The organism is Massilia aquatica (genome assembly GCF_011682045.1).
In the GTDB taxonomy this organism is placed as follows: Bacteria; Pseudomonadota; Gammaproteobacteria; order Burkholderiales; family Burkholderiaceae_D; genus Telluria_A; species Telluria_A aquatica.
Genome location: NZ_VVIW01000025.1, coordinates 1 through 56,848, shown reverse-complemented (window position 1 = coordinate 56,848; position 56,848 = coordinate 1). Strand labels below are relative to the sequence as shown.

General features: G+C 64.7%; 52 protein-coding genes and 1 pseudogene (1 of these 53 cut by a window edge). 25 read left to right on the top strand and 28 right to left on the bottom strand.

The genetic code is table 11. The annotated features are described in order from the left end of the window. The 4 genes in view from F1609_RS27995 to F1609_RS27980 are tightly spaced (each overlapping or abutting the next) and all read left to right on the top strand, a layout consistent with a single transcriptional unit that may run on beyond the window. A protein-coding gene (locus F1609_RS27995; protein WP_167080229.1) for a biotin-independent malonate decarboxylase subunit gamma crosses the window boundary here: on the top strand, positions 1-489 show its 3' portion. The gene continues 228 nt to the left of window position 1, outside the view; the window shows 489 of its 717 coding nt (coding positions 229-717); its start codon lies off the left edge, out of view; its stop codon occupies positions 487-489. Continuing rightward, positions 473-1,114 (top strand): malonate decarboxylase holo-[acyl-carrier-protein] synthase, encoded by a 642-nt coding sequence (gene mdcG / locus F1609_RS27990; RefSeq protein WP_167080227.1) that lies wholly within the window; start codon positions 473-475, stop codon positions 1,112-1,114. The genes F1609_RS27995 and mdcG overlap by 17 nt, the downstream gene beginning before the upstream one ends. Then, a complete protein-coding gene (gene mdcB / locus F1609_RS27985; protein ID WP_167080224.1) occupies positions 1,111-1,974 on the top strand; it encodes a triphosphoribosyl-dephospho-CoA synthase MdcB in 864 nt (287 codons plus the stop codon). Before mdcG ends, mdcB begins: the two co-directional genes overlap by 4 nt. Continuing rightward, positions 1,971-2,867, top strand: coding sequence for an ACP S-malonyltransferase (locus F1609_RS27980; RefSeq protein ID WP_167080222.1), 897 nt, complete (start codon positions 1,971-1,973; stop codon positions 2,865-2,867). The genes mdcB and F1609_RS27980 overlap by 4 nt, the downstream gene beginning before the upstream one ends. Positions 2,868-2,872: 5 nt before the next feature. Here F1609_RS27980 and moaD read toward each other — a convergent pair whose 3' ends face one another. Genes moaD through thrC form a run of 3 tightly spaced genes read right to left on the bottom strand, consistent with a single transcriptional unit; the run spans position 2,873 to position 5,882 of the window. Next, on the bottom strand, positions 2,873-3,130 hold the full coding sequence (moaD, locus tag F1609_RS27975) for a molybdopterin converting factor subunit 1 (protein ID WP_167080220.1): 258 nt from the start codon (positions 3,128-3,130) through the stop codon (positions 2,873-2,875). 15 nt (positions 3,131-3,145) lie between these two features. Continuing rightward, positions 3,146-4,402, bottom strand: coding sequence for a molybdopterin molybdotransferase MoeA (locus F1609_RS27970; protein WP_167080218.1), 1,257 nt, complete (start codon positions 4,400-4,402; stop codon positions 3,146-3,148). Positions 4,403-4,406: 4 nt separating this feature from the next. Beyond that, a complete protein-coding gene (gene thrC, locus F1609_RS27965) occupies positions 4,407-5,882 on the bottom strand; it encodes a threonine synthase (protein WP_167080216.1) in 1,476 nt (491 codons plus the stop codon). A gap of 282 nt (positions 5,883-6,164) precedes the next feature. Here thrC and F1609_RS27960 point away from each other — a divergent pair, with 282 nt between their 5' ends. From F1609_RS27960 to F1609_RS27950, 3 genes are read left to right on the top strand one after another with little or no spacing between them, the layout of a single operon-like run. Beyond that, a complete protein-coding gene (locus F1609_RS27960; RefSeq protein WP_167080214.1) occupies positions 6,165-7,115 on the top strand; it encodes a phosphate acetyltransferase in 951 nt (316 codons plus the stop codon). Further along, positions 7,115-8,311, top strand: coding sequence for an acetate/propionate family kinase (locus F1609_RS27955; protein WP_167080212.1), 1,197 nt, complete (start codon positions 7,115-7,117; stop codon positions 8,309-8,311). The genes F1609_RS27960 and F1609_RS27955 overlap by 1 nt, the downstream gene beginning before the upstream one ends. 9 nt (positions 8,312-8,320) lie before the next feature. Next, the gene (locus F1609_RS27950; protein WP_167080210.1) at positions 8,321-9,112 is read left to right on the top strand and encodes a hypothetical protein; all 792 of its coding nucleotides are present in this window, start codon (positions 8,321-8,323) and stop codon (positions 9,110-9,112) included. 2 nt (positions 9,113-9,114) lie between these two features. On the opposite strand, the pseudogene F1609_RS34875 reads toward F1609_RS27950, so the two are convergent. Then, positions 9,115-9,718, bottom strand: a pseudogene (locus tag F1609_RS34875) (NAD(P)-dependent oxidoreductase). Next, positions 9,715-10,551 carry an inositol monophosphatase family protein gene (locus tag F1609_RS27940; protein ID WP_196785500.1) on the bottom strand — a complete coding sequence of 279 codons (837 nt, stop codon included), beginning with the start codon at positions 10,549-10,551 and terminating at the stop codon, positions 9,715-9,717. Before F1609_RS27940 ends, F1609_RS34875 begins: the two are co-directional and overlap by 4 nt. Positions 10,552-10,631: 80 nt before the next feature. Here F1609_RS27940 and F1609_RS27935 point away from each other — a divergent pair, with 80 nt between their 5' ends. After that, on the top strand, positions 10,632-11,270 hold the full coding sequence (locus F1609_RS27935; RefSeq protein WP_167080208.1) for a TetR/AcrR family transcriptional regulator: 639 nt from the start codon (positions 10,632-10,634) through the stop codon (positions 11,268-11,270). A gap of 54 nt (positions 11,271-11,324) precedes the next feature. Here the strand turns inward: F1609_RS27935 and F1609_RS27930 are convergent, their stop codons facing one another. After that, complete coding sequence (locus tag F1609_RS27930) at positions 11,325-11,702, bottom strand: lysozyme inhibitor LprI family protein (protein ID WP_167080206.1); 378 nt, start codon at positions 11,700-11,702, stop codon at positions 11,325-11,327. Between the two features lie 210 nt (positions 11,703-11,912). On the opposite strand from F1609_RS27930, the gene F1609_RS27925 reads away from it, so the two are divergent. Then, positions 11,913-12,296, top strand: a complete 384-nt coding sequence (locus F1609_RS27925; protein WP_229422106.1) for a YHYH domain-containing protein — start codon at positions 11,913-11,915, stop codon at positions 12,294-12,296. Positions 12,297-12,332: 36 nt separating this feature from the next. Here the strand turns inward: F1609_RS27925 and F1609_RS27920 are convergent, their stop codons facing one another. From F1609_RS27920 to kbl, 4 genes are read right to left on the bottom strand one after another with little or no spacing between them, the layout of a single operon-like run. Beyond that, a complete protein-coding gene (locus F1609_RS27920) occupies positions 12,333-12,983 on the bottom strand; it encodes an SMI1/KNR4 family protein (RefSeq protein ID WP_167080205.1) in 651 nt (216 codons plus the stop codon). Positions 12,984-12,993: 10 nt separating this feature from the next. Beyond that, entirely contained in the window at positions 12,994-14,391 is a 1,398-nt protein-coding gene (locus tag F1609_RS27915; RefSeq protein WP_167080203.1) for an L-serine ammonia-lyase, read from the bottom strand. Between the two features lie 43 nt (positions 14,392-14,434). Continuing rightward, the gene (locus F1609_RS27910; protein ID WP_167080202.1) at positions 14,435-15,397 is read right to left on the bottom strand and encodes an NAD-dependent epimerase/dehydratase family protein; all 963 of its coding nucleotides are present in this window, start codon (positions 15,395-15,397) and stop codon (positions 14,435-14,437) included. A 39-nt stretch (positions 15,398-15,436) separates the two neighbouring features. Further along, positions 15,437-16,648, bottom strand: a complete 1,212-nt coding sequence (kbl, locus tag F1609_RS27905) for a glycine C-acetyltransferase (RefSeq protein ID WP_167080200.1) — start codon at positions 16,646-16,648, stop codon at positions 15,437-15,439. 216 nt (positions 16,649-16,864) lie between these two features. Between kbl and F1609_RS27900 the strand changes: the two genes are divergently transcribed. Next, entirely contained in the window at positions 16,865-17,440 is a 576-nt protein-coding gene (locus F1609_RS27900; protein WP_167080198.1) for a helix-turn-helix domain-containing protein, read from the top strand. Positions 17,441-17,458: 18 nt separating this feature from the next. Here F1609_RS27900 and F1609_RS27895 read toward each other — a convergent pair whose 3' ends face one another. Together F1609_RS27895 and F1609_RS27890 are read right to left on the bottom strand one after the other, a co-directional pair. Beyond that, positions 17,459-18,532 carry a DUF5694 domain-containing protein gene (locus F1609_RS27895; protein ID WP_167080197.1) on the bottom strand — a complete coding sequence of 358 codons (1,074 nt, stop codon included), beginning with the start codon at positions 18,530-18,532 and terminating at the stop codon, positions 17,459-17,461. Between the two features lie 149 nt (positions 18,533-18,681). Beyond that, positions 18,682-19,398 (bottom strand): hypothetical protein, encoded by a 717-nt coding sequence (locus F1609_RS27890; protein ID WP_167080195.1) that lies wholly within the window; start codon positions 19,396-19,398, stop codon positions 18,682-18,684. 267 nt (positions 19,399-19,665) lie between these two features. Here F1609_RS27890 and F1609_RS27885 point away from each other — a divergent pair, with 267 nt between their 5' ends. Then, on the top strand, positions 19,666-19,992 hold the full coding sequence (locus tag F1609_RS27885; RefSeq protein ID WP_167080194.1) for a hypothetical protein: 327 nt from the start codon (positions 19,666-19,668) through the stop codon (positions 19,990-19,992). Positions 19,993-20,040: 48 nt separating this feature from the next. Here F1609_RS27885 and F1609_RS27880 read toward each other — a convergent pair whose 3' ends face one another. Next, positions 20,041-22,215: a prolyl oligopeptidase family serine peptidase gene (locus F1609_RS27880; RefSeq protein WP_187363155.1), complete on the bottom strand. Its 2,175-nt coding sequence runs from the start codon at positions 22,213-22,215 to the stop codon at positions 20,041-20,043. 171 nt (positions 22,216-22,386) lie between these two features. Here F1609_RS27880 and F1609_RS27875 point away from each other — a divergent pair, with 171 nt between their 5' ends. Further along, complete coding sequence (locus F1609_RS27875; protein WP_167080192.1) at positions 22,387-22,827, top strand: hypothetical protein; 441 nt, start codon at positions 22,387-22,389, stop codon at positions 22,825-22,827. Continuing rightward, complete coding sequence (locus F1609_RS27870; RefSeq protein ID WP_167080190.1) at positions 22,824-23,270, top strand: hypothetical protein; 447 nt, start codon at positions 22,824-22,826, stop codon at positions 23,268-23,270. The genes F1609_RS27875 and F1609_RS27870 overlap by 4 nt, the downstream gene beginning before the upstream one ends. On the opposite strand, the gene F1609_RS27865 is transcribed toward F1609_RS27870, so the two are convergent. The 7 genes from F1609_RS27865 to F1609_RS27835 form a co-directional block, all read right to left on the bottom strand. Then, the gene (locus tag F1609_RS27865) at positions 23,243-25,666 is read right to left on the bottom strand and encodes a putative bifunctional diguanylate cyclase/phosphodiesterase (RefSeq protein ID WP_167080189.1); all 2,424 of its coding nucleotides are present in this window, start codon (positions 25,664-25,666) and stop codon (positions 23,243-23,245) included. The two genes, F1609_RS27870 and F1609_RS27865, sit on opposite strands and share 28 nt — an antisense overlap. Positions 25,667-25,670: 4 nt before the next feature. Further along, on the bottom strand, positions 25,671-26,297 hold the full coding sequence (locus F1609_RS27860; RefSeq protein ID WP_167080187.1) for a methylamine utilization protein: 627 nt from the start codon (positions 26,295-26,297) through the stop codon (positions 25,671-25,673). 184 nt (positions 26,298-26,481) lie between these two features. Beyond that, the gene (locus F1609_RS35280) at positions 26,482-27,870 is read right to left on the bottom strand and encodes a tetratricopeptide repeat protein (RefSeq protein WP_167080186.1); all 1,389 of its coding nucleotides are present in this window, start codon (positions 27,868-27,870) and stop codon (positions 26,482-26,484) included. 232 nt (positions 27,871-28,102) lie between these two features. After that, a complete protein-coding gene (locus tag F1609_RS27850) occupies positions 28,103-30,109 on the bottom strand; it encodes a TonB-dependent receptor (RefSeq protein ID WP_167080184.1) in 2,007 nt (668 codons plus the stop codon). Positions 30,110-30,212: 103 nt separating this feature from the next. Further along, positions 30,213-30,542, bottom strand: a complete 330-nt coding sequence (locus F1609_RS27845; protein ID WP_167080183.1) for a hypothetical protein — start codon at positions 30,540-30,542, stop codon at positions 30,213-30,215. A 21-nt stretch (positions 30,543-30,563) separates the two neighbouring features. After that, entirely contained in the window at positions 30,564-31,217 is a 654-nt protein-coding gene (locus F1609_RS27840; protein ID WP_167080181.1) for a 3'-5' exonuclease, read from the bottom strand. Positions 31,218-31,228: 11 nt separating this feature from the next. Further along, positions 31,229-32,479, bottom strand: a complete 1,251-nt coding sequence (locus F1609_RS27835) for an Hsp70 family protein (RefSeq protein WP_167080180.1) — start codon at positions 32,477-32,479, stop codon at positions 31,229-31,231. 197 nt (positions 32,480-32,676) lie between these two features. On the opposite strand from F1609_RS27835, the gene F1609_RS27830 reads away from it, so the two are divergent. From F1609_RS27830 to F1609_RS27820, 3 genes are all read left to right on the top strand, one after another. Beyond that, positions 32,677-33,747 (top strand): LacI family DNA-binding transcriptional regulator, encoded by a 1,071-nt coding sequence (locus F1609_RS27830; protein WP_167080179.1) that lies wholly within the window; start codon positions 32,677-32,679, stop codon positions 33,745-33,747. A gap of 169 nt (positions 33,748-33,916) precedes the next feature. Next, the gene (ctaD, locus tag F1609_RS27825) at positions 33,917-35,512 is read left to right on the top strand and encodes a cytochrome c oxidase subunit I (RefSeq protein ID WP_167080177.1); all 1,596 of its coding nucleotides are present in this window, start codon (positions 33,917-33,919) and stop codon (positions 35,510-35,512) included. A gap of 43 nt (positions 35,513-35,555) precedes the next feature. Further along, complete coding sequence (locus F1609_RS27820) at positions 35,556-36,005, top strand: DUF2244 domain-containing protein (RefSeq protein WP_167080175.1); 450 nt, start codon at positions 35,556-35,558, stop codon at positions 36,003-36,005. A 92-nt stretch (positions 36,006-36,097) separates the two neighbouring features. Here F1609_RS27820 and F1609_RS27815 read toward each other — a convergent pair whose 3' ends face one another. From F1609_RS27815 to F1609_RS27800, 4 genes are all read right to left on the bottom strand, one after another. Continuing rightward, a complete protein-coding gene (locus F1609_RS27815; RefSeq protein ID WP_187363154.1) occupies positions 36,098-38,173 on the bottom strand; it encodes a methyl-accepting chemotaxis protein in 2,076 nt (691 codons plus the stop codon). 32 nt (positions 38,174-38,205) lie between these two features. Next, entirely contained in the window at positions 38,206-39,024 is an 819-nt protein-coding gene (locus F1609_RS27810) for a TorF family putative porin (protein ID WP_167080171.1), read from the bottom strand. 349 nt (positions 39,025-39,373) lie between these two features. After that, on the bottom strand, positions 39,374-40,294 hold the full coding sequence (locus F1609_RS27805; RefSeq protein WP_167080169.1) for an alpha/beta hydrolase: 921 nt from the start codon (positions 40,292-40,294) through the stop codon (positions 39,374-39,376). A gap of 109 nt (positions 40,295-40,403) precedes the next feature. Continuing rightward, complete coding sequence (locus F1609_RS27800) at positions 40,404-41,090, bottom strand: hypothetical protein (protein WP_167080167.1); 687 nt, start codon at positions 41,088-41,090, stop codon at positions 40,404-40,406. A 234-nt stretch (positions 41,091-41,324) separates the two neighbouring features. Here F1609_RS27800 and F1609_RS27795 point away from each other — a divergent pair, with 234 nt between their 5' ends. Together F1609_RS27795 and F1609_RS27790 are read left to right on the top strand one after the other, a co-directional pair. Continuing rightward, complete coding sequence (locus tag F1609_RS27795; protein ID WP_167080165.1) at positions 41,325-42,740, top strand: serine hydrolase domain-containing protein; 1,416 nt, start codon at positions 41,325-41,327, stop codon at positions 42,738-42,740. Between the two features lie 97 nt (positions 42,741-42,837). Further along, positions 42,838-43,599: a hypothetical protein gene (locus F1609_RS27790; RefSeq protein WP_167080163.1), complete on the top strand. Its 762-nt coding sequence runs from the start codon at positions 42,838-42,840 to the stop codon at positions 43,597-43,599. Here the strand turns inward: F1609_RS27790 and eat are convergent. Then, a complete protein-coding gene (gene eat / locus F1609_RS27785; RefSeq protein WP_167080161.1) occupies positions 43,530-44,912 on the bottom strand; it encodes an ethanolamine permease in 1,383 nt (460 codons plus the stop codon). The genes F1609_RS27790 and eat overlap by 70 nt on opposite strands. Positions 44,913-45,148: 236 nt before the next feature. Between eat and F1609_RS27780 the strand changes: the two genes are divergently transcribed. Then, entirely contained in the window at positions 45,149-47,542 is a 2,394-nt protein-coding gene (locus tag F1609_RS27780) for a hybrid sensor histidine kinase/response regulator (RefSeq protein ID WP_167080159.1), read from the top strand. A 26-nt stretch (positions 47,543-47,568) separates the two neighbouring features. On the opposite strand, the gene F1609_RS27775 is transcribed toward F1609_RS27780, so the two are convergent. After that, positions 47,569-49,116: a hypothetical protein gene (locus F1609_RS27775; RefSeq protein WP_167080157.1), complete on the bottom strand. Its 1,548-nt coding sequence runs from the start codon at positions 49,114-49,116 to the stop codon at positions 47,569-47,571. 221 nt (positions 49,117-49,337) lie between these two features. Between F1609_RS27775 and F1609_RS27770 the strand changes: the two genes are divergently transcribed. Then, the gene (locus F1609_RS27770; protein WP_167080155.1) at positions 49,338-50,144 is read left to right on the top strand and encodes a TatD family hydrolase; all 807 of its coding nucleotides are present in this window, start codon (positions 49,338-49,340) and stop codon (positions 50,142-50,144) included. 324 nt (positions 50,145-50,468) lie between these two features. Then, positions 50,469-50,936 (top strand): hypothetical protein, encoded by a 468-nt coding sequence (locus tag F1609_RS27765; protein ID WP_167080152.1) that lies wholly within the window; start codon positions 50,469-50,471, stop codon positions 50,934-50,936. A gap of 109 nt (positions 50,937-51,045) precedes the next feature. On the opposite strand, the gene F1609_RS27760 is transcribed toward F1609_RS27765, so the two are convergent. Together F1609_RS27760 and F1609_RS27755 are read right to left on the bottom strand one after the other, a co-directional pair. Beyond that, the gene (locus F1609_RS27760) at positions 51,046-51,648 is read right to left on the bottom strand and encodes a hypothetical protein (protein ID WP_167080150.1); all 603 of its coding nucleotides are present in this window, start codon (positions 51,646-51,648) and stop codon (positions 51,046-51,048) included. A gap of 98 nt (positions 51,649-51,746) precedes the next feature. Further along, positions 51,747-52,070 (bottom strand): hypothetical protein, encoded by a 324-nt coding sequence (locus tag F1609_RS27755; RefSeq protein ID WP_167080148.1) that lies wholly within the window; start codon positions 52,068-52,070, stop codon positions 51,747-51,749. 394 nt (positions 52,071-52,464) lie between these two features. Here F1609_RS27755 and F1609_RS27750 point away from each other — a divergent pair, with 394 nt between their 5' ends. The 4 genes from F1609_RS27750 (at position 52,465) to F1609_RS27735 (ending at position 56,641) form a co-directional block, all read left to right on the top strand. After that, complete coding sequence (locus F1609_RS27750; protein ID WP_167080146.1) at positions 52,465-54,297, top strand: AMP-dependent synthetase/ligase; 1,833 nt, start codon at positions 52,465-52,467, stop codon at positions 54,295-54,297. Between the two features lie 272 nt (positions 54,298-54,569). Next, positions 54,570-55,574 (top strand): WD40/YVTN/BNR-like repeat-containing protein, encoded by a 1,005-nt coding sequence (locus F1609_RS34860; RefSeq protein WP_167080144.1) that lies wholly within the window; start codon positions 54,570-54,572, stop codon positions 55,572-55,574. Between the two features lie 30 nt (positions 55,575-55,604). After that, positions 55,605-55,793 carry a hypothetical protein gene (locus tag F1609_RS27740; RefSeq protein ID WP_167080142.1) on the top strand — a complete coding sequence of 63 codons (189 nt, stop codon included), beginning with the start codon at positions 55,605-55,607 and terminating at the stop codon, positions 55,791-55,793. Next, positions 55,790-56,641, top strand: a complete 852-nt coding sequence (locus tag F1609_RS27735) for a beta propeller repeat protein (RefSeq protein ID WP_167080140.1) — start codon at positions 55,790-55,792, stop codon at positions 56,639-56,641. Before F1609_RS27740 ends, F1609_RS27735 begins: the two co-directional genes overlap by 4 nt. The last annotated feature ends 207 nt before the right edge of the window (positions 56,642-56,848 follow it).

Here is a 56,848-nt window from a genome sequence, read left to right as displayed (position 1 = left end):
GTAGGCCAGCGCCTGCGCCACCGCGACGAAATGTTAGGCATCAACAGCTTCATGGCGCACCTGGGCAAATGCGTGGACCTGGCGCGCCGCTCCGGCCACAAGGTCGTCGGACTGGTGTACGACCAGGCGCTGTCGGGCGGGTTTATCACCAGTGGCATGATGGCCGACGCCTGCTACGCCCTGCCCGACGCCACCATCCGCGTCATGGGTTTGCCGGCGATGGCGCGCATCACCAAGGTGCCGGAAGAACGGCTGACCGAACTGGCGGTATCGAATCCGGTTTTCGCGCCGGGGCCGGAGAACTACGCCCGCATGGGCGGCATCGAAGCAATCTGGGATGGCGACCTGGCCGCCAGCCTGGCAAAGGCATTCAGTGACGCCGGCCCGACCGACGCGCGCAGCGCGCGCGGGCTGGAACGCGGCGGGCGCAAGTTCGCGCAACCGGTCATCGCCGCCATCGTCGCAGGGTCGAATGTTCTCGCGCCATGACCAGGCCTGGTTAAACAGCGCCGGCTGGGCCGCCGCGCTCGACGGCGCCGCGCCCGCACATGCGCAGGCGCTGGAACAATGGCGCGCGCATGACTGGCCGTTGATTATCACGCGCCGCACACCGGATGCCTTGCCAGGCACAGTGTGTCTGGGTCTGGCGCTGCCGCCGGATGCGGGCCGCAAACTGCGCATCGCCTTACAGGTGAACGAAAACAGCGTGGCCCGCGCCGACCATCCGCTGCCGCTGCACGCCGCCGCAGCAGCGGCGCCGGAGCGATGGGCAGCGCCCTTGGCGGCGCTGCTGGCCGATGCCGGCACCATCAGCCTGCGCGCCTACGGATCGCTGGCCCTGCAAGCCGTCACCGGCCTGACCTATCTGACCGAATCGTCCGACATCGACCTCCTGTTCAAGCCCGCAAGCCTGCCCGAACTCGACGCCGGCATGCAACTGCTGCAAACGCACGCCGCGCACCTTCCGCTTGACGGCGAGATCGTCTTCCCGGACGGCGCCGCCGTCGCCTGGAAAGAGTGGCGCGATGCGGCGGCCGGCACGCGCGTGCTGGTCAAGGACGCTGTCAGCGTGCGTTTGGTCAGCACGGACTCGCTGCGGGAACTGCTCGCATGATGGACACCTCGACTCTTGTCGATACGCGCCGGCTCACCCGGCACGTGGCAAGGCTGGCCATCGCCAGCCTGTACGCCGAACTGGCGCTGTATCCCAAACCGGGGCTGGTGTCGATGGTCGACAACGGCAGCCACACCGACATGAACGCCGCCACCTTCATGCGCAGCCTGTTCTCGCTGCGCCACTACTTCCGCCACATTTGCCTCGCCGGCAGCCAGGGCGCCCCGTTTGCCACGCTCAAGCGGCTCGGCATCGACGCCGAGCAGCGCATGCTGCGTGCCACCGGCGGCGTCAACACCCATCGCGGCGCGATTTTCAGCCTTGGCCTGCTGTGCGCGGCCGCCGGACGGGCCTGCGCCCACGGCGGCGACCTGACGGCAGCCGTGCTGCAAACGCATTTGCTGGCGGGATGGGGCAAGCAATTGGGCGGCCACACCACAGCGATCGACCAGCAGTCGAACGGACTGGTGGTCGCCGCAAAGCACGGCGCCAGAGGAGCGCGCCACGAAGCGGCCAGCGGCCTGCCGTCGGTTTTCCGCACCGGCCTGGGCGCCTTACGGCGTACGCTCCAGGATGGACGCGACATCAAGCAGGCGCGCATCGACGCGCTGTTCGCGCTGATGGTTCACGTTAGCGACACCAACGTGGTGCACCGGGGCGGGCCGCAGGGCGCGGCCTTTGTGCGCATCCAGGCCAGCGCCTTTTGCCATGCCGGCGGCACCGCGTCACCCGGCTGGGAAGCGCACGCGCTGGCGATCCACCACGCGTTCGTCGAGCGCAATCTGTCGCCCGGCGGCGCAGCCGACCTGCTGGCGGCGAGCTGCTTCGTGCACGCGCTGACCGTGGAGCACGAACGGTGACGCAAGGCCTGTTCATCATGTGCTCGGGCCAGGGCGGCCAGCATGCGGGCATGTTCGACCTGGCGCGCAGCAACGCCGCTGGCGCGGCCCTGCTCGAGCAGGCAGGCATCGGTCTGGATGCCGCCACGCTGTTCGATAACGCGGTGGCCCAGCCAGCGATTGTGGCAGCCGCGCTGGCGCTGTGGGAAGCGCTGCGTGCACATCTGCCGACGCCGATGCTGGCCGCCGGGTACAGTATCGGTGAAGTCGCCGCGTGGTCGGTGGCGGGCGCGCTGGCGCCGCTCGACGCCATTGCGCTAAGCCGGGTACGGGCGATGGCGATGGATGACGCGGCCCGTGCCGGCCCCGAACAGGCGCTGGTAGCGATGAGCGGCGTGGCGATCGACAAGGCCGCCGCTCTGGCTGCGGAATATGGATACGGGATCGCGATCGTCAACGGCTACGATGCCTGCATCGCCGGCGGCCTGGCCGGGAATCTGGCGGCACTGGGCGACGCGGTGGCCGCCGAAGGCGCAAAGCTCCAGCGCCTGCCGGTCGCGGTGGCCTCGCATACGGCGCTGATGGCGCCGGCCCGTCCGGCGTTTGACGCGGCCCTGCAAGCGCTGCGTTTCGCCATGCCGGCGTGCCCGGTGCTTGGCGGCGTGAGCGCACTGGCGCTGCACACCAAAGCGCAGGCGGTGGATGAATTATCGCGCCAGCTGGTGCAGACGATCCGCTGGAGCGACTGCATGGATGCGGCGGTGGAAGCCGGCGTGACGGTCGCGCTGGAACTGGGGCCGGGGTCGGCCCTGGCGCGCATGATGCAGGCGCGCCATCCGCAGATTGCCTGCCGCTCGGTCGCCGATTTTCGCAGCGTCGAGGGCGTCGCGGCCTGGGTCGCGCGCCAGGACTAATCGCTTCAGCCGCCCGTCACAGGTGGGAAGAACGCCACTTCGTCGCCCTCTTCCACTTCCTGGTCGGGACCGCACATGACCTGCTTGCAGGCCATGCGTAGGGCGCGCTGCTCCGACAGGGCCTGCTGCCACTTCTCGCCGCGTTCCATGAGGTGGCGGCGCACCTGGCCGACCGTGCCGATGCCCGTTGGAAGAACGACCGTTTCCTGGGAAGTGCCAAGTGCTTCGCGCACGCTGGCGAAAAAACGCAGTGTAATGTTCATCGATGCCTGTTATGCCTAATGCTGTAATTCGCTAAATGGGATGAAGCGCACGATGTCGCCCGCCTTGATCGCCTGGCCGGCCGGATTGTCGAGCAGGCCGTCGCCCCAGACGGTGGACGTGAGCACGCCCGAACTCTGGTTGGGGAACAGATCGAGCCCGCCGGCGTCGTTGATGCGCACGCGCAGGAACTCGTTGCGGCGGTCAGCCCTGGGCCAGTCGAAGTCGGCGCGCATGGCGTGCGCGCGCGGTTCGACGCTGCCGGACACGCCCTGCAAGCGCAGGATGAACGGGCGCACGAACAGCAGGAATGTCACGAAACTCGACACCGGATTACCGGGTAAACCAAGGAAGAACGCCGATCCGCCATCGCGATCGACTTCGCCGAAGGCCAGCGGTTTGCCCGGCTTGACGGCGATCTGCCACATGTTCAGGCGCCCTTCGGCTTCCACCGCCGGCTTGATGTGGTCTTCCTCGCCGACCGACACGCCGCCCGAGGTGATGATCAAGTCGTTCTGGCGCGCGGCGTTGCGCAGGGTTTCGCGGGTCGCGTCCAGGGTATCTGGCACGATGCCGAAGTCGGAAATCGCGCAGCCCAGGTTTTCCAGCAGCGCGCGCAGGGTGAAGCGGTTGGAATTGTAGATGGCGCCCGGCGCCAGTTGCCCGCCCGGCGCTTCGCCCGGCATGGTCAGCTCGTCGCCGGTGAAAAACACCGCCACGCGCAGGCGCCGGTAGACTGGCAGGCTGGCCAGGCCGACCGATGCGGCCAGGCCCAGCTCCTGGCTGCGCAGGCGCGTGCCGGCGGCCAGGATGGCGCCGCCAGCTTCGATGTCTTCGCCGGCGCGGCGGATCCATTCGCCCGCCTGCGGCGCGTGCCTGATGGTGACCGTGTTATCTGGCCCCGCTTCGCACTGCTCCTGCATCACGACCGCGTCGGCCCCTTGCGGGATCATGGCGCCGGTGAAAATGCGCGCCGCCGTGCCGGCCACCAAAGGCTGGCCGACCGTGCCGGCCGGGATGCGCTGGGTGACCGTGAGTGTGGCCGCGCCGCTGGCGCAATCGGCCGCGCGCACGGCGTAACCATCCATTTGCGTGTTGTCGGCGGACGGCACGTCGATGGTCGAGACCTGGGCGGCGGCGAGCACGCGGCCGTTGGCGCCCAGGGTCTGCACGACTTCCGTGTCCGTCACCGGGCGCGCCGCGCCTTGCAGGAAGTCGAGCGCCGCGCGCACCGACAGCATCGGCGGGCGGCTCTTGGGTGATTCGTTGGCCATGCGCTTACAGACCCGTGTTGGCGGCAATGTAGGCCTGCATCTGCTTCACGTCGGCCGGCATGACGACGAACTTTTGCGGCAGCGACTCGATGTCTTCGAAGCCCGGCGGACGCTCGGCGTCCACGCCCAGCGCGTCGAGGATGGTTTCGTTGAACTTGGCCGCCAGCGCGGTCTCCAGCACGATCATCGGCACGCCCGGCGCCATGTACTGGCGCGCGACCTTGATGCCGTCGGCTGTGTGGGTGTCGATGGTGATGTCGAAGTCGTCGGCCACGTCGCGGATGGTGTCGAGGCGGTCCTTGTGGGTCGATTTACCCGACGAGAAACCGTAGTTCGAGACCAGCTTGAATTCGTCGCCGTCGCTGCCAGGTTTGCCCGACAAGTCAAAACCGCCCTGGGTTTCGACCTTGTGGAACAGTGCGCGCACGCGCTCGGCGTCGCGCCCGACCAGGTCGTAAATGAAGCGCTCGAAGTTGGACGCCTTGGAGATGTCCATCGACGGGCTGCTGGTGTGGTACGTCTCGGCCGACTTGCGCACGCGGTACACGCCGGTGCGGAAGAATTCGTCGAGCACGTCGTTTTCATTGGTGGCGGCGACCAGGCGGTCGATCGGCAGGCCCATCATGCGGGCGATGTGGCCGGCGCAGATATTGCCGAAGTTCCCCGACGGGACCGTGAACGAGACTTTTTGGGTATTCTCGGTGGTGGCCGCGAGGTAGCCGCGGAAGTAGTACACCACCTGCGCCACCACGCGCGCCCAGTTGATCGAATTGACGGTGCCGATCTTTTGCTTCGCCTTGAACGGCAGGTCGTTCGAGACCGCCTTGACCAGGTCCTGGCAATCGTCGAACACGCCTTCGACCGCGATGTTGAAGATGTTCGGGTCCTGCAGGCTGAACATTTGCGCGCTCTGGAAGGCGCTCATTTTCTTGTGCGGCGAGAGCATGAACACGCGGATGCCCTTCTTGCCGCGCATGGCGTATTCGGCGGCGCTGCCGGTGTCGCCCGAGGTGGCGCCGAAGATGTTCAGTTCCGCGCCGTCCTTGGCCAGGGTGTACTCGAACAGGTTGCCCAGCAACTGCATCGCCATGTCCTTGAAGGCCAGGGTCGGGCCGTTCGACAGCGCTTGCAGGATCAGGGTCTTGTCGCCGTGTTGTTCGAGGATGCGCAGCGGGGTAATGTCCGCGCTTTTTTCGCCCTTGCGCACGTTGCGGTACACGTCCGCCGTGTAGGTCTTCCTGGTCAGCTTTTTGAGGTCCGCTTCGGGAATGTCGGTCGCGAATTTTTTCAGGATTTCGAAGGCCAGGTCGGCGTACGACAGCTTGCGCCAGGCATCGAGTTCGACCCCGGTCACCTGCGGATACTCGGCCGGCAGGTACAGGCCGCCGTCGGGCGCGAGGCCACCCAGCAGGATGTCGGAGAATTGTTGGGGGGCTTCTGAAGCGGTGGCCTTGGCGGCGCGGGTAGACACGTAGTGCATAGAGTGGATAGGTCCGTTTTGGCTAACAGCAGGGAGCAGAACAATGCGATCGAACACTTATTATAGTGCGGCGGGCCCTGACACGCGACATCAGGGGCGATTTCCGGTTTTTTACCGAAAAAAATGGCGTAGTGGAAGCGCTCTTTGCGAAAAATGATTCTCGCCAACACTGCCTGCACGCTGTTGCGGCCGGGATGGCGGGGAGCCGTGCACGGCGGCAGGCAGGCGCCGCCTGCCGCCATTGTTTGCTGCTATCATCGCCCGCTCATTCTGGGAGAAACCATGACCGTCTCATCCGTGCCACATCCGTACTTTGACCGTTTGATCGACCTGGCGCGCGCGGCCGGCCCGGTCACCGTGGCGCTGGCGCATCCATGCGACCGCCACGCCCTCGAAGCGGCGCTGCACGCGGCCCGCCTCGGCCTGATCACGCCGATACTGGTCGGCCCGCGCGCGCGCATCGAAGCGGCCGCCGCCGAAGCCGACCTGGACATCTCGGCACTGCCGCTCCACGACACCGAGCACAGCCATGCGTCGGCCCGGCGCGCAGTCGAACTGGTGCGCGACGGCAGCGCCGCCATCCTCATGAAAGGCAGCCTGCACACCGACGAACTGATGGGCGCCGTGGTCGCCGCCGATACCGGGCTGCGCACCGCGCGCCGCCTGAGCCACTGCTTCGTGATGGACGTGCCGGGCCGCGACGAACCGCTGATCATCACCGACGCCGCCGTCAACATCATTCCCACCTTGTCGGACAAAGTCGACATCGTGCAGAACGCGATCGACCTGGCGCACATCCTGAAATTCCCGGAAGTGCGGGTAGCGATCCTGGCGGCGGTGGAAACCGTAAGCGCCAAGATGCCATCGACCATCGACGCGGCGGCCCTGTGCAAGATGGCCGACCGCGGCCAGATCACCGGCGCTCTGGTGGACGGCCCGCTGGCCATGGACAACGCGATCGACCCGGAAGCGGCGGCGATCAAGGACCTGGACTCGCCGGTGGCCGGACGCGCGAATATCCTGGTCGCGCCCGACCTGGAAGCGGGCAACATGCTGGCCAAGAGCCTCAGTTTCATGGCCAATGCGGCGGCGGCCGGCATCGTGCTGGGGGCGCGCGTGCCGCTGGTGCTGACCAGCCGCGCCGATTCGCTCGAGGCGCGCCTGGCCTCGTGCGCGGTGGCGGTGCTGGTGGCGCAAAGCCGCCTGACGGGCGTGAAGATCCTGGGCCTGTGATGGCGGCGCCGAACGACTGCATCGTCGTCATCAACGCCGGCTCGTCGAGCATCAAGTTCACCCTGTTCAAGGGAGACGCGCTGGAACTGCTGGTCAAGGGCAGCATCGACAATCTGTACAGCGGCCCTACCCGCTTCGTCGCCAAGGGCGCCAGTGGCGCCATCCTGGGCGAACAGACCTGGACCGAGGCGCCGCTGGACCATGCGGCGGGCATGCGCCATCTGATCGATTTCGTGGAGCAGCGGCTGGACGGCCACCGCATCGCCGCCGTCGGCCACCGCATCGTCCACGGCGGCATGCACTACAGCGGGCCGCAGGCGCTCGACGAGACTGTGCTGGCCGCGCTCGACGCCCTGGTGCCGCTGGCGCCCCTGCACCTGCCGCACAACCTGGCGGCGGTGCGCGCCATGATGGCCATGGCGCCCGGCGTGCCGCAGACCGGCTGCTTCGACACCGCCTTCCACACCGCCCAGCCGGCGCTGGCGCAAGCCTTTGCGCTGCCGGCGGCCATCACGGACCTGGGCATCCGGCGCTACGGCTTTCATGGGCTCTCGTACGAATACATCGCCAGCCGCCTGCCGCAGGCCGATGCGCGCCTGGCCGGCGCCAGGGTGGTCGCTGCGCATCTGGGCAACGGCGCCAGCATGTGCGCCATGGCGGCCGGGCGCAGCATGGCCAGCACCATGGGCTTTACCGCCGTCGACGGGCTGCCGATGGGCACCCGCTGCGGCACGCTCGACCCGGGCGTGGTGCTGTACCTGATCGACGAACTGGGATGGGATGTGGCGGCGGTGCAGAAGCTGCTGTACCAGCAATCGGGGCTGCTGGGCGTGTCCGGCATCTCGTCCGACATGCGCGTGCTCGAACAGAGCGAGGCGCCGGCGGCGCGCCTGGCGATCGACCTGCTGGTGTACCGGATCGGGCGCGAACTCGGGTCGCTGGCGGCCGCGCTGGGCGGACTCGATGCGCTGGTGTTCTCGGGCGGGATCGGCGAAAACAGCGTGGCCGTGCGCGCCGCCGTGTGCCGCGACGCCGCCTGGCTCGGCGTGGCGCTCGATGCGGATGCCAACGCCGCCAATCCGCGCGAGGTAGCCTGCATCAGCGCCCCACACAGCAAGGTGGGCGTGTGGGTGGTGCCGGCCAACGAGGAGCTGATGATCGCGCGCCATACGCTCGACCTGCTGCAAGCGGCCTGACGGAGGGCTTTGCGGCGCTGCAACGGCCGCAAAACCGGCGCTGTTGGGCGCCCATGTCAATATGATTTCCTTTTTGGAATCTTCTATAATGACAAATATTCAAGAACATATAGGCGATCCACCACGATGACCATCACACGCAATATTGCCAGTCTGATACTCGCATGCTCCCTTGCATTTACCGGCAGCACCGGCATCGCCGCCACGCAACAGGAAATCGCGGAAGCGGCGAAACTGGTCCGCACGCCGGCCGACGTGGCCAAAATGCAGGAGTTCAACCGGGGTTTTACCAGCATGATGGCGCAACAAAGTGCGCAGGTGAAAGCCGCCGCTGCGAAAATGAGCGCGTACGACAAGGAAGAGGTGTATGCCGACGCCTCCCTCGTATCGGCCGCCGGGATTGCCAAATCGCGCGCTGCGATCGCCGCCATGACGGCGCTCGCCCTTGAAGACGAGGAAAGCCTGCGCTCACGCAAGCAGCAGGCGGACCGCTATATCGCCCAGACGCCATTGCCGGATGGTGTGCGCAGCCTGATCAAAGACAGGTTCGACAAGACCATGGTGGTCAGGTTGCGCGATGCCGAGCGAAACGCGGCAGCGCAAAAAGCCTTCCTGGCCCTCCTCGGCGGCCGCCTGGATTTTGCCGAGGCACGCCTCGGAAAGATCAGCCTGGGCGACAACGGCAACCTGGTGTTCGCCAATGCGAAGGACAAGGGCCCGTTCAGCAAGATCCAGAACGCCCTGGTTCAGGCACAAGCGCGCATGCAGCAATCGGTCGAGGCCAGCACCAAGGTCAAATAGCACTAGCGTGACACCACAACCGCGCCGCCGATGTCGTTTCCGTCCGCTGCTTCGCGCAGCAGGAAAGCGGCCAGGTCGGCGCGCGAAATGCGTCCCGCGAGGCCGGGGCGAAGGCTGGCCCCGGCCCGGACATGGCCAGTGTGCGGGCCGTTGGTCAGAACCGCTGGCCGAACCAGCGTCCAGTCGAGCCCACTGGCGCGCACAACGGCTTCCATGCCGTCCTTGTCGCGCATTTTGGCGGCGATGATCTTGCGCACCAGGCGAATAAACAGCGAGGCTTTACGCGTTTCCGAGGCCCCGTAGGCGCTCAATGCGATCAGGCGGCGCGCCCCGGCCGCGTCCATCGCCCGCACGATGCTGCCCACGCCGTCGGTGCAGATGGCGGCCGTGTCTCCCTTGCGCACGCCGAGCATGCTGATGACGGCGTCGGCGTCCCGCACCACCGCTTCGACGGCATCCGCGTGTGCAAGGCTGCCGGCCACGATGCGCAAGCGGCACACCGCCGGCACTGCGCACCAGCGCCGTGACCTCATGACCGGCGTGCAGGGCCTGCTCGACGACATGCCGGCCCACGCCGCCGGTGGCGCCGAAAATAGCCAGCTTCATTGGGCAGCGCCCGCGTCGCTATTCGCCAGTACGGCCAGCGCCGCAACCGTCAGCGCCGGCGCGCCCGCCAAAAAGGCACCGCTGCCGGGATGCCAGGGCTGGCCGTGCAGGTCGCTCACCCGGCCGCCCGCTTCGGCAACGAGCAAGGCCCCGGCAAACAGGCCCGAACGCACCTGGCTGAACTGCCAGAACAGGTCCTGATGGCCGCCGGCGACGGCGATCAGCTGCATGGTCGACGGCACCGACACCTGCACCACCAGCGCCGCTTCCAGCATCGCCGTGACCGACCGGCCGAGGCGCCGGTGCGTAGCGGCACCCTCGCCCGGCGCCGCCTGGCCGGTTCCCACCATGGCGGCGCGCAGATCGGACTTGGATGACACATGCAAGCGGGTGCCGTCGCGCCATGCGCCGCCACCCGCCAGCGCGGTGTAGGTGTCGCCGGTCAGCGGCAGGTAAATCGCGCTCAGGACCGGCACGTTGTCGCGCACCAGCGTCGCCGTCACGCCCCAGTGCGGCGAACCGTGGATATGGTGGATCGCGCCTTCGACCGGATCGCATACCCACCATTCGCCAGCAGGCAGCGGGCCACGCCCTTCTTCATCGTCGTCCCAGCGGGCGGCCGGACGCGCTTGCGCCAGGGCCTGGCGCAAGATGGACATCGAGACGCCGTCGTTGGCGGCAATGGCCGATGCGATCTCCTGCATGGTGTGCGGACGCGCGGCCGGGTCGAACAGCGCCTTGACGGCGCGGCCGGCCGCCTGCACTGCGCTCACGGTTTGCAGCAACAACGCCTGGTCGGCGGCGGCGATGGACATGTATTGAGAATGGTTCATGCGTGGTTCTTTCCTGGTTGCGTCAAGCGTCTCAAAATTGCGCTTGACTTGACCGGGAAATGATATGAGCATGCTGCCCCATGAACAACTCGCAATCGAAGAAGGCGACCGCGCGCAGGCTGGCGCCAAGGAAGACGCCGTCCCAGCCCCGTTCCGCGCATACCGTCGGCACCATACTGGAAGGGGCAGCTCACATTCTTGAGCAGCACGGACTTGAGGGATACACAACAAATGCCATCGCCGCCCGCGCCGGCGTGAGCATCGGATCGCTGTACCAGTATTTTCCGACCAAGGATGCGGTGACGATCGCGCTGATCGAACGCGAATCGTTCGAGCTGGTGCGCGAGGCGAGCGAGGCCTTGCAAGGGCCGGACCACCGGCGCGCCCTGCGCGACCTGGTCGAACTAGGCATCCGCTACCAGCTGCGCCGGCCGCAACTGGCCCGGTTGCTCGATACCGAACAGGGCCGGCTGGCCTCGCTCATGCCCGGTACCGCCCATGCGGCGGCAATGCATGCCGCGCTTGCCGGCTTTCTTGCCACGTACCCGGGACTGGATCCGGCGCGTGCCGGACGCACGGCCACCGACCTGATGGCCCTGATCAGCGCGCTGACCGATGCGGCCGGGCGCATCGAAACGGTGGTGTCGGCGGCGCTGGCCGGCCCCATCGAGGGAGCGGTGCTCGGGTATCTGAGTGCGCTGTCAGGGAGCGCAGCGTAGTGCGGCTCGGGACTCCGGGTCATGTGGAGTGACTGAAAAGACAGCTTTTGAGTGTTATTCAGGCACCAATTTTCCGGTATCGCGGTCGAGTTGGAATGTACGTCGGGCATTCATGTCGGCCACACACGCCAGACGCTTGATCTCATGCGAATTGCCGGCGCCGCCCCCGGTCAGCGCGGAAGCGAAGGCGCACTGCACCTGGCGGTCGCGCACGAACGACGCGTTTGCGGCGCGCAGTTTCAGGCCGGCCTCCTTGATGTAGGTAGGGCTTTCATCCCAACCGGCAATCGTGGCCGCCGCCCTGGCTTCGGCCTGCTTCAGCACCGCTGCGCTGCCGGTCGCCAGTTTCTTCAGGCACTCGCGGATGTAGAACTGCGAAAACTGATTGCATTGCTCTATTGCAGCGACAGCTTGTAGACGGTCCACCGCCACGGCAAGGCCCTAAAATACGAATGACGAGCAAATCAATATTGCCGGCTGGTCCCAGTTGCACCAGGATCAAAGCGGACGTAAAACCGACTTTGTAGGCGGCATGCGCATTGCCTCGAGGACAGACAACAAAAGTTTCCGAGGTGACTTTTCGATAGTATGTTTGGCAAAAATATCTGTAACCTTTGGTATCCCAACTGAGGAATAATTACGATGTATTTGTCTATTCCTGCCTCACCGCAGCCGCTGCAACGGCCGATCTGTCGACAGATATGGATGCTGTCCGCCCTCTTTTTGCTGAGCGCGGCGGACGTGTCTGCCCATGGCGGGGGATTGAATGCGGAAGGCTGTCATAACAACCGCCGGACAGGTGACTATCACTGCCATCGCGCCCAGCCAAGCGAGCGGCGCGCAACGGCCAGACTGGCGATGGAAAAACGCGTTGATGATGCGCCGACAACCGCCTCAAAGGGAGATGGCGACCGGCCCCGTCGACTGCAGGAGCGGCAGGCAACCGGCCCGACCTGTCACACTGGTCCGCGCGGCGGGACCTACACCATCACGGCCAGCGGGCGAAAAAACTACGGCGGCTGTTAATCGGGATCAAGTAAGTGAGACTATTGCTGGACCGGGCTACTCTTCCCAACGCGCCACAACATCGAAGACAACCGGATCAGGCATGCTTAACGTGGAGGTCAGCGCGTTCAACTCATCCTGGCTAATGAGCGCCAGCACCATCTCGACGCGTGCTGTTGGTCCCTGCTGGTAGGGATACTCGGCCGGCGTCTTGTCCAGGCAGTCTGACAGCACGCTGTGCAGCGCCGGATCGAGCAGAGCGCTCACCCTGGCGACATCGGCCCGCAGCAATGCCACCGGATCGCCGTCATCGTCATCGAGCAAATCGAGCTCGGCAAACACATTGAGGTACTCGCCCACCACAAAGTGGTCGAAACCGGCGTAATGCAGCGTTGATCGCCCGGCATCGTGCCAGACCATGCACACGCCCTCTTCGCCGCTGCGCAAGCGCACCAGGCACCAGGCGTCACCCGCGCCTGACCGTGCGAACGGCAGGAACAGATTGCCGTTCTGTTTTACTGGATTGAGCCAGCCGGCGATGACTGCTTGCGCCTCCGGCGCCGACAGCCATTCGAAATCATACAGCGCAGCCATTGCGGTGCGTTCCGGATCGTCGTAGCTGTTCGCACCACGCTCGATCAGATGGCGCAGGCTGGTTGGCAAAGCGATCCCGGTACTTGCCGCCAGCGCGTCGAAAGTATCGCTCACGCGGCGCCCCTCAGCAAGCCGCGTGGTTGACCGTCACCACATGAATCGCCAGCCCGCCGAGCGAGGTTTCCTTGTACTTGTCCTGCATGTCGGCGCCGGTCTGGCGCATGGTTTCGATGACGTCGTCCAGGCTCACAAAATGCGTGCCGTCGCCCTTGAGCGCCAGGGAAGCCGCGGTAATGGCCTTGATCGCGCCCATGCCGTTACGCTCGATGCACGGAATCTGCACCAGCCCGCCGATCGGGTCGCACGTCATGCCGAGGTGATGTTCGATGCCGATTTCGGCCGCGTTCTCGATCTGTTCATTGGTGCCGCCCAGCGCCGCCACCAGTCCGGCCGCCGCCATCGCGCAGGCCACGCCGACTTCACCCTGGCAGCCGATTTCGGCGCCGGAGATCGATGCATTCTTCTTGCACAGCATGCCGATTGCGGCCGAGGTCAGCATGAAGTCGCGCACCCCGCGCACCGGATCGCTCGGGCGGCAGTCTTCGGCGTAGTAGCGCAGCACCGCCGGGATGATGCCGGCCGCGCCGTTGGTCGGCGCCGTCACCACGCGTCCGCCGGCGGCGTTTTCTTCGTTGACCGCCATCGCGTACAGGCTCACCTGATGCACCGCGTCGTGCGGCAGGTCGTTGGCGCGGTTGTCGCCGTTCTTCGCATCTTCGGACTGCTTCCACAGGTTGGCGGCGCGGCGCTTGACGTTCAAGCCGCCGGGCAGCTGGCCGCCGGTGACCAGGCCATGGGCGATACAGTCGCGCATCACCTGCCAGATCTTGTCGATGCCGGCATCAAGCTGCGCGCCATCCATGCGCGCGCACTCGTTCGCGCGCAGCATCTGCGGAATCGACAGGCCGCTCGCGCGCCCGTGCGCCAGCAGCTGGTTCATGGTGTCGAAGCTGTAGGGAACCGGCGCGGTGCTCTCGCCATTGCTCTGGCGCGCCTGCGATTCGCCGGCGGCGTGAATGAAGCCGCCGCCGACCGAGTAGAAAATCCGTTCGATGATGCTGCCGTCGTCCAGCTTGAGCGTGAAGCGCATGCCGTTCGGGTGCTCGGGCAGCGAGGAACTCTTGTGCCACACCAGGCCGGTGCGCGCCGAAAACGGTACTTCATGGGTGCCGAGCAGCTTGATCACGCCATCGAGTTCGACTTCGGCCAGCATGTCGTCGACCCGCTCGGGGTCCACGCCCTGCGGCGTTTCGCCCATCAGGCCGAGGATGACCGCCTTGTCGGTGGCGTGGCCCACGCCGGTCAGCGCCAGCGAGCCATACAGCGCCGCCTCGACACCCACCGCCCGCTCCAACGGACCGCATTCGACCAAAAAGCGCCGCGCCGCCACCATCGGCCCCACGGTGTGGGAACTCGACGGCCCGATGCCGATTTTGAATAGGTCGAATACGCTCATGTCCATCAGGTGCCTCTTGTGTGTTTTTTATCGGTGTGGGTAATACGGATCAGGCGGCCTTGGTGAGGCTGACGTCGATATTGGCGAGCATGTCGGCCACCAGTTGATCGAGCCCGATCTGCGCCTTCCAGCCCCAGTCGGCCGTGGCGGTGCTGTCGTCCAGGCTTTGCGGCCAGCTGGCGGCGATCGCCTGGCGGCTGTCCGGTTTGTAGCCGATCTCAAAAGCCGGCATGGCGCGCCGGATGGCAGCGGCCAGCTCGCCCGGATTGAACGACAGGCCGGCCACGTTGTAGGCCGAACGCACGGCGACGTTGGCAGCCGGCGCATCCATCAGTTCGATGGTGGCGCGGATCGCGTCGGGCATGTAGATCATCGGCAGCGTGGTCTCGGGGCCGAGGAAGCATTCGTAGCGTTCGCCGCGCAGGGCCGCGTGGAAGATCGCGATCGCGTAGTCGGTGGTGCCGCCGCCCGGAGGCGACTTGAAGCTGATGATGCCGGGGTAACGGATGCTGCGCACGTCCACGCCGTATTTGGTGCAGTAGTACTCGCACAGGCGTTCGCCGGCCAGTTTGCTGATGCCGTAGATGGTGGTCGGGTCCATCACCGTGTACTGCGGCGTGTTCTGCGGCGGCGTATTCGGGCCGAAGGCGGCGATCGACGATGGCCAGAACACGCGCAGGGGTTTGCCAGCTTCGCCGCGTTCGCGCGCCACTTCGAGGATGTTGAGCAGGCCGTCCATGTTCAGGGTCCAGGCCTTGAGCGGGGCCTGTTCGCCGGTGGCCGAGAGCAGCGCCGCCAGCTGGTACACCTGGGTGATGCCTTCGTCGGCCACCAGGGCCGCGAGGCGGGTTTTATCGAGCACGTCGAGCTGGGTGTAGCGCGCCGCCTTGTAAACGTTGGCCGCGCCGATATCCGAGGCGATGACGTTGCCGGCGCCATGCTGCTGCGCCAGCGCGCCGGCCAGTTCACTGCCAATCTGGCCGTTCGCGCCGATGATGAGAATGCGTTCCATGTGCTTGAGTTCCGTATTAGTGTTCTTGTAAGCGTGTGCTTAAATCTTGAGAATGCCCAGCTCGCGCCCGGCCTGTTCGAATGCCGCAAGGACCGTGTCGAGCTGTTCGCGGGTGTGCGCGGCCGACAGCTGCACCCTCACCCGCGCCTGCCCCATCGGCACCACCGGGTAAAAGAAGCCGGAGAGGAGCACGCCCAGTTCGTACATGCGCGCCGCGAAGCGCTGCGCCACCGGCGCCTCGAACAGCATGACGGGCACCACCGGGTGCGTGCCCGGCTTGATGGTAAATCCAATGCGCTCGATCTCCTTGCGGAAGTAGGCGGTGTTGTCCATCAGGCGGTCGCGCAGTTCGGTCGACGTCGAAATGCGCTCGAGCACCGACAGCGACGCGCCGGCAATCGAGGGCGCCAGCGTGTTCGAGAACAGGTACGGGCGCGATTTCTGGCGCAGCGTGTCGATCACTTCCTTGCGCGCGGCGGTAAAGCCGCCCATCGCGCCGCCCAGGGCCTTGCCCAGGGTGCCGGTGATGATGTCGATGCGGCCCATGACGTTGTGGTGTTCGTGCGTGCCGCGCCCGGTCTTGCCCATGAAGCCCGAGGCGTGGCATTCGTCGATCATGACCAGCGCGCCGTACTGGTCGGCCAGGTCGCAGATCTTGTCCAGCTGGGCGATGGTGCCGTCCATCGAGAACACGCCGTCGGTGACGATGACCTTGTGGCGCTTGCCGGCGGCAATGGCCGCTTGCAGCTGCACTTCGAGGTCGGCCATGTCGTTGTGCTGGTAGCGGTAGCGGCCGGCCTTGCACAGGCGGATGCCGTCGATGATCGAGGCGTGATTGAGCGCGTCGGAGATGATGGCGTCGTTCTCGTCGAAGAGCGGCTCGAACACGCCGCCGTTGGCATCGAAAGCGGCCGCGTACAGGATCGTGTCATCAAGGCCGAGGAAGGCGGAGATGGCTTTTTCGAGTTCCTTGTGGACGGTCTGGGTGCCGCAGATGAAGCGCACGGAAGACAAGCCGTAGCCGTATTTTTCGGTCGCCTCGATCGAGGCCTGCTGCGTTTGCAGGTCGCCCGACAGGCCGAGGTAATTGTTGGCGCACATATTAATCAGGGTGCGGCCATCGTCGGCCACCACTTCGGCGCCCTGGCGCGAGGCCAGCACGCGTTCCGGCTTGTACAGGCCCTGCTCGCGCAGCGTGTCCAGCTTGTGCTGCAGGCCACTGAAAAACGCACTTTTCGCTTGCTCGCTCATCATTATTCCTCGTCATGTGGTTGCCGGCTTGACCGCCGGTGAAACTATGCTGTACCGTGCTCCGGAGCGTTCGACTACAACCGCGTCGAAAAATTCCGTTATGTCGAACACAAATTCAATATAATGGATGTTACCCAAGGCAGGTGCACTTGGCAACCCTCGGCTTACTTATATTTATGTAAATTTTCTTTGTGTGTCCAGATTGCCGAAAACCTGATGAAACCACCTGTATCGACCAATTCTCCACCTGAAGTAGGCGCAACCTTGCAACGTTTGCGGCTGGCGCGCGGCCTGACCCTGGAGGACTTGTCGCGCATCGCCGGCGTCTCCAAATCGATGTTATCGCAAATCGAAAGGGAGAAGGCAAACCCCACGATCGCGATCACGTGGCGCCTGTCCAACGCCTTGGGTGTCGGCATCGGCGAGTTGCTGTCGGCCGACCCGCGCCCGGTGGAAACCATCCGCGTGGTGGACGCCCACGAAACCCCGACCCTGCACGGCGCGCATGCCGGCTACGTGCTGCGCATCCTGGGGCCGATGGATCTTGCTGGAAAGTATGAGTGGTATGAACTGACGCTGGCGCCGGGTGGCGAGCTGGCGTCGCAGGCGCACGATCCGGGCACCAGCGAGCACATGACAGTGCTGCACGGCACCATGGAACTGGAAGTGGGCAGCGACAAGAAGAAAATCAAGCTGGGCGGCACGGCGCGCTATCCGGCCGACCAGAACCATGTGATCCGCAATGCCGGCAAGACCGAGGCGAAAGCCGTGCTGGTGGTGGTGCACCGCTAGACCGGCCGGGCGCCCGGCTTATTTCAGCAGTGCGTCGGTGGCGACGATGCGCACGTCGTGCATCTGGTCGAGGTAGGCCTCCAGATAGGCCTTGTGGGCCGCGCCGACGACCACCAGCACGCGCATGCCGGGACGCGCGCCCATCACATCGCGGATGTTGGACGCCATGCGCAGGTTGCGCGTCTCCCAATAGGCAACATAGCCTCGCCCGAAACGCTGCGGCGAAGGTTCTTCGAGCGCCGCACCGAAGTCGCTGCGGAAGGTCTCATCGGCTGCGCCGGGGGCGTTGTATGCGCGATACATGGCCAGCACGCCGGCCGGCGTACCGAGCCGGCTTTCCAGCGTCTTGGCCCGCTGCATGCGCGCCGCCGTGTAGCGGTTGTCCCAGGCCTTCGAGATGGCGGCGCCGGCGGCTTTCGGATCGGCGTCGGGCGAATCGGCCGTGTGGTCGTCCATCGGATACACCCGCTCGTGCCCGAGGCGGGCCGCCAGCACGGCCGCGATGCGGTAGTGCTCGTCGGGCCGCTGCATCAGGTCAGCCAGCACCGTCACCAGATTCTCGTCCAGGCCGTCGCCGGCGCGCCGCTCTTCAACGGGCAAACGCAGCCATTGCACCAGCGCCGACGCCCGTTCGCCGCCCGCCAGGAACAGCGACGCCAGCTCGCGGCGCTGTGCCGCACCTGGCGCGGCTGGCCAGGCGGCCAGCAGGCGCTCGGCCTGCACTGTCGCCTGCGGCACATCCAGGCCGGTGGCCGTCCTGGCCGCCGCCGGATCCCAACAATACGACTTGATCGCATCGGCGTAACGCTGCGCAAAGCTGCGCATGAACCCGCACTGCGGTCCGGACAGCGCCTCGATGGCGATCGCCTGCGGCCGCCACTGCGCCAGGCGCCCGGTCAGCAGACTGAGCGTGGCCGGATCGAACGATGCCGGCAGCTGGCGCAGGTGCGGCGAACCGAGCACCATCAGCTCGTTCGGCTGGCCGCGTTGCAGCTTGTGGGCCGATGGCGCGAACCGCAGCGTCGCTTCGGCGGCGGATGCCTGCACCTGAACGACAGCGGCAACAGAGATGATGGCGAGCAGGCGGTGCATAAGGTTCCTCAGCGCGATTCGGTGGCCCTGCCCGGCCGGGTCAGGTTCGGGCAGCGTATTCCTGAAGCGATGCTGGCGGAACCGGCTTGCGACACAGCGCAGCATCGCTTGCATGAAATGCACGTGGCCGGGACGGACTGCGACTGCGCTCAGCGCATCCTGGCGATCATGCGGGCCAGCACCAGCGCGGCCAGCGTGGCAAACACGTGCTTGAGCGTGTGTCCGCTGATGGCGTGGATCGCGCCCAGAATAGCACCGTCGGCCAGTTCGCACAGCTTGGCCATCACATACAGGCCGATCGCGATGCCCAAGGCGCGCCGCTGCGCCAGCGCTGCACCGCTCTGCCATTGCAGCACCGGGATCAGCACCAGCGGCGCCAGTTGCAGCAGCAGGTAGGGGCCGAGGTTGCCGGTGGCGTACCACCAGAAGACGCTGGCCACGCCCAGCGCGCACAGGGCGGCCAGGGTCGGCAATGGCGCGAAGCGCGCGGGGCAGGCGTCGTGCAGGCTTGCCGCCAGCAGCGACACGCAGGCCAGCGCGATCGGCAGCCGGTCCCAGATCAGGCGCGTGTCGTCCGGCGCCAGGTGGTACCAGGACGAGCCGAAGGCGGTCATCAGGATCGCGACGAAAAACATGAGGTGGGCCGGGCGCGATGGCCGCACGTGCAGCAGGCCGTACAGGCCGATGAGCAGGAAGCCGAGGTTCGACAGCACATCGGCCGCGTTGGCCAGGCCGGACATGGCGCGGCCGTCGGCGAACACGTGGTAACCGTCCGGTTGCAGGATGGGGCCGGCCAGCAGCATGGCGCCGGTCAGGATGGCGGCGAGGTACAGGGCGACGTTGGGTCGGGCGCGGGTGAGCTGCATGACGGTCCTTGACGGTGGAAAGGACCTCACTCTGACGTGCGCGGCGGCAATGGCGAAAAATTTGACCAAAAGTACCGCCGGACGGGATCTTGAGTAGCGCTTGTCGATACTTTGCCGCCTCAGCCGCCCTGCGAGGGTCTTGTCTTGACCGGCATTGATCCAGCGTAAAGGCGACGCTCAGCAGGCTTGCTTTCCCTTCAAGCCGCTCTTTTTCGATCGCAAATACTGGAGTTCTGCCCACACGGGGCCGGCACCAGGAGAACCATCATGCAAGTCACACTGTTCATTTCTCCAGCAGAAAACCAGCCAGGCAATTATCTGGTGGTGGTCAACGGCGAAGGATTTTATAACTCGGTTAACAAGAAAGTCGGTGCGCGGATTCGCGGCGACGACGAGTGGTTCGATGACACGCTGTTCAGTATTGGCGGCACCGGCATCGAGCGCGTGGGCGTCGATGGCAGTTTTTCGCTGTCGAACATCGTATCCGCCGGCCAGTTGAACGAAGACTGGGGCCAGGATGAGGTGTATGCCCTGGTCAGCGTGGAAGGACTCAGCGGTTCGTTCAGGACCAATACGATCAAGCGCGATTTTTGAACAAAGCCCCCTCACCGCAAGCCGCTGGCGAGGGGGCGACATGCACCTTTACTGCGCCGCCACTTTGGCCGGCTCGTTCATGCGCAGGGCGCGGCTCAGGAAGCCCCAGCGATCGGCCACTTCCTCGATCTGCTTGGTGGTCGGCTTACCGGCGCCATGGCCGGCTTTGACGTCGATGCGGATCAGGATCGGCGCAGCACCGGCCTGCGCCGCCTGGGCGGCTGCCGCGAACTTGAAGCTGTGCGCCGGCACCACGCGGTCGTCGTGGTCGGCCGTGGTGATCATGGTCGCCGGATAGCAGGCGCCCGCCTTCAGGTTATGCAGCGGCGAGTACTTCACCAGCGCCTTGAATTCCTCGGCGTTCTCGGACGAGCCGTAATCCGAGATCCACGCCCAGCCGATGGTGAACTTATGGAAGCGCAGCATATCGAGCACGCCGACCTGCGGAATGGCCGCGCCGAACAGCTCCGGACGCTGCGTCATGGCCGCGCCGACCAGCAGGCCGCCATTGCTGCCGCCGCCGATCGCCAGTTTGGCGGGCGAGGTCACCTTGTTCGCCACCAGCCATTCGGCCGCGCCGATGAAGTCGTCGAACACGTTCTGTTTTTGCAGCTTGGTGCCGGCCGCGTGCCATGATTCGCCGTACTCGCCGCCGCCGCGCAGGTTGGCCACCACGTACACGCCGCCCATTTCCATCCACGCCAGGTTGGCCGGCGAGAAGCCGGGCGTGAGCGACACATTAAAGCCGCCGTAGCCGTACAGGTAGGTCGGATTGCTGCCGTCGAGCTTGAGGCCCTTTTTGGAGACGATGAACATCGGTACCTTGGTGCCATCGCGGCTGGTGTAGAACTGCTGGCGCGTCTCGTAAGCGTTCGGGTCGAAGTCCACGGTCGGCTTGCGGAACACCGTGCTCGCGCCGGTTTTCATGTCCAGGCGGTAGATGGTGGTCGGGTTGGTGAAGCCTGTGAACGAGTAGAAGGTCTCGCTGTCGCCAGACTTGCCATTAAAGCCCGACGCCGAGCCGATGCCCGGCAGCGCGATCTCGCGTACCAGTTTGCCCTTGCGGTCGACGATCTTGACCATGCTGCGCGCATCGGCCAGGTACTGGACGATGAACTGCTTGTTGACCATCGACGCGCCCACCAGGGTTTGCGCCGTTTCGGGCACGATCTCTTTCCAGTTCTTCTCGGCCGGCTTGCGGGTGTCGATGGCGACCAGGCGCGAACGGGTGGCCTTCTTGTCGGTACTGAAGTAGAACACCGGGCCGTCGTTGTCGATGAAGTTGTAGGACGCCTCGAACTGGTCGATCAGCGGCACGACCTTGGAACCCTGCTTGGTCAGGTCTTTATAGAAGATGCGGTACTTCGGCGCGGTGCCCTTGGTGGCGGTGATGATCAGGTATTTGCCATCGTTGCTCACTTCGCCGCCGAAGCCCCATTCCTTTTCATCCGGGCGGTCGTAGACCAGCGTGTCTTCGCTCTGCGGCGTGCCGACCTTGTGGAAGTACAGTTTCTGGAAGTAGTTGATGCCGGCCAGCTTGGCCGCTTCTTCCGGCGCATCGTAGCGGCTGTAGAAGAAGCCCTTGCCATCGCGGGTCCACGACGCACCCGAGAACTTGACCCATTTCAGGTGGTCGTCCAGGTCCTTGCCGGTGTCGATGTCGCGCACTTTCCACTCGTTCCAGTCCGAGCCCGATGCGGCGGTGCCGTAGGCGAGGTATTTGCCATCCGGGCTGACGGCGGTGCCGGCCAGCGCCACGGTGCCGTCGGCGGCCAGGGTGTTCGGGTCGAGCAGCAGACGCGGTTCGTCGCTCAGCGACTTCATGGTGTAGAGCACCGACTGGTTCTGCAAGCCGTTGTTGCGGCTGTAGAAATAGCGCCCGCTTTCCTTGTACGGCACGCTGTAGCGTTCGTAGTTCCAGAGCTTGGTCAGGCGTTCCTTGATGGCGCTGCGCTCGCCGATCTGGCCCAGGTAGGCTTGGGTCACCTTGTTCTGGGCGTCGACCCACTCCTTGGTCTCGGCGCTGTTGGCGTCTTCGAGCCAGCGGTAAGGGTCGGCGATGCTGGTGCCGTGGTACACATCCTGCTGTTCGACTTTTTTCGTGACCGGATAGGTCGTCGGCGTTCCGCCGGGCAGGCAGGTCTGGGTCTGGACCTGGGCCAGGGCTTGTCCGCCGAATGCGGCGAGCAGGCTGGCGACGAGGACTGCATGTCTGATTTGCATGGTTCTGTCTCTTGGTAATATGGGCAACTTTGCCGGGAAAGATCATAGCGCGAAATGCGGGCGCTGGCGATGGCGGGCGGGCAGAAAACCGGGTATCGCCTTTTTGAACTGGCCCGGTGCATCGGTTAGAATGAGGCCGCAGCCCGCCGCAACAATACCGTCCGAGCCACCATGACCAACACAACCCTGCGCGCTGCCCGGCGCTTCGTCCTCGACAACTATGTCATGCACTGCGCGCTCGCCTTCGTCGCCTGCCTGCTGACCTGGTATACAGTGACGTATTTCGACACCGCGCACCACGCGCCTGACGTGAGGTCCGAGCCGATCTGGTCGCTCGCGATGCGCGCCGTCGAAGTTCAACTCGCCGAGCCCTTTTACTACATCTTTCTCATTCCGGTTTTTACGGTCGCGTTGTTCTTGTGGAGCCGCGTCTCCAGGCTGGTTTATCTGGCATTGACGATATTGGTGCTCCTCGCCCTTTTGTTCGGCGGCGCCGACGACCACAACGTCAGTATCGCCGTGTTGGGTCACAATATGGTGGTGGGCTTCATCGCCGCCATTCATTTTGTCATTGCTGGCACCTTGCGCTTGTGGCGGCGCCGCGAACCATGAAAACCATGCACCTTGGCGGCACCGCCCTGCACTGCGTACTGGCTTTTGCCGGCTGCTTGCTGACCTGGTGGACGGTGACGTATCTCGCGGTCGAGTCGCACTGGGCCGGCGCGCCGCACGAGGCCTTGTGGCGGCTCACCCTGCGCAGCCTTGAAGGGCAGCTGTCGAACCGCTTCAATGCCTATTTCTTCGTGCCCGTGTTTGCCGTGGCGGCGTTCTGGTGGTGCCGTGTGGTGCGCCTGTTTTACCTGGCGGCGGCCTGGCTGCTGCTGGCCCTTGCACTACTCGACGACGGCAAGTACGCCCATCCGGGTACCGGCATCTTTCTGTGGAACCTGGCGCTGGCTTTCATCGCCGTCATTCATTTTTTCTTCCATGGCGCGCTGCACCTGTGGGAGCGGCGCAGCAGTCCGGCTCAGGTCGAGCCAACCGACTCGGTGTAGGGCAGCGCCGATTTGGCGGGCGGAGTCCAGCCGGCGATCCAGCCAACCAGCTTGTCGGCGGCGATCGGCCGGCTCATGAAATAGCCCTGGCCCTGGTCGCAGCCCAGCGCGGCCAGCAGGCGCCACACCGCTTCGCTCTCGATCCCTTCGGCCACCACCCGCAAGCCCATATTGTGACCGAGGTCGATGGTCGAGCGCACGATCTTGGTGTCGCCGATGTCGTTTTCCATGTTCAGCACGAAGGACTTGTCGATCTTGAGCTCATCGACCGGCAGCCGCTTGAGGTAGGCCAGCGAGGAATAGCCGGTGCCGAAATCGTCGATCGACAAATCGACGCCCATGGCGTGCAGGCGTTCCAGCGTCTGCTGGGCGCGCACCGGGTCGTCCATGATGGCGCTCTCGGTGATCTCGAGGCAGAACGCGCCGGCATCGAGCTGGTGGCGCGTGAGGATCTCCTTGAACTTGGCCGGCAGGTCCTGGTCGAGCAGGTCGCGGGTGGACAGGTTGACCGAGATTTTCAAGTAGATGCCCTGCCGTTGCAGTTCACTGCACAGCGCGGCCGACTGGTCCAGCACCCAGCGCGTGAGCACGCGGATAAAGCCGGTCTGCTCGGCGAACGGGATGAATTCGTCCGGGAACACGTTGCCGCGTACGGGATGGACCCAGCGCACCAGCGACTCGACCCCCACCACTTCGCCGGTGTCGAGCCGGATCTTGGGCTGCACGTGCAGGCGGAATTCGTCGCGCTCGATGGCGTTGCGCAGTTCCGTGAGCAGGCTCAGGCTCTTGGCGCTGGACTTGTCCATCGCCGCGTCGTAGGCCACCGCGCCGTCGTTGCGCTGCTTGGCCGCGTACATCGCCACTTCGGCCATCGACAGCAGCGACTCGGAATCGGCGCCATTGATCGGATACGCCGCCATGCCGAGGCCGGCGCCGATGTCGACGGTCTGGTCTTCCAGCGAGAGCGGCGCTTCGAGCGCGCGCAGGATGGCGGCGGCCACCTTGTGCGCATGGTCGATCGAGGACGCCGGCAGCAGCACCACGAATTCGTCGCCACCCAGGCGCGCCAGCTGGGCCTGGGGATGCTCGTTCGGCTGCAACCCGGCCAGCAGCGCGCGCAGCCGTTCGGCCACTTTTTGCAGCAGGACGTCGCCGAACGCGTGGCCCATGACGTCGTTGACGTGCTTGAAGCGGTCCAGGTCCATCATCAGCACGAACACCACCTGCTCGCGCTGGCGCGCCTCGTTCAGGGCGTCGCCCAGCAGGCGCACGAACTGGGCGCGGTTGGGCAGGTCGGTGAGCGAATCCCAGTATGCGAGGCGGCCGATTTCGTGCTCGCGTTTGGCGATCGAGTCGCGCATGCCGGCAAAGGCCTTGGCCAGCGCCCCGATTTCATCGGTGCGTTCGACGTCGATCTGGCCATCGTAGTCGCCGCGCTCCATGCGGTGCGCGGTGCCGGCCAGGTGGCGCAGCGGCTGCGCGATGCGCATCGCGGTAATCACCGCCGCGCCGCACGCGACCAGGGTGGCGACGATGGTGAGGATCATCAGGGTGCGCTGCAGGCGCGTGTATTCGGCGGTGGCGTCGTCGATCGAGCGCGCCAGCAGCACGTCGGCGTGGCGTCCGCCTTCGAGGCCGAGCGGCAGCAGGCGCGCGCTGTAGCGGATGCCGCCGACATCCAGGTCGAACGGGCGCGCCTGGTTCTCGGGCAGCGCTTGCAGCGCGCGCGTAATGCCGGCCATGGCCAGCGGCGGCAGGGTCGATTCGAACGGCGTGAAGGGCCCGTCCTGCTGGCGCGTGAAGATCGCTACGTCGAGCTGCGACAGTTCGCGCATGTCGAGCACCAGCTGGCGGTCGAGCGCAAAGCCCATCACCACCCAGGCGATCGTGATCGGCGCCTTGACCGGCATGACCACCACCTGCACCGGGCGCTGGTCGACAATGGCCACCGCGCTGGCGCCGTCGTGCTGTTCGGCGCGGTCCAACAGGCCGAGGACCAGCGTTTCCAGCGAGCCGTTCTTGACGATCCCGGTTTCGACCGTGACCCGGCGTTCGCCGTCGATCAGCATGGTCATGTCGGCGCGCGCGCGCCGTCCGCTGTTGGCCAGCGCCGAGGCCACGGTGGCGCGGTCGTCCTCGTCGCCATTGCCGATGGCCTGCACGAAAGCGGTGTCGCGCGCCAGCACCTGGGCCGAGAAGCGCTGCTTCTGGGCGTTTTGCTCCATCAGCTTGCGGAAGACTTTTTCGCCGTTGATCAGTTCGGTGGCGATGCTGGAGCGGGCGTTGATGTTAATGCCATGCTCGATCACGAACAGGCCGATCGCCTGCACGGCCACGATCAGCACCAGGAACAGGCCGACGATGCGCCCTTCAAGACTGTTGAAACGCAACTTCATGCGGTCAAGGCGCAGCGGCGTCGGCTGCCGGCGCTTTCAGCGCCAGTTTGACGCTGGCCGCGGTGGCGCCCTCGGCCTTGACCGCCAGGCTCTGCTCGGCGGCGGCGCCGGCCATATTGAAATGCCAGCTCGACAGCGTGTATTTACCGGCCGCCGGCAGCTCGATGCGGGCCACGCCGGCGGCGTCGGTCTTGGCGAAGAACGGGGTCTCGACCACCCTGATGTAGGCCACCATGCCATCGTGGATATTGCAGCCCAGCACAACCGTGCCGGCCTTGTCGAACACCTGTGGCGCGGCCGCCACGCCGGAATACAGTTTCTGGTCGAATTTCTTGGCTGGCGAGAAGGAATAGATGTGGTGCTTGACCTTGTCGAAGTTCGGGAACGAGATCTTGCTGCCGGTCTGGATCACGCTCACCAGCGGCAGGAACTTGAGGCCGCGCTGTTCGATCTCGGCCGCTTTCAGGGTTTGCGGCACGGCCGCGCTGCCGTCCGGCGCGGCGCTCACGACCACGTCGGCCAGCGGCTTGCCGCTGTTGTCGGTGACCTGCACCGCGATGGCGGCGGCGCCGGCGGCACTGCTGGCCAGCGACAATGCGGCCAGGGTGATCGAACAGAATAAGGCGTTCATGGGCGCGATTCCAGGGTGGACGATAATCCCGCCCGGTGGGCGAGGCAGGTGCGGCCTGTTGGCTGACCTATTGTAGCGTCTGGAAGAAAGTTCCGAACAGAACTTTCAAACGAGTTGGCGCGCCTGGGAACGACATGCCTGCGGCGCGGTGGTGCGGCGTTAATAAAATGAACAGACGCGCCGGCTAGTGCATGACGCCCGGCCCCTTGCCGGACCCGGCGGCGTGGGCCATGCGCCACTGCTGCGACTGGTCCACCGCCGCGCCGATCTGGGCGGGGGTCAGGCGGCGCGCCACGATGCTCTTGTTGGCGTTGGCCGTCTCGTCGCCGGCCTCGGCCGCCAGCAGCATCCACATGTAGGAGCGCACGGCGTCGCGTTCGACCCCGCGCCCGCTGTTGTACATGCCGCCCAGGTTGTACTGGGCCAGCGCATGGCCCTGCTCGGCCGCCTGGCGGTACCAGCAGACGGCCATGGCGTCGTCTTGCGGCACGCCCTGGCCGTTGGCGTACATCACGCCCAGGTTGTTCTGGGCGCTGGCCTCGCCCTGCTCGGCGGCGCTGCGGTACCAGTGCACGGCCTGGACATCGTCGCGCGGCACGCCCTGGCCGCTGGCGTAGATGACCCCCAGGTTGAACTGGGCGATGGCCGCGCCCTGCTCGGCCGCGCGGCGGTACCATTCGAGGGCGCGGACTTCGTCGCGCGGGGTGCCGCGTCCGTTCGCGTACATGCTGCCCAGGTTGTACTGGGCCAGTACATGGCGCTGCTCGGCCGCGCGCGCATACCACTGCAGCGCGCGCGCCTCGTCGCGCTCGATGCCCTGGCCGTTGGCCAGCATCACGCCCAGGCTGAACTGGGCATCCTTGTCGCCCTGCTCGGCGGCGCGCTGCAGCCAGGCCACCGCGCGCAAGGGATCGGCGCGCACGCCCAGCCCATCGGCGTAGGCCACGCCCAGCTGGCGCTGGGCCATGGCGTTGCCTTGCGCGGCGGCCTGGCGGAACCAGCACAGCGCCTGTTCGTCGTCGCTCTCGACGCCCTGGCCGTGCTTGTACATCAATCCCAGGTTGAGCTGGGCCGTGGAATCGCCCTGCATGGCCGCCTTGCGGAACCAGGCCATGGCCAGCGGATAATTGACCGGCGCGCCCTGCCCCGCCAGATAGCATTCGGCCAGCAGGGTCTGGGCGCTGGCCACGCCCTGTTCGGCGGCGCGGCAGAACCAGGTCATGGCCTGCTCGTTGCACGGCCCCACGCCGCGCCCCTTGCGGAACATCAGGCCCAGGTTTTGCTGGGCCGAAGCGTCGCCCTGCTCGGCGGCCTGGCGGAACCAGGCGGCCGCTTCGGTATGGTTCTCGGGAACCCCGCGCCCGTGGTAGTACATGGAGCCAAGGTGGTTCTGGGCGAACGCCAGTCCCTGCTGGGCAGCCTTGCGCAGCCAGCCGACCGCGCGCCCGTATTCGCCATCTTTCTTGTACATCAGCCCCAGGTTGAACTGGGCGTACGCATCGCCGCGTTCCGCAGCCTGGCGGAACCACATGTAGGTTTGATAGTTCTCGCGAATAGTATTCTGGCGGTCCATGCTTCATCCTTCGGCGCCAAGGCCGTTGAAACTACAGAAATATTGGGCTGCAACAGGCAACAAGCGACCTGAGAAGTATTGCTAAAATTTTAATAGAACAAGAGTGCCGGAGTTTGACTGGGCACAAGCGTCATAGCAGGTTGTCACGTTAAGGGGGCATGAAAAAAACCCGCTGAGATCGCTCTCAGCGGGGTTTGGTTTCGGCCTGAAACAAATTTATGCTTGCGCTTGCTTAAAACTTGGTGCGAACGCCGAACAGGAAATTTCGGCCGGGCAGTGGCGAAACATCTTTAAGTACCGAGGTCGACAGGCGGATATCCTCGTTCAAAAGATTGCGCGCGATCATGAACCAGGTCAGGTCAAACGAGCCCATGCGCTGAGTGTAGGCCACGTTGGCGCTGACCTGGGTGTAAGCCGGGGTTGCGTTCTGCTCGAAACTGGCGAGCCGGTCCTGGGTTTGGGCGCGCACCACCGACAGGCCGGCGCGCAGCGGGCCGCTGCGGTAGCCGGTGTCAACGCCGATGCGGGTGGCCGGCTGCAGCGGCAGGCTGCCGCCCTGATCGAGCTTGCCGCGCGAGGTGTCGGCAAAGCCGCGCAGGGACAGGCCTTCGCCGTGCTGGTTGTAGGTCACTTCGGCTTCGGCGCCGCGGATGCTGGCGTCGGCTTGCTGGTAGATGCGCTGCAACAGCTCCTCGCCCGGATTGCCTTCTTCATCGACCAAGGTGCCGTTGATATTGCCGTAGATGAAGTCCTTGACCTTGTTCTGGAACACATTGGCCTTCCAGCGCACCAGGCCGCTGACTTTTTGCAGCGACAGCTCGATGTTGCGCGAGGTTTCCTTCTTGAAGTCGGCATTGCCGATATCAAAGGTTGCAGTGGCGTCGTGCGGACCGCCCGAGTACAGTTCTTCGGTGGCCGGGGCGCGCTGCGCCACCGACACCGTCGCGCCCATGCTGTAGCCGGGCGTGAACGGCCACTGGGCGCCGGCCGAGTAGGAACCAAGGTCGAACTTGCGCTCGACGTTGCCGAGCGGCCTGCGCTTGACCGATTCCAGGCGCGCGCCGGCGTTCACGCGCACCGGGCCAAAGTCGCGTTCCTCCACCACGAACAATGCGTTCGAGGTGGAATGGGTGACCGGCACCGTGTCCGGGCCGCCTTCGCCGCTGAGCGCGCTGAAGTGGGCGTTTTCGGTCTGCATGCCGACCGTGCCATGCCAGCCGGCCAGCGGCGCATGGGTCAGCTCGGCGCGGGTTTCGAGGGCGCGGTTGGCGAAAGTGACTTCGGCCTTGTTCTCGTCGTCGAGTTCGGCGTGCTCGTAATCGGTGTAGCCGAGCTTGAACTTGATGGTCTCGACCCCGGCGAACGGCTTGTTCAACAAGGTATCGAGATCGTAGCGCATCTGCGACTGGTCGATCTGCGAGCCTTCCAGGGTGGGGATGCCGTAGCGGTTATTCAGCGACGACACCGACACCCCGGCATGACCCCAGTCGCCGATGAGCGAGGCGCCGGCGCCCAGCGTATCCTGGCGCGTGAACGATTGCGGCAGACGGCCCGAGCTCGACGACGGGTCGTTCAGCACGCGGCTGTCGGGAATCTTATAGTCGTCCGAGCGGCGGATGTTGCCGTCGATATGCAGGCCGATGTTGCCGACCGCGCCATCGAGCGAACCGGAGGCGCTGCGGCCCTTGTCGACCGTGCCGTAGCGGGTTTCCAGCTGGCCGGCCGGCTTGTCTTCGAGCGCGGTCGGGATGCGCTCGTTGACCACGTTGACCAGGCCGCCGATGGCGCCCGAGCCGTACAGCAAGGCGGCCGGGCCGCGCAGGATTTCGATCTGGCGCGCCACCGCACCGTCGGCCGAGACCGCATGGTCGTTGGACAGGCCGGAGACGTCGGCCACGGCCATGCCGTTTTCCAGCATCTTGACGCGCGAGCCTTCCAGGCCGCGGATGATCGGACGCGAGGCGCCGGCGCCGAAGCCGGAGGCCGACACGCCCAGTTCGTTCGAGAGCGTTTCGCCCAGCGAGCCGCCGAGCTTGTCGCGCAGCTCATCGCCCGCCAGGATCTTGGTGGGCGTAAGAATCTGGTCGCCTTCGGACTTGCCGAACGGATTGGCGGTGACGATTACCTTGGGCACAACTGCATCGGCGGCGGCGCCGGCAGCAGCGCTAGCGGCTTGCGCGTTGGCATAGTTCAGGGCGGACAGGATCGCGCTGGCAAGCAGCGTACGTTGGACATTCATGCGAAAACCTCGGGCAAACAAAAGTGACAGACAGGCGCGCGCCAGCCGCGAACGGCGGGGCGACACGCAAACTAAAACGGGAACTGAAAACAGAAACTGGCTGTCAGGCCTGAGGTGGAGCGCGTGGTTCAAAGGCGCGCAGGGAGCGCGCGCGGGCCGTGCGGGGCGTGAACGGCGCCAGCGGCGTGGTGCCGGGATCGGTAAAGGCAAAACCGTGCGCATGGCTGGCCAGCGGTCCGGCCAGCTGGGCGAAGGCCAGGCACTGGTCGCAGCTCTGGTCCTGGGCCACTGCGCGCGCAAGCGCACTGCTGTCCTGGTGCGACGTTGCCTGCGGAGCCAGGCGCCAGTGCGACATCATGTGCGAGGTCGCCATCTGATGCGACATCAGCAGCAGAAGCGACAATACGATGCGTGTGAAGAGCTGGCGGGTCATGGTGCCAATATTGTAAAGCGATCAGGCGCTTTGTGGCGGATTTTCTGCCAACTGTGCCGCGTCCGCCATCTGGCGCAGCCAGGCCGGCACCTTGGCCGCGCTCAGCTTGTTCATCGACACCAGCAACTGCGGCGCCACCGAACCGAAGCCGTAGGTCTGGCCCAGATGCCGGGCGATGTGGATCAGGAGGTCGGCCGCCACTTCGGCGTCGGCCTCGGCCCTGTGGGCGGCGCTGCGGAAGCGGATCCCGAGCTGGCCCGACAACAAGCCCAGCTTGTAGCTCGACAAGCCCGGAAACACGCGGCGCGACAGCTTGAGCGAACACACCAGCCCCTGGTGTCCCGGCACCATGCCCAGCCGTTCGGCCTCGGCGTGCAGGAATTTTTCGTCGAAGCTGGCGTTGTGGGCCGACAAGGCATCGCTGCCGATGAACTCCAACAACTGCGGCAACACCCGCCCGACCGGCGGCGCGCTGTCGACCATGGCCTGGGAAATGCCGGTCAGCTCCGAAATGAAGGCCGGAATGTACGCGCCGCAATTGACCAAGGAAACAAAACGCTCGGTCACCCTGCCGTTGACGATGCGCAAGGCCGCTACTTCCGTAATGCGGTCGCCGCAGGCCGGCGACAATCCCGTGGTCTCGAAATCGAGCATGACGATCGGTTTCTCGAACACGATGCGCCGCCTTAACCGAACTTGCGCACGGCGTCGAGCGCGAGCCCGGCGCCGATGCTGCCGAACAGGTCGCCTTCGACCTTGCGCGCATTCGGCACCAGCGCGCCGATGCGTTCGCGCAGCATGCGCACGCCGCTCGATCCGCCGGTGAAGAACACGGTGTCGACCGCGTCCGGCGCCACGCCCGCATCCGTCAGCAGTTTCAGCACGGTCTGGTCGATATTGCCGACCAGGTGGCCGATGGCGTCGTCGAACTCGCTGCGTTGCAGCAGCAGGTCGACCGGCGGCGACAGGCGGTCGAGCGCGAGCGTGTAGCTGGCCGCGTCCGACAGCGCAATCTTGCCTTCTTCGACCTGCATCGCCAGCCAGTGGCCGGAACGCTCTTCGATCAGGCGCTGCAGGCGGCCCAGCTTGTCCGGCTCGCGGGCGTCGCGCGCCACGTCGGCCAGCTGCGCCGCCGCTTTCTTGGTATAGGCCAGGTTGATGGTGTGCCAGGTCGCCAGGTTGAAGAAATAGCTCGATGGAATCGCGCTATTGTTGTTCAACAGGGTCTGGTAACCGAGCAGCGGCATCACCGAGGCCAGGCTCAGGTATTTATCGAAGTCGGTGCCACCGATGTGCACGCCGCCGGTGGCCAGGATGTCGTCGCGCCGCTCGGCTTTCAGGGCCCGTTCGGGCGACAGGCGCACCAGCGAAAAGTCCGAGGTGCCGCCGCCGATGTCGGCGATCAGCACCAGTTCCTCGCGCCGGATCTGCGACTCGTAGTCGAAGGCGGCCGCGATCGGCTCGTACTGGAAGGCCACGTGCTCGAAGCCGACCGAACGCGCCACTTCAGCCAGGGTATCCTCGGCCAAGCGGTCGGCGGCAGTGCTGTCGTCGATGAAGAACACCGGACGGCCGAACACGGCCGAGGTGAACGTGCGCCCCGCCTCGCGTTCGGCACGCCGCTTGACCTCGCCGATGAAGTGCGACATCAGCATACGGAACGGCAATGCGCGGCCGCCGACCTCGGTCTGGCCGTCGATCAGGCTGGTTCCGAGCAAGCTTTTGAGCGAGCGCATCAGGCGCCCTTCATAGCCGGCAAGATAGCCTGCCAGGGCCGCGCGGCCATAGCTGACCTCCTCGTCCTCGGCGTTGAAAAACACCACCGAGGGCAAGGTTGCCTTGCCATCCTCGAGGGCGAGCAGGGACGACTGACCGGGGCGGACCCAGCCTACTGTTGAGTTTGACGTTCCGAAATCGACGCCGCAAGCATTCGCCATGGTACCCTTTAGATTAAGGGGCGGTATTATACCAGACGCTGGCGCCAGCGGGCATCCCGTTTGCAATGTCGTCGCGGCGCAACTGAAAAGCGGTGATTCTCGCACTACCACTTTTCTCAGCAGTAACGTATTGCCACATGGCAACGCGATGGGCTACACTGGGCAATCCGGTAAGGATTATTGCCCAGAAGAACTTAATGACCCACACGCCACCGCACTCCCCCAGCATCGCCGCCGTCAAGCAGCTGATCGACAGCGAAGCGCGCCGCGTCACGTCCTACGATGTGGCCAGCGCGGCCGGGGTGTCGCAATCGGCCGTGTCGCGCTGCTTCAAGCCGGGCGCCAGCGTGTCGAAAGCGACTTTTGCGCGCGTGATGCAGGCCGCCGCCGACCTCGACTACACCCCCAACGCCGCCGCCCGCAGCCTGATCACGCGCCGCTCGAACCTGATCGCGGTGGTGCTGTCGGACATCGTCACCCTGCACTATCCGCAGATCCTGTCCGAGCTGAGCCGGCAATTCGGCCAGCACGGCATGCGCGTGCTACTGTTTTCGCTGGCGCGCGAAGCCGATATCGGCGCCACCCTGGCCGACATCTGGCAGCACCAGGTCGACGGCGCGGTGCTGGCCGCCACCCTGAGCGGCGAGCAGGCGGCCGAATTCGAGCGGCGCCGGATTCCCTTCGTGCTGTTCAACCGCACCCTGCGCGAAGGCGCGGTCAACGCGGTCGTGTGCGACCAGGTGGAAGGAGCGCGCCTGCTGGTATCGCGCCTGGCCGCCGCCGGCCACAAGCGCTTCGCCATGATCGACGGCCCGCACGACTCGTCCATCGCCCAGGACCGCAAGCGCGGCGTGGCCGGGCGCCTGGCCGAACTGGGCCTGGCGGCGCCCTTGATCGTCAGCGGCGACTACGACTACGCCAGCGGCGGGCGCGGCCTGCGCGAGATCATCGCCCGCCTGGGCGGCTTGCCGGACGCGGTCATGTGCGGCAACGACATCATGGCCATCGGCTGCCTCGACACGGCGCGCCACGACCTGAAGCTGGACGTGCCGGGCCAGTTGTCGGTGACCGGCTTCGACGGCATGGCGCCGGCCGCCTGGCTCAGCTACAACCTGACCACCCTGCGCCAGCCGGTGCAGACCATGACCCTGGCGGCCAGCGCCATGCTGACCGGGCTGATCTGCTCGGGTAGCGGCTGCCCGGAGCGGCGCGTGTTTTCGGCCGCCGTGGTGGAAGGCGCCACCGCGCGGCTGGGGCCGGGCGCCTGAGCGCGCACCGTGCTGCGGGCCGGTGTGCGCGCATGCCGACGTCGTCAGCGGCAAAGAGTTCACCTCAAAATGCGGCTGCTTGACCGGCGCCAAGCACCGCATGGCGCGCAATCGTGCGCCGCGTGGGCCTGGCTATAGTCATCCGTGACATCGACGCGCGGAGAGCCTGATGAGCGTAAGCATCCTTCCCGGCCAGGGCCAGCTGGCCCATGACGAACAGCACACCCATCCGCATGGCTGGCGGCGCTGGCTGTACGCCACCAACCACAAGGATATCGGCACCCTGTACCTGTGGTTTTCGCTGGTCATGTTCATGGCCGGCGGCGTGCTGGCGTTGCTGATCCGGCTCGAACTGTTCCGCCCGGGGCTGCAATTCTTTTATCCCGAGCTGTACAACCAGTTCGTTACCGTGCACGGGCTGGTGATGGTGTTCGGCGCCATCATGCCGGCTTTTGTGGGCTTCGCCAACTGGATGATCCCGCTCCAGATCGGCGCCTCCGACATGGCGTTCGCGCGCATGAACAATTTTTCGTTCTGGCTGCTGCCGCCGGCCGGCGTGCTGCTGCTGGCCGCGTTTTTCAGCGCCGGCGGCGCCACCGCGTCGGGCTGGACCATGTATCCGCCGCTGTCGGTGCAGATGGGGCCGGGCATGGACCTGACCATCTTCGCCATCCACCTGATGGGCGCCTCCTCGATCATGGGCGCGATTAACATCATCACCACCATCCTCAACATGCGCGCGCCCGGCATGGTGCTGATGAAGATGCCGATCTTCTGCTGGACCTGGCTGATCACCGCTTACCTGCTCATCGCCGTCATGCCGGTGCTGGCCGCCGCCGTGACCATGATGCTCACCGACCGCCATTTCGGCACCAGCTTCTTCAACGCGGCCGGCGGGGGCGATCCGGTCCTGTACCAGCACATTTTCTGGTTCTTCGGCCATCCCGAGGTGTACATCATGATCCTGCCCGGCTTCGGCATCATTTCGCAGGTCATTCCTGCCTTTGCGCGCAAGAGCCTGTTCGGCTACGCCTCAATGGTGTACGCCACCGCCTCGATCGCGATCCTCTCGTTCATCGTCTGGGCACACCACATGTTCACCACCGGCATGCCGATCACGGCCCAGCTGTTCTTCATGTACGCCACCATGCTGGTGGCGGTGCCGACCGGCGTGAAGGTGTTCAACTGGATCGCCACCATGTGGCGCGGCTCGATCACGCTGGAAACGCCGATGCTGTTCGCGATCGGCTTCATCTGGGTGTTTACCATCGGCGGGCTGTCGGGCGTGCTGCTGGCGGTGGTGCCGATCGATATCCAGGTGCATGACACCTATTACGTGGTGGCCCACTTTCACTACGTGCTGGTGGCCGGCTCGCTGTTCTGCCTGTTCGCCGGCTATTACTACTGGGTGCCCAAATGGACCGGGCACATGTACAACGAAGGGCGTGCCAAGTTTCACTTCTGGAATTCGCTGGTGTGGGTCAACGTGACCTTTTTCCCCATGCATTTCCTGGGACTGGCCGGCATGCCGCGCCGTTATGCCGACTATGCCACGCAGTTTACCGACTTTCACATGCTCACCTCGGTCGGCGCCCTGCTGTTCGGGCTGACGCAAGCTTACTGGCTGTTCGCCATCGTGCTGCCCACCGTGCGCGGCGGCGAGAAGGCGGCGGCCACGCCGTGGGATGGCGCCGAAGGGCTCGAATGGACAGTGCCCAGCCCTGCGCCCTTCCACACGTTCGAGACGCCGCCGCAGGTCAAATAGCGCATCAAGCAGCACGGCGCACAAAAACAAGCATGGCACCAACATGAACAAGGAATGGCTGTTGAAGAAGAACTGTTCGATGTCGCCGCGCCAGGTTGGCGTAGCGTACGGTTCGCTGTGCGGCTTCCTGGCCGCGCTCGCCCTGGCCTTTGCGCTGAACGGCGCTTGGTTCGTGTTTGCCTTCGTGCTGCTCGACATCGGCCTGCTGGTGGCGGCGCTGCTGCACTATGCGCGCCATGCGGGCGACTGCGAGACCGTGGCGTTCAGCGAAGGCGGCCTGATCGTGGAACGGGTCGAAGCCGGCAGGGTGGAGCGCATCCGGCTGGAAGCGTGCTGGACGCGCATCGCCATGCCCGACCGCAAGCGCAGCCTGATCGCGCTCGAATCGCGTGGCGTCAAGGTAGAGATCGGCGCTTTTATCGGAGAAGAGATGCGCCAGCAGGTGGCGCAGGAGCTGCGCCGCGAACTGCGCAGCCGGGCCTTTGTGCGCTGAGCGCGCGCCAGGCGGATTTGCCGGCGCTGCCGGCCCTGACGGGTCCGGCACAGCGGCGCACCTGCGGGCTGCGCCGCCGTGCCGCAAGACGGTCAGAACTCGTCCCACTCCTCCGTGGCCGGCTTGCTTGCAGGCTTGGCCGGCTTGCCCAGCGCCGGCCGGGCGCCGGGCCTGGCCATGGTCGACGACGGCGTCGAGCGCGCCACTGTCTGGTGCGCCGCGCTGTGGGTACGGTCGTCCAGCTTGAACACATTGACCGCCCTGGCCAGCTGCGATGCCTGGAACTGCAGGCTTTCGGCCGCAGCGGCGGCTTCTTCCACCAGCGCCGCGTTCTGCTGGGTCACGCCATCCATCTCGGCAATCGCCTGGTTGACCTGCGAAATACCCTGGCTTTGCTCGCCGGTCGCGACCGTGATCTCGGCGATGATGGCATTGACCCGGCCCACGCTGGCCACCACCTGCTCCATCGTGCTGCCCGCTTCGTCGACCTGGCGGCTGCCGATCGCCACCTTGCCCACCGAATCGTCGATCAGGGTTTTGATCTCTTTGGCGGCCGCCGCACTGCGCTGGGCCAGGTTGCGCACTTCCGACGCCACCACCGCGAAACCGCGTCCCTGCTCGCCCGCGCGCGCCGCTTCCACCGCCGCGTTCAAGGCCAGAATATTGGTCTGGAAGGCAATTCCATCGATCACGCTGATGATGTCCACGATCTTGTTGGACGACTCGTTGATCGATGTCATGGTGGCGATCACCTGCGCCACCGCCGCCCCGCTCTTGCGCGCCACCTCCGAGGCCGAGGCCGACAGCTGGTTGGCCTGCTTGGCGTTCTCGGCATTGTCGCGCACGGTCGCGGTCAGCTGTTCGATCGAGGCCGCCGTCTCTTCCAGCGAACTGGCCTGCTGTTCGGTGCGCGCCGACAAGTCGTTATTGCCGTGCGCGATTTCCGCACTCGACTGGGCGACGTTGTCGGCGCTCTCGTGCACCTGCACCAGGACCGAATGAATCTTGCTGACAAACGCGTTGAAGCCTTCGCCGATTACCGCCAGTTCATCCTTGCCGCGCACGTCCAGCCGCACCCGCAGGTCGGCCTCGCCCGAGGACAAATTGGTCATCGTCGCGCCCAGGGTGCGCAGCGGCCGGGTCAGGCGCGAGACCACCAGCACCAGGATGCCGGCAGTGGCCACGGCGCATACCAGCGCCACCACCAGGGTGTAGAGCAGCAGCTCGCGCGCCGGCGCGGTCGCCACGGCCTTGGGGAAGCTCAGCTCCACGCTCCACGGCGCAATATCGGCGTGGATCGAGAGCGGTTGCAGCAGGCGGATGTTGCCACGACCATCGTCGAATTCGTAGGCCTGTCCTTGCCTGATGCGCTCGAGCGCGGCCGCCGGCAAATCGTCGGCCGGCTTGCCCAGGCGCGCCGCGACGGGATGGCTGGCGTACAGGCCGCCATTCGAAATGAGCGACAGTTTGCCGCCCTCGATCACCTTCAGCCCGGCCAGGATGGCGGTCAGGCGCGGCAGCATGAAGTCGGCGCTGGCCGTGCCCTTGAACTTGCCATCGACCATGATCGGCGACACCAGCGAGGCCATCAGCACATCCTTGCCCGCCACCGGGTACACATACGGCTCGGTGAAATACACCTTGCCGCTGCGCTTGGGAATGTCGTACCAGTCATTCGCGCCGGCGGCAGTGCCGAACACGATCGGCTCGATATGCACCTCGTTCTTGGCGTCACGCGTGAAGTACGGCATGAACCGGCCGGTGGCATCGTAGTGCGGCGCCTTGCCGGCGAACTCGGCATCCTTGGCGTCGAGTTCGTTCGGCTCGAAGGTCACCGCCGCGCCGATCAGGTCCTCGGTCCCGAGCAGCGTTGCGCGGGTCATCTCGTTGATTTGATCGCGCTGCAAAGGCTGGTTGACGGCCTTGGTGGCGCGCATCGCCGATCCCAGGCTGATCACGCTCGACAGGTTGGTCGACAGCCGGCTCTGCAAGGCGCCGACCACCTCGCGCGAGGACGTGCGCGCCAGTTCCATGGCCGCCGCTTCCGCGCTGGCGCTGCTTTTGACGCCGATCACGACCGCCGTGACGGCCAGGCTGAGCACCACCAGCGTGGTGGCGGCGACGCAAATCTTGCTGTTCAGTGAAAGCCCTGATCCGAATGCTGTCATGGTCTTGTTATCCTCTGTGGTTGTTTCGATCATCAAAATGTCTTGGTCAGCGCCACCACGAAGGTGCCGACGGCCGGATTCGACACCGGAATGTTCCCGGACGAATCGGGAATGCCGAGCGTATACGCATCGTAGGCATTGGTGGCGCCGCGCGCCTTGGTGTACGCGCCCGACATCGACCAGCCGCCATCGAAGGCCTTGCTCACGCCCACTTTAAGGTCGCGCCAGTTCCAGATATCGTTGCCGGCGCCGTCGACCCGGCCGTCGCCCGCGTGCAGGTTGAGGGTGTAGCCGGAACCGAGGTCGACATTGGCGCCGATGTCCAGGTAGCCGGTGCCGCGCGCGTTGGTGATGCCGAAAAATTCCTTGGTGAAGGTGCTGTTGTACTTGACGTAGAAAAATTTGTAGGTCATGCCCAGCGACAGCTCGCCGTAGTCGTAGGTGGTGGCGGTGGCGCGGTATTCGGCGCCCGGGTATTTGTAGTAGTAGACTAGCGCGCTGTAGCCGATCGGCCCGGCAGTGCCGGTGTAGCCGCCGTACAGGTCGATTTCGAGCGTGCCGTCCTCGACATAGCGGTTGCTCACGGTCGACATCCAGACCCCGGCCGACCAGCCGCTCGGGTGCCCCAGGTCGAAGCCGCCTTGCAGGGCCGGCTTGCCCCAGGTCTGGCGAAAGCCGCGCGAGATGTATTGCGAAGCCAGGGTGACGTTGGCGGTCATGGTGGCAGCCGGCGCGGTAGCCGGCGCGGCGGCCGGCGCAGCGCTGTCGGCGGCCCGGGCCGATGGCTGGGCAGCGCACGCGAGCAGGCTGGCAAAAGAGAGAGCAATCCGGTGCTTGACGATAGAAGGCATCTTGAGTTTTCCGTAAGGTTACTGGACGCGCAAGGACAGCCGCACCAGGTACATCTTGAGCGAAGAGTCAGACGAGGGTCAGGTCAAACGTGCGGCAAACTCTGCCGGCGAGGTTGGGGCCGGCAGCGGCACCCGGTCATGCTGGGCTTGAAACAGGTGGACGCGCATCCATACGCGAGCCCATGCACCAAGGATAGGCGCGCGAGCGCGGCGATGTCAAACGTGTTGCACCAGGAAAATGAAATCCGTTGTATAACGGAGAGGATTGGTGAGAATTTTCGCAGGAAAAAAGGCGCGCGCATGCCGTCCCCGCGTGTAACGGGTGACAGACGCGCGCCACCGGTCGCGCTTACTGGGCGACGCCGGGCGCCCTGGCCGCGGCCGGCGCGGCGCTCCTGGCCGCCGACCCCACGCCACCGGCCGGCCCGTACACCGTTTCCAGCGCCACCGCTTCGCTGGCCCGGTAAATCGTATCGTGACGCTCGTTCGGCATCGGCTTGAAGCTCAGGCTCACGCCGGCCGGCGCATGGGCCAGCAGCGATGCCGCCAGGCGCGCCGTGCCGGGGACGATATTGTCTTCATCGGCCGAGGTCAGGAAAATCTTCTTTGGGCGGGCCGGCAGCGCCTTGATGCTGGCGTCGGCCGCGCGCACCAGCGCTTCATCGTTCCACCACAGGCTGGGGCTGATCGCCACGTAGCGGTCGAACAGGTCCGGCTCGACCAGCAAGGTTTCCACGATGAACAGGCCGGCCAGCGATTCGCCCACGATTCCTTTATCCGCCGTCACCCGGTAGTGCGCGCCGATGTACGGCATCAGCTCGGTGCGGATGAACTGGCGGAACGCCGCCGAGCCACCCACGCGCGCGGCGATCTTCTTGTCGCTCTCGACCGTGGTGGGGCCGGTCAGGTCGCGCCGGCGTTCGGCGTTTTCGATTCCCACCAGTAGCACGGGCGGCATGCGCCCGGCCGCCACCAGCGCCTGCACCGTCTGTGCGACGTGCGGGAAGTCTTCGGCCTGGCCGCCGTCCGGCATGTACAGCACCGGCAGCGCGGCAGACTCCTTGCCGCCGTGTCCGGCTGGCGCGAACACATTGATGCGCCGGGTTTCGGACAGCACGGCCGATGTCAGCAAGAAGGTGTCGGACTTGACCGCCTGGGTGGCGGTCTCGGCGGAAGGTGCGGAAGGTGCGGCAGGCGGGCTGGCCGGCGCTTGCGCCAGTGACTGGACGGCGGCGCAGCACATGGTCAGGCAAAACAAGACTTTTTTCATAAGAAATCCATGAACGGAAGAGCGCTAGTCTGCCACTAAAACGTTGTCTATACAACACCTTGGGCCCACCCGCCCCGGACCACCAGTGCGGCGGCAATCGGGCAGCAGCTCAGATCTGCGGCTTGACGCCATTTTTGCGCTCGCGCTCGCGCTGCGCGTTGCGTAGCACTTCCGTGCGCCAGATGGCATCGTAGGCCGTCTTGACGTTGATGATCCTCAACGTGAACTGCTCAACCAGGCCGTCTTCGACAAAAAAGTCGGAGAGCACAATGCGCGTGCCGCATCCGCCGGGAAAGGTGCTCGGCGCGCTGAGGTATCCGTCTGTCATCGGCGAACGGTGGAAACGGATGCCGTTGCACGGGCTGTCCCAGAGCGACGCGCTGACCGGTTTGCCGCCGCTGTCGGTATCCCAGGCATAGATGCGGGAGGCCGAGCGTCCGCCGTCGACGCGCTTGGCGGGCTCGCCGAACTTTTTCGTCAGCGACTCGAGCAGCGCCTCCATGCTCACCCGCGAACCGGGAAGCATGCGCTGATAACGCGCGACGTACCAGACCTGGCCAGCGGCATCTTGCAGTACCGCGAACTCGTCGACGGCGTCTTGCCAGCTGCCGGTCTCCCCGCTGCGGCTCATCGCCGCCAGCCCCTTCAGCTTGCCCGCATCGTCTTTGAGCGGCTTTATCGCGTACGCCTTGTTGGCGCGCTTGATGGCGATGCTCGCTTCGGACAGCGTGCTGCCGAGCCGCACGCCGGAAATATCCTGTGCCAGTGCCGGGCGGGACAGCACCAGCGATACCATGCATACTGCGGCGCAACGCAAGATCATCGAATTGTTTCCTTTATCAGTGGCAGAACAGTGGCATTCTATCGCGCCGCAAGCTGACCGGGCAGGCTAAAAGGAACTATTCGACAGTCCATTCTTGCTGATAAACTGCAAGCCGCGCAACGGCCGCTCCACGCTCCCCCTTCAACGACCATGACAACATCACGACTTACCCGGCCTGCATTGGCAGCTACTTGTGTTCTGGCCCTGTTGGCCGCCAGCGTACATGCGGCAGCGCCGGTCCCGGCCAGCGACGCCGAGATCCTGGCCATGATGAAGGCGCGCGTCGATATCGATAAAAAAGGCAGCGGCATGGTGGTCGGCCTGATCGATCCACGCGGCAGCCGGGTGATCTCGTACGGCGCCATGCGCATCGGCGGCGCCCCGGCCGGCGCCGACACGGTTTATGAAATCGGTTCGATCACCAAGGTGTTCACCGCCACCCTGCTCAGCGACATGGTGCTGCGCGGCGACGTCAAGCTCGACGACCCGATCGGCGCCTGGCTGCCGGCCGGCGTCAAGACGCCGCACTTCAAGGGCAAGCCGATCACCTTGCGCGAACTGTCGGCGCAACTGTCGGGTTTGCCGAGCACGCCAGCGAACCTGGCGCCGGCCAATCCCGGCAATCCGTTTGCCGATTACAGCGTTGCGCAAATGTACGCGGCGCTCGGCAGCTACGAGCCGGTGCGCGCCAGCGGCGAGGTGTATGGCTATTCGAATTACGGCGTCGGCCTGCTCGGGCATATCCTGGGCCTGCGCGCGGGGAGCGATATCGAGACCCTGGTAGGCCAGCGCATCGCCAGGCCGCTGGGCATGGACAGCACCGCCATCACTCTCGGCCCCGACCTGAAAAAACGCCTCGCGACCGGTTACGGCGCGCCCGGCAAGGCGGCCCCGAACTGGGACATGCCGACGCTGGCCGGCATGGGCGCGCTGCGTTCGAGCACCACCGACCTGCTCAGGTTTGTCGGCGCCAATGCGGGCCTGATTGATTCGCCGCTGTATCCGGCCATGCAGGCCGCGCACAAACCGCAGCACCCGATCGGCACGCAGCCGGGCGAATACATCGGCCTGGGCTGGCATATTCTCGACAAATTCGGCTCGCACATCGTCTGGCATAACGGCGGCACCGCCGGCTACCGCACCTATATCGGCTTCGATCCGGACACGCGGCGCGGTGTGGTGCTGATGTCCAATTCGCACAGCGGCTCGGACGATATCGCCCGGCGCGCCCTGAACCGCGCCTTCCCGCTGACCATCTACAGCGTGCCGCCGGCGCTGCTGGCCGCTCTGGATCAACGCGGTTATGAACAGATCGGTGCGGTCTACCAGGAGCTGCGCGCCGCCGATCCGCAGTTCAGGCTGGACGAAGCGTTGGTCAACAATTGGGCTTACGAGATGCTGGCGCAGGGCAAGCTGGCACACAGCCTGGCCGTGTTTCAGTTCAACGCGGCGCAATATCCGGCCAGCAGCAATGTGTTCGACAGCCTGGCCGAAGCGTATGAAAAGAACGGCCGCCTGGACGAGGCCGTCGCCAGCTACCAGCGCGCGCTCGAGCTCGATCCGGGAGCGCAGAACGCGCACGACAGCCTGAAACGGCTCAAGGCCGTCAAACCGGGCAAGTGACGGGCAGCAGCTTCAGCGGCGCGCTGCGGCAATTGTCGAAGATCCAATATGATACAGTTGGCGGACGATCAATCAGATTCAGCAAACCAGCGCCACCATGAACATTAAACAGCTCGACGCTGACGACACCCGCGTGCCCATGACCTGCAACGGCCTGCTGATCAGCGACATCGATTCCTTCGCCGCCCTCATGGATGTGGCCGACGAGCAGGCCGCACGCCACCCTGGCACCATGATCTTGTTGACGCTCGACGACCTCGGCCAGTCCGAATATACCTCGGGACACGCCGTCTCCAGCCTGCGCCTGGACGACAGCGACGGCTACGACACCAGCAAACTCGACCCTGCAGCCTACGACAACGGCGAGTACCTGGGCGACCTGGCCACCCCTTCCGAGTTCTTCATTCTCGAAGGAAATTTCAGGAAACTGTGCACCGGGTCCGATTTCGCCGCCGCCTGCGCGCGCGGCATCACCATCGAGGACGAGGAACTCGGCGCCATCGACGCCATCAACGCCGATCCCACGCCCTGGCCGAACTGTTACGCGAGCGCTACGACTACACCCTGTTCGGCATGGGCGCCGCCTGCATCGGCTTCCGCCGCGCTGCGCCGCTGCAGGTCGAGGCGGCGCAGGCGCTGGGACGCGATCTGGCGCGCCTCTACAACTGCGCGGACGCCCAAGCCAGGGCGGCGCGCCTGGCGCAACTGGGCGCCGGGCGCTGCCATCTGCTGCTCAAGTATGTCGAGTACTTCGATAACGCGTAGAGGCATTCGACACGGACATTACCCTCAGGCACGCTCGACCTGCGGCGCGGCCAGCGCCGCGCGCCGTCCCGCTGTCGCCAGGAACACCGCGTAGCCGGCCAGCAGCAAGCCGGCGAACACCAGCGCCATGACGAAGTTGTAGTACACCATCGTCCCCAGGCAGACCAGTGCCCCGAGCAAGGCGAACAGCGGAAAATACGGATACAGCGGCGCGCTGAACGGCCGCGCCATGTCCGGCTCGCTGCGGCGCAGTTTGAACAGCGCCAGCATGCTGACGATATACATCGTAATCGCCCCGAACACCGACATGGTGACGATATTGGCGGTCAGGGTCTGTCCGCCGATCTTGATCAGCTCGTCGCTGTAGATAGCGGCGATCCCGACCACTCCGCCGGCCAGCACGGCCCGGTGCGGGGTCTTGAAACGCGGGTGGATTTTGGCGAAATAATGCGGCAGATAGCCTTCGCGGGCGAGTGCGAAAATCTGGCGCGAATAGCCGAAGATAATCCCGTGAAACGATGCAATCAGTCCGAACAAGCCCAGCCACACCAGCATATGCAGCCAGCCGCTGCTGCCGCCGACGATCATCTTCATCGCCTGCGGCAGTGGGTCGTTGATATTGGCCAGCCTGGTCCAGTCGCCCGCCCCGCCCGCGAACAGCATCACGCCCAGGGCCAGCACCACCAGGGTCAGGATGCCGCTCACATACGCGATGGGAATCGAGCGGCGCGGGTCCCTGGCTTCTTCGGCGGCCATGGCCACGCCCTCGATGGCGAGGAAAAACCAGATCGCAAACGGAATGGCGGCGAACATGCCGGGAACGGCGGCCATGCTGAAGCTGTCCTGCCCGGCCCAGCCGCCCTTGGTGAAATTGACGAGCGAAAAACCCGGCGCCACCACGCCCATAAACACCAGCAACTCGAAGATGGCCAGCAGCGCCAGCATCAGCTCCAGCGTGGCCGCCACCTGCACCCCGATGATGTTCATGGTCATGAAGATCACATACGCCCCGACCGCCACCAGCTTGGGATCGAGCGCCGGGAACTGCACGTTCAGGTAGGCGCCGATGGCCAGGGCGATGGCGGGCGGGGCGAACACGAACTCGATCAGCGTGGCGGCCCCGGCAATGTAGCCGCCCACCGGCCCGAAAGCGCGCTTGCTGTAGGCAAACGGCCCGCCGGCATGGGGAATCGACGTCGTCAGCTCGGTGAAGCTGAAGATGAAGGTGGTGTACATGGCGGCGATGAAGATCGCCGTCACGGCGAAGCCGAGGGTGCCGGCCGAGGCCCAGCCGTAGCTCCAGCCGAAATACTCGCCGGAAATGACCAGCCCGACGGCGATGCCCCACAATTGAAAAGTGCTCAAAGCCTGCTTGAGCGCAGGCGCGCCCGCGGTGTTCGCGTTCATGAGTCACTCCAGTCCGGATAAGGTGGGGAAACGTGATACGACCTTGCGGCCAGCGCCCGGGCATGCTGCCGCCAGGCGCGGGGAAACGCTGCTGACGAGTTAAGTATGCCGTTAAATCAACGGTTTTGGGGAAGAGTTCGGTAGACAATACACAACAAAGTGCATTGCGCCGCCCGATGCCGGGAATTGGCCCGGTGCCTCGTTCGTGCGCCCCATAAATTATGGCAAGATGAGAGATGCATGCGCCTCCCGACCACTTCCTGCTCTTCCGTTCATCGCCTTACCCCTATCTGGTGATGGCGCCCGATCTCACGATCATCGATGCCAACGATGCGTACCTGCGCAGCGTGCGGCGGACCAAGGAGCAGATCGTCGGGCTGTACGTGTTCGATGCGTTTCCGGAAAACCCGGATGATGCCGGCTCGACCAACATCGCCGAAGTCAAGGCCTCGCTCGAAACCGCCATGGCCACCAAACGGCCGCACACCACCCCCTTCCTGCGCTACTCGGTGCCGGTCGAGACCGAAACGGGCACGGTGTTCCAGGAACGCTTCTGGAATGCCGTGCACACCCCGGCCCTCAGGGATGACGGCAGCGTGGCGTTTGTGTATCAGAATGCGATCGACGTGACCGATCTGTACCGGTTCGACCGCCGCACGCAAAGCGCGGCGGTCGCGCTGGGCGGGAGTGCGATCGCCCGAACGGACGAGTTCAACCGCGCGCAAATGCACGAAGCGATGATGCGGGTCGTGAAAGACGAGCGCGGCCACTTGCGCAACCTGTTCAACCAGGCCCCCGGCTTTGTCGCCGTGCTGACCGGGGCGGACCACGTGTTCGAAATGGCCAACGAGTCCTACTACCAGCTGGTCGGCCACCGTGAGCTCATCGGCAAGCCGGTCTGGCAAGCACTGCCCGAGGTGCGCGGACAAGGCTTCGAAGAACGCCTGGCGCAGGTGTACACCACCGGCGAAGCGTGGAAAACGTACGGGATGCGGCTCAACGTCCAGCGCGAAGCCAACGGGCCGACCGAAGAACGCTTCATCGACTTGTCGTACCAGGCCTACCGGGCCGAGGACGGCAGCATTCTCGGCATCTTCGCGCAGGGCTACGATGTGACTGAAGCGCATGACGCGCGCGAGGCGGAGCGCGAAAGCACCGACCGGCTCAACGAAGGCTTGCTGGCGGCAAAAATGGTGGTGTGGGACTGGGACATGGCAACGGACGAACTGTACCTGTCCGAGAACGCCTCACAGGTGCTGGGCCTGCAGTCGAATAGCCGTGGCTTCGTCGACAGTCACGTCCACCCGCAAGACCGGTCCACATTGGACGAAGCGCGCGCACGTGCGCTGGCGCAGCAATCGCGCTTCGAGGTCACGGTGCGCTTCGTGCGTCCCGACAATGGCGCCCTGATCTGGATCGACGTGCGCGGCCGGGTGCGCTGCGACACGGCCGGCGCCGCCTACGCCGTGCGCGGGATTGCGATCGACATCAGCGAGCGCGTTCACGCCGAGGAGGAACTGCGCAAGGCCGACCGGCGCAAGGACGAATTCCTGGCCATGCTGGCCCACGAATTGCGCAACCCGCTGGCCCCGATCAGCACGGCGGCCGAGGTGCTGCGCTTCGCCGGCACCAATCCGGAGCGCGTGCGCGCCACCAGCGAAATCATCTTGCGCCAGGTCAAGCACATGACCAACCTGATCGACGACCTGCTCGACGTCTCGCGCGTGACCCGCGGCCTGATCGAACTGGACGAGGAATGCCTCGATGTCGAGTCGATCGTGCAAGCGGCGGTGGAACAGGCCCGGCCGCTGCTGGACGCGCGCGGACACGTATTGTCTTTACATTTTAGCAGCGTCAAGGCCACCGTCTCGGGTGACCGCACGCGCCTGGTGCAAACCTTGAGCAATCTGCTCAATAACGCGGCGAAATACACCCCGCAAGGGGGCCGCATCGCGCTGACGGTGGAGGTGGACGCGGGCAAGGTGCGCATCAGCGTGCAGGACAACGGGATCGGTATCGAGCCGGCCTTGCTGCCCCACCTGTTCGACCTGTTCACCCAGGGCCGCCGCACCTCGGACCGGGCCCAGGGCGGGCTGGGACTGGGCCTGGCGCTGGTCAGGAGCCTGCTGACGATGCACGGCGGCACGATCGAAACGCGCAGCGAGGGCACGGATATGGGCAGCATTTTTGTGATCACGCTGCCATGCATGGCGCAGCTTGCGCCGCCGCACCTGGCCGATGCGGAACCGGCACCGGCCCCGGTCGCGCCGCTGCGCATCATGGTCGTCGATGACAACCGCGACGCCGGTCAATCGCTGGCCACCCTGCTGCACGCCTGCGGCCATGCTGTGCTGGTTGCCGCCGACGGGCGCGAAGCGCTGGCGCTGGCCGCGTCCAGCCAGTTCGACGCCTTCATTCTCGACATTGGCCTGCCGGGCATGAATGGCTACGAACTGGCCAGGCATATTCGCAGTGAACCAGCGCATGCGCAGGCGATCCTGATCGCGCTCACCGGCTACAGCCAGGCGCATGACCGGGTCTTGTCGAAAGGGGCCGGCTTCGCCCATCACCTGGTCAAACCGGTCGTGCTTGCCGAACTCGAACAGGCACTACGCGGCGCCGTCAGGTAGGCGGCCGGGACGCGCTGGCGCGGATGTCAGTCCGGATACGCCTTCAACAGCACCTGCGCGCTCAAGCCGGTCAACGACTGCTGGCGCTGGTCGTCCCTTTGCTCCTCGCTCAAGCGGGTGTTGCCGGTCAGGTACGGCGCCAGCGCCGCCAGCAAGTCGCGCTGGAGCGCTTGCTGGCCCGGCGTGACGCTATCGGACACCAGCTTGCCCATCGCATAGCTCATCACCCGGGCCGACTGGCTGGCGGACTGACTGAGCGTGGCCTTGACCAGGTGGCCGTCGCTGTAGGCCAGGTTCATCTCGCTGCTGGCCGCATCCTTGATCTGATGGTAATCGTAGTTCTGCGATTGTTCATCGTAATCGAGCCTGAGCGTGGCGCCCGGCGTGCTCGGCGTATGGAAGCTGGCGTTCAACTCGGACTTCTGCTGCTGCGAGATGGTACGCTCGCCCTGGCTGCGCCCGCCCACATCGGTGCTCTGCGACACCTCGTAGGCAAAGCTGTCCTGTTCGCTCGGACGCATCGGATTGATCGCATTCGACGCCTGGCTGAGCGAGGCGCTGAAGTCGGCCAGCCCGCTCAGCGCGGCGCGGTCGCCCGCCGCCAGCTCCCACTTGCCGCCCGCGCCAGCCCCGTTGCGCGGCTGCGCGGCCCCGACATTGCTGTTCAAGCCTGTGAAGGCTTCCTTGAACATGCTCATCAGGCCAGCATCGGCCCTGCCCCGCACCGCCGCCTGGTCGAATTGCTTGAGATGGCTGGCCAGCGCCCGGGCTTGCTGTTCCGGGCTGCCCAGTCCCGCCAGATTGCCGGTATCGACGCTGACCGAGGCCGTGCCGGACGGTCCGCTCAGGCTGACCTTGCGCTGCGCGCCGTCGGCGTGGAAGGCCAGCGACTGGGTCGCTTCCGGGTCGCTGGCGAGCTTGATGGTGGCGCGCAGGTCGACCGAGGCCAGCACTGTCGAATTGAACTGCGTCAAGCCTTGCAGCCTGACCGAGGGCGGCTCCTGCGTCATGCCGTCGATGGCCTCCTGGAAGCCGGCGGCCAGGCCGGCCAGCGCGCTGCGCTCGGCATCGCTCAGTTCGGCGCTGCTGTTCATGCGCACCGCCAGTCCATTGTCGGTGTTATCCAGCGCCAGGGTGAGCTCGACCCCGCTCTTGGTGGTAATGCTGAGCGCTATCTTGTCGTTGCCCTGGCCATGCAGGGATGGCGGCGCGGCCGCGACGCCATAAGGCGACGCTGGCGCGGCGGACGGGGCCAGCTGGACCGATTGGGACATGTTGCCGGCCTCGCCGCGAAACTGGGACAGCAAGGCCGCGCCCAGTCCGCTGAAGCGGCCCGCCGCCGAGCGCGCGCCGACATTCGCGGCCATCAGCGCGCTGACGCCATCCTGCGCCGCCGCTTCCCAATGCAGGGCGGCGCGGCCAGCGGCGGACGCAGACAGGCTCTGCGGACTGAGGCTGACGATGGTCGAGGACACCGGGCGCGGGACGACCTGCTCATCGGTGCGTTGAGAAACCGGTGCAGGACTGCGCAGCGGCACCGTGGTACTGCTGTAAACGGGAGAAATGGCGGTCATGATCGCGATAAGTGAAAAAATGGGCTCTTTATCAACTGGATACTCCCGGCCCAACTAGCCGCCGAAGCAATATTGACATAAGGTTATATCGACGGCAAATCGCAAATCATGAGGGCTCACTGCAAAATATCGCCCTTGTCCGACCACGGGCTTAGCGATGAAGAAGTAGCCCAGCGGAACCATATTGACAGACTATTAAGCTACGTCTCACAATAACGCTCATGCACATATCTCCCCTGATCGACATTGGACTGAACCTGGCCAGCCACCGTTTCACAAGTGATTGGAAACAAGTCCTCGCGCGCGCGCACGAGGCCGGCGTGGAGCGCTTCATCCTGACTGGCACATCGCTCAAGATTTCCAGGGAAGTGGCCCTGCTGACCGAAAAAATGGCCCCCGGGACTGCTTTCTTCACCGCCGGCATTCATCCGCATTACGCGTCCGGGCTCGACGCCGACGCATTGGCCGGCCTGCGCTCGCTGCTGTCGCATCCGAACGCCGTGGCGGTGGGCGAAACGGGTCTCGACTACAACCGCGACCTGTCCCCGCGCAACGTGCAGCGCGCCGCGCTCGAGGCGCAAGTCGAGCTGGCGTGCACGCTTGGAAAGCCCTTGTTCCTGCACGAACGCGAGGCTGCGGACGACCTGCTGGCCATCCTCGATAACTTCAAGGACCGTCTGCCGAAATGCGTGGTGCACTGCTTCACTGGCAACGAGACGGTCGCAAGGCAGTATGTCGAACGGGGCTTTTATCTCGGCATCACCGGCTGGGTCGGGCAGAAAAACCGCAATCAAGACTTGCTGCGCGCCCTGCAAGCCATTCCGCCAGAACGCACGATGCTCGAGACCGACGCGCCCTACCTGACGCCGCCCGGCTACCGTCCGGATATTGCGGGCCGAAACGAGCCAGCGGCGCTGGCGCGCGTGGCCGAACTGCTGGCGATGGCGCGCGGCGTGCCGGTCGAACAAGTCCGTGCCGACGCCTATGCGGCAAGCCTCGCCTTCTTCGGCCTGGAAAGATCGTCGTAGTGCCGCTTTCGTACGGCCGCTTTGGCGCGTACGCCGGAAACAACCTTTACCCAGCGCAGCGGCGGCGTGGCGGCCTTCCGTGACTAGGTAACGCGCTGCGCTGTTGGCGCCAAGGAAAAATCTCGTCGCGACGATGTAATGAAACACCGTATCAATCCAGTGTGCTCACCAGCGCGTTTGATCGCATCGGCGGTTGGGAGAGCTGTTGCTTTGTCATTGATGAGGTTTCGCGGCGATGCCGGGTGGTTTTTTGGGCTTAGAATGGAAATTTGCGCGACACTCCGCGCCCCGCATCCGGCCGGAGCCGGCAAGGAATAATCTGCCATGACGGTATTCTCGCGATGCGACCTCACCTTCATGTGTCGACAAACCTGGAATGATCTTCCAGTAACGGATAGTGCTCATATTCGCTATTGCGGCACGTGCGAAAAGGGGGTCTTTCCGGTCCGGACACGCGCGCAGTTCGAGGCGGCGTCCGCCGTTGGGCGCTGTGTCGCGCTGACAGACGACAACGAAATTGTTGGCTGGATCGGCGAATCCGGCTTTGACTGGATGGCTGAGCAATCGGAAACAGTCGAGTTTCGGATCCCACACCCGCTCGATGCTGCGGCGCAGAGTCGCCTGCGCCTGGCGTTTCCGAAGTTGGAAAATCCGAAAGGAGGATGGCAGGCTGATACCTGGATCGCCATCGGGACATTTTCAGCGCAGGTAGCGGAAGTTCTCACGAAGGACACTCTCGCGCAATTCCCAGATTTCGAGGTTCGTATGCGCTGCGGCGAGGATCTCGGTTAATACAACCGAAATGGAATGGAAATCCAGGACTACCACGCTCATTGTGCCAGGAAAAACCGGCCCGAAGCGCTGCGGCCGGAATCGCGACAGGGCAAAAACTGGCTAAAATCTACGCGCCGCTGTCACCGCTTTTCCGGTCCCGCGCTGCGCCTGCCGCCGCAGGCGCATGTTGTCCGAACGCTGCAAAGACACCATCTTCTCCGATCAGATCGAAGGTGGCCTCATAGTACGACTTTCCCCATTCGATAAATTCATCCGCGTTCATCTGAACCACGCCAAGCAGCCAGTCGGAGCCGTCATCCATCTCATCGGGAATGAGCGCAATGCCGGTTTTCCAGGTTTGGCCATCCTCGCACCAGCAGCAGAATGTCACGTGATCGTATTCGGCGGCCTCATCCTGGAGCGGACTCAAAAACCCGCAAGGGATGCCGTCATAAATCCCGGGCCAGATCCCGAATTCCTCGCGCGCATGCGCACTGACTTCCGATTCATGATCGAACCCTTTGATCAACGCCTTTCCGTCGGGCGTAAAGAAAGCGATTACATGGTCTCCGGCACCATTGTCGTATTTACCCATCGACATGCCGCCGGACCCGTTCTCGTGATACCAGAACGCCCTGAGCCACTCTTCCGACGTGACCGCTGCGTCGCAGACGGCCGCACATTGCATGGCATGTTGAAGCTGAGCAGGTGACAGTTTTGGGGTGTTCATCTATTTAATATCCTGAAATCATTCGAACGGCGCCGTTGCAGGGAAAAGTCCAGCTCACGGCGCGCAGCCGCCGCAAGATGCTGCGCATCCGGCGCGTGTCAGGCCTTCAGCAGATCCCAGAGATAGGATGCCGCCAGCAGCGCGCCGCAAAAAAACAGGATCATCAGGAATGCGTAAAGCATTCGAAGAACGGACAGCCGTTTGCCTGCGGTCTTTTGCTCGACAAAACGACCAGCTCGGTTGCCCCACAGCCCCTGTCCAATGAGTTCTCCAGCCAAGTGCAGCGGCACTGCCAGGACAAGCAGCCATAACCATTGGGTCACTGTTGCCGGCAGTTCGCCGGCGCCAAGCCCGAGCCAAAGCAGTACCAGAAAAACCGATAGACCCACGTAAATCGCCACGACCTTTAATGCGGTACGCATGTTGGATGTCCTTACTCCATCGTCATCGTCAGACTATTGTAAATTATTTAATAGCGTTCAACCACGTAGCAGTAGTAATAGGCATCGGTCGCTCACTTGGCGGCTTGCCCCGGAGCCAGCCGCCGGCAAGATGCGGATACCGGGGGCCGCATTTTGAGTGGCATCTGTGTACTATCCGGATTAGCTCATTACCGGCCGGCCTCGGCATCGCAACCGACCGATCCCCACCAAAACAGCCACCCCCCGCCGCGCGCAACCGGCGTTGCGCATGCCTGGCATGGTACCGGCCGGGTGGCACGCCAGGCGGAATATGCGTGCTTCAGGTGCGTTATCACGTTCTCCCGGTATCATCCGCCTTTCTCTTTGCACGGCCTTGTGCCGTTTTGCGCCACTTATGACCACTTTGATCGATACCAAGCCGAGCGACCCGCTCGCCGCCGTGCACACCCTGGCGGAACTGTTTTCCTGGCGCGTAAAGCACACGCCCCTCGCCAACGCCTACTTACGCTACGACGATATGGGCGAACAATGGATGCCGATTTCCTGGCAGGCCATCGGCGACCAGGTCGAGCGCATCATCCACGCCCTTGCGGGGCTGCGCCTGGCGCGTGGCGCCCGCATCGCCATCTTGCTGCCGAACGGAATCGACGCCGTCGCGCTCGACCAGGCCGCACTGGCGCTGGCGTGCGTGCCGGTGCCGATGCATGCGCTCGACAACCCGGCCAGTATCGCCTACATCCTGGCCGACAGCGAGGCGTCGCTACTGGTGGCCCAGTCGTATGCCCAATGGCAGGCCATCGCCGCGGTCGGCATGGCGCTGCCGGCCTTGCGCCAGGTGGTCATCATGGACGCTGCGGGCCTGGTTCCGGCAGCTGGCGCCGAATGCCCGGTACTGGCCTTCCAGGACTGGCTGATCGCGCGCGCGGACGGCGAACCCGGCCTGCGCGCAGGACCCCGCCATGACGACCTGGCCGCGCTGGTCTACACCTCGGGCACGACGGGCAAACCCAAGGGCGTCATGCTCACCCACGACAATGTGCTTGAAAACGTGAAGGCGACCATGCAGCGGGTGGCGCCGCGCGCGGACGACGTGTTCCTGTCGTTCCTGCCGCTGTCGCACACCTTCGAGCGCACCGCCGGCTACTACCTGCCGATCGCGTCCGGCTCGTGCGTGGCGCACTCGCGCTCGGCGTCGCGGCTGGCCGTGGAGATGAAGGCGGTGCGACCGACCATCCTCATTTCGGTGCCGCGCATTTACGAGCGCGTGCACGGCGCGATCGAGGCTAAACTGGCCGCTTCGGCCCTGAAACTGCGCCTGTTCGCGCTGGCGCAAAGCGTGGGCTGGCGCCGCTTCTGCCGCGCGCAGCAGCTCGCCGTGCCGGACGGCGCGCCGGCCTGGCTGGACGAACTGCTGTGGCCCTTGCTCGACAAACTGGTGGCAGCGAACATCCGGGACCAGTTCGGCGGACGATTGCGCCTGGCCGTGAGCGGCGGCGCGGCACTGCCGCAGGCGATCGCCCACTGTTTCCTGGCGCTTGGGGTGCCGCTGCTGCAGGGGTACGGCATGACCGAAACCTCGCCCGTGGTCGCGGCCAATGGGCTCGATGACAACGACCCGGCCACGATCGGGCGCGCGCTGCCCGGCGTCGAGGTCCGCATCGGCGAGATGCAGGAACTGCAGGTGCGCGGGCGCAGCGTGATGCGCGGCTACTGGAAGCGCGAGGCCGACACGGCCGCCGCCTTCATCGACGGCTGGCTGCGCACCGGCGACCAGGCGGTGATCGAGAACGGGCGCCTGCGCATTCTGGGACGCATCAAGGAAATCATCGTCACCTCCACCGGCGAGAAGATCGCGCCGTCGGACCTGGAGCAGGCCATCACCGCCAGCCCGGCGTTCGAGCAAGCCTACGCGTTCGGCGACAATCGGCCGTTCATCGCCTGCGCGGTGGTCCTGAGCCAGGCCGGATGGGCTGCGATGGCGGCTGAACTCAAGCTCGACCCCGAGGCCGCCGACAGCCTGCGCGCGCCGGCCGCCGCGGCGCTGGCCTTGAAGCGCATTCGCGAACTGACCAAAGGCTTCCCGCATTATGCGCAGCCGCGCGCGGTGGCCCTCACGCGTACGCCGTGGACCAGCGAAAACAGCTTGCTCACGCCTACCCTGAAACTCAAGCGCCTGAACCTGGCGAACCACTTCGCGACGGATATCGAACGGCTTTATCAGCGTTGAGCGAACGCGCCAGGCATCGACGCGTGCGCGGCAAGGCGGCGAGCGGCGCACAGTGCGCGCCGCCACCTGGCCGCGCTGCTTGGCGAGAGCCTCATTCCCGCGACGGCGTGAGGTTAATCGCATACCCTTAAACTTAAGTCCAAAGCATTCCAAAAAGTCTTTTACATTCAATGAATCAGAAAAATGCACAGGTTCGCTGAACCAGCCATTGGCACGCCATTGCCGCCGGACTTAACCGAAGGACAAGGCCGATAAATAATTGGAGCGACAGAATGCAGATTACCGAATCCCAGTACGCGGAATATTTTGAGGGATACACTATTTCCGATTGCGCAGTACGAAGTAATGATATTTTTTGTTTTATATTACGGAATATTGCCGAAGCGGAAGATGCTGGGCCAACTGCGGAGGCATATGTGACCAAGCGGCTGGTGTCTTACTATCCCTACGATCCGATAGACAAGCAATTGGGTAAAACCATTTTCAACCGATATGAAAACCTCACCGTTTGTGCCAGCAAGAATGGGGAGGATAAAGCAGTTGTGACATCGTCTGATGGCTTGGTACTCACCGCGGGCGGAAACGAATCCGGCAAAGAAGAGCCAATTCCCACGCACCACGAAACTGGTCCACGGCGTGGTGCGATTTTTCGCACAAGGCTTATTCAAGGAGTAATGCACGCGGTTGGCAGCGGCCACACCGTCTGCATCAGGGCAGGGAAAAATCGCTGGGAATCGATTTCTCATCATTTGCCGGCGGAGACTTTGGCAGACTTCGAGGACGAAGAGCGGTCCGGGAACATGGACCTTGAGGATATTGACGGCTTCTCGACGCACGACTTGTATGCCGTCGCCGGGAAAGGCTGCGTTTGGCATTTTGACGGGGTAAAGTGGCGTCCGCTGCCCTTCCCCTCAACGATGTATCTTCATTCTGTCTGTTGCGCTGGCGACGGTTATGTTTACGTAGGCGCTCAGTCGGGAAATATTTTTCGCGGCCGCCAGAATGAGTGGAAACAGATCGTCCGTGAGTCGATGACCTTACCATTCCGGGACATAGTATGGCATGCCGATAAACTCTGGCTGAGCAGTGACTACGGCCTTTGGAACATTTCAAACGATAAATTGGTAGCAGCTGAATTTCCATCCTCCGACGTGGCGGTGTGCGCGGGGAATCTCTCGGTTAACGACGGCGTGCTGTTGATGGCAGGAACCAACGGTGCGGCAATTCATGATGGAAAATCATGGCAATTGATTTTTAATACTATGCAATTCGCCTGACGATGGCCGTTGCTTCCTGCAACGGATAGCATGACTATGCAGATGACACTGAAGGAATATGCCACCCACCTCAGCACGTTTTATGTCTATGGATGTGTCGTGCGCGACCGGACGCGTTTTGGCTTTATTGCCGACCGCTGGGCTGGTTTAGCGACGAAGAAGTCGAGGCAGAGGAAAAAAGCGGACGAAGCCGGGATCGTCGCGATAAGCACTTGGTGACGTTTTTCCGTCATGGTGACCCAGGCAAGCAGTGGGGCTCAACGCTGCTGGAAGACTGGGCGACCGTCTACATCGGCGCGGCGACCAAGCCGCAGAGCAAGTTCATTGCACTGGAAATGGAAGACTCCTCGGCCTATGTGATCGGCAGCGGTGTCAGCTACATGGATACCCCGGTCCAGGAATGCAAGGGCAGTCCCGTGCGCCGCGGGTCGATCTTTCGCATCAAGATGATCGAAGGCTACGCCTATGTTTGCGGCGGTAACAGGTCGGTTGGCAAGCGGCTTGGCAAGGGCGAATGGTTTTCGCCCTCGGAGGCCATTCCGAAGCAGGCGAATTCGACTGACGACGGCTTCGATGACATCGCCGGATTCAACGAAAACGATCTGTATGCAGTTGGCGGCAAGGGCGACGTCTGGCACTTCGACGGCAAGACATGGCAGAAGCTGTCGTTCCCCACCAATATCTGGACCAGGACAGTCTGCTGCGGCGGCGATGGCAATGTCTATGTCTCGTGCTACGAGGGATTGACTTTCGTGGGGCGCGAAAACCGCTGGAAGAAAATCCATGACGGCGGCATCAGTCTCGGGTTCAAGGACATGGTCTGGCACGAAGGCAAAGTCTGGTGCACCAACGACAACGGGGTATGGACAATCGAGAACGGCAAGCTGGCGCGGGCCAGCGGCCTGCCCTCGGAAGTCTACGCATGCTCCGGCAGCCTGTCGGTCAACGATGGCGTGATGCTGATGGCTGGCCTGGGCGGCGCTGCATTCATGGAAAACGGCCAGTGGCACAAGCTGTTCCTGCGCGGCGAAATGGAAATGGCCATGCGCAAGTCGGGCGCGCCGTGAGCGGCGCGACCAGCGTTGCCGCGACACCCTTCGTATCACCCAGAATCATTTTTCATACTTTTTTCGTACTAAACAAAAAAGTGCTGTGGTCTAATTTGCTCGGACACCTCAATAGGTGGAAAATCCACCATCTGAGGAGTAATACATGGCAACAAGAAAGCGGAAGACATTCGATCCCAGCCTGAAGCTGGAAGTGGTTCGAATGAT

Bases quoted from the DNA above. Each gene is read 5' to 3' on its own strand.
- F1609_RS27770 (WP_167080155.1), top strand. From the start codon at position 49,338: ATGCACATATCTCCCCTGATCGACATTGGACTGAACCTGGCCAGCCAC.
- F1609_RS27780 (WP_167080159.1), top strand. From the start codon at position 45,149: ATGCATGCGCCTCCCGACCACTTCCTGCTCTTCCGTTCATCGCCTTAC.
- F1609_RS27890 (WP_167080195.1), bottom strand. From the start codon at position 19,398: ATGCAGCTCACCCGCGCCCGACCCAACGTCGCCCTGTACCTCGCCGCC.
- F1609_RS27740 (WP_167080142.1), top strand. From the start codon at position 55,605: ATGACTATGCAGATGACACTGAAGGAATATGCCACCCACCTCAGCACG.
- F1609_RS27895 (WP_167080197.1), bottom strand. From the start codon at position 18,532: ATGCACCGCCTGCTCGCCATCATCTCTGTTGCCGCTGTCGTTCAGGTG.
- F1609_RS27755 (WP_167080148.1), bottom strand. From the start codon at position 52,070: ATGCGTACCGCATTAAAGGTCGTGGCGATTTACGTGGGTCTATCGGTT.
- F1609_RS27960 (WP_167080214.1), top strand. From the start codon at position 6,165: ATGACCGTCTCATCCGTGCCACATCCGTACTTTGACCGTTTGATCGAC.
- F1609_RS27865 (WP_167080189.1), bottom strand. From the start codon at position 25,666: ATGAAGTTGCGTTTCAACAGTCTTGAAGGGCGCATCGTCGGCCTGTTC.
- F1609_RS27835 (WP_167080180.1), bottom strand. From the start codon at position 32,479: ATGGCGAATGCTTGCGGCGTCGATTTCGGAACGTCAAACTCAACAGTA.
- F1609_RS27955 (WP_167080212.1), top strand. From the start codon at position 7,115: ATGGCGGCGCCGAACGACTGCATCGTCGTCATCAACGCCGGCTCGTCG.
- F1609_RS27870 (WP_167080190.1), top strand. From the start codon at position 22,824: ATGAAAACCATGCACCTTGGCGGCACCGCCCTGCACTGCGTACTGGCT.
- F1609_RS27900 (WP_167080198.1), top strand. From the start codon at position 16,865: ATGAAACCACCTGTATCGACCAATTCTCCACCTGAAGTAGGCGCAACC.
- ctaD (WP_167080177.1), top strand. From the start codon at position 33,917: ATGAGCGTAAGCATCCTTCCCGGCCAGGGCCAGCTGGCCCATGACGAA.
- F1609_RS27925 (WP_229422106.1), top strand. From the start codon at position 11,913: ATGTATTTGTCTATTCCTGCCTCACCGCAGCCGCTGCAACGGCCGATC.
- F1609_RS27790 (WP_167080163.1), top strand. From the start codon at position 42,838: ATGAACATTAAACAGCTCGACGCTGACGACACCCGCGTGCCCATGACC.
- mdcB (WP_167080224.1), top strand. From the start codon at position 1,111: ATGATGGACACCTCGACTCTTGTCGATACGCGCCGGCTCACCCGGCAC.
- F1609_RS27820 (WP_167080175.1), top strand. From the start codon at position 35,556: ATGAACAAGGAATGGCTGTTGAAGAAGAACTGTTCGATGTCGCCGCGC.
- F1609_RS27915 (WP_167080203.1), bottom strand. From the start codon at position 14,391: ATGGACATGAGCGTATTCGACCTATTCAAAATCGGCATCGGGCCGTCG.
- F1609_RS35280 (WP_167080186.1), bottom strand. From the start codon at position 27,870: ATGGACCGCCAGAATACTATTCGCGAGAACTATCAAACCTACATGTGG.
- F1609_RS27940 (WP_196785500.1), bottom strand. From the start codon at position 10,551: ATGAACCATTCTCAATACATGTCCATCGCCGCCGCCGACCAGGCGTTG.
- F1609_RS27880 (WP_187363155.1), bottom strand. From the start codon at position 22,215: ATGCAAATCAGACATGCAGTCCTCGTCGCCAGCCTGCTCGCCGCATTC.
- F1609_RS27750 (WP_167080146.1), top strand. From the start codon at position 52,465: ATGACCACTTTGATCGATACCAAGCCGAGCGACCCGCTCGCCGCCGTG.
- F1609_RS27845 (WP_167080183.1), bottom strand. From the start codon at position 30,542: ATGACCCGCCAGCTCTTCACACGCATCGTATTGTCGCTTCTGCTGCTG.
- F1609_RS27765 (WP_167080152.1), top strand. From the start codon at position 50,469: ATGACGGTATTCTCGCGATGCGACCTCACCTTCATGTGTCGACAAACC.
- F1609_RS27970 (WP_167080218.1), bottom strand. From the start codon at position 4,402: ATGGCCAACGAATCACCCAAGAGCCGCCCGCCGATGCTGTCGGTGCGC.
- F1609_RS34860 (WP_167080144.1), top strand. From the start codon at position 54,570: ATGCAGATTACCGAATCCCAGTACGCGGAATATTTTGAGGGATACACT.
- F1609_RS27860 (WP_167080187.1), bottom strand. From the start codon at position 26,297: ATGAACGCCTTATTCTGTTCGATCACCCTGGCCGCATTGTCGCTGGCC.
- kbl (WP_167080200.1), bottom strand. From the start codon at position 16,648: ATGAGCGAGCAAGCGAAAAGTGCGTTTTTCAGTGGCCTGCAGCACAAG.
- F1609_RS27800 (WP_167080167.1), bottom strand. From the start codon at position 41,090: ATGGTATCGCTGGTGCTGTCCCGCCCGGCACTGGCACAGGATATTTCC.
- F1609_RS27875 (WP_167080192.1), top strand. From the start codon at position 22,387: ATGACCAACACAACCCTGCGCGCTGCCCGGCGCTTCGTCCTCGACAAC.
- F1609_RS27910 (WP_167080202.1), bottom strand. From the start codon at position 15,397: ATGGAACGCATTCTCATCATCGGCGCGAACGGCCAGATTGGCAGTGAA.
- F1609_RS27935 (WP_167080208.1), top strand. From the start codon at position 10,632: ATGAACAACTCGCAATCGAAGAAGGCGACCGCGCGCAGGCTGGCGCCA.
- F1609_RS27760 (WP_167080150.1), bottom strand. From the start codon at position 51,648: ATGAACACCCCAAAACTGTCACCTGCTCAGCTTCAACATGCCATGCAA.
- F1609_RS27815 (WP_187363154.1), bottom strand. From the start codon at position 38,173: ATGACAGCATTCGGATCAGGGCTTTCACTGAACAGCAAGATTTGCGTC.
- F1609_RS27885 (WP_167080194.1), top strand. From the start codon at position 19,666: ATGCAAGTCACACTGTTCATTTCTCCAGCAGAAAACCAGCCAGGCAAT.
- F1609_RS27810 (WP_167080171.1), bottom strand. From the start codon at position 39,024: ATGCCTTCTATCGTCAAGCACCGGATTGCTCTCTCTTTTGCCAGCCTG.
- F1609_RS27850 (WP_167080184.1), bottom strand. From the start codon at position 30,109: ATGAATGTCCAACGTACGCTGCTTGCCAGCGCGATCCTGTCCGCCCTG.
- thrC (WP_167080216.1), bottom strand. From the start codon at position 5,882: ATGCACTACGTGTCTACCCGCGCCGCCAAGGCCACCGCTTCAGAAGCC.
- F1609_RS27775 (WP_167080157.1), bottom strand. From the start codon at position 49,116: ATGACCGCCATTTCTCCCGTTTACAGCAGTACCACGGTGCCGCTGCGC.
- F1609_RS27805 (WP_167080169.1), bottom strand. From the start codon at position 40,294: ATGAAAAAAGTCTTGTTTTGCCTGACCATGTGCTGCGCCGCCGTCCAG.
- F1609_RS27830 (WP_167080179.1), top strand. From the start codon at position 32,677: ATGACCCACACGCCACCGCACTCCCCCAGCATCGCCGCCGTCAAGCAG.
- moaD (WP_167080220.1), bottom strand. From the start codon at position 3,130: ATGAACATTACACTGCGTTTTTTCGCCAGCGTGCGCGAAGCACTTGGC.
- mdcG (WP_167080227.1), top strand. From the start codon at position 473: ATGTTCTCGCGCCATGACCAGGCCTGGTTAAACAGCGCCGGCTGGGCC.
- eat (WP_167080161.1), bottom strand. From the start codon at position 44,912: ATGAACGCGAACACCGCGGGCGCGCCTGCGCTCAAGCAGGCTTTGAGC.